This is a genomic window from Streptococcus sp. HMSC071H03 (assembly GCF_001813035.1).
GTDB classification, from domain to species: Bacteria; Bacillota; Bacilli; order Lactobacillales; family Streptococcaceae; genus Streptococcus; species Streptococcus anginosus.
Map to the genome: position 1 here is coordinate 172,710 of NZ_KV811169.1, position 57,671 is coordinate 230,380.

Here is a 57,671-nt window from a genome sequence, read left to right on the forward strand (position 1 = left end):
TCTGTTTTAATCAAATGGACAAAAGACGGCATGAAAGTTCCAGCAGAAAAGATTGCATCGCTCGGACTGCCGCTTTTTCCACATCGAAAAAATGATAAACTGAGTGATAAGTAAGAGAAGAAGGTGACAATATGGCGACAAAAAGATTGGCTTGGGACGAATATTTTGCAGCACAAGCGCTCTTGATTGCAAATCGCTCAACCTGCAAACGAGCAAGCGTTGGTGCAGTTATTGTAAAGGATAATAAAGTTATTTCAACAGGATATAATGGATCTGTTTCAGGAACGGAACACTGCATCGATCATGAATGCCTGATAGTTGACGGGCATTGTGTGAGGACTTTACATGCAGAAGTAAATGCGATTTTGCAAGGTGCAGAGCGTGGAATCCCAAAAGGATTTACTGTTTATGTCACACATTTCCCTTGCCTTAATTGTACGAAACAGCTTTTACAAGTTGGTTGCAAGCGAGTGGTTTATATCAATCGATACCGTATGGATGATTATGCGCGATATTTATATAGCGAAAAGAAAGTTGAGCTAGTACATCTGCCAATCGAAAAAGTAAAAGAAGCGATCTCGGAGACTGATTTGATATAACTTTTAAAGTGTGACTTTTGTTTTCTATGAATAAAAGGAAAGAAATTATGACAGAAGAACAACTTCAAAAAGCCTGGCAAGCATTGTTTGACGGGCAATATCAGCTTGCCAAGCAATTCGTTTATCAAATAGACCAAGATAGTTATAGTACGCTGAATTTAAAAGCTTATATTGCTTTGGAAGAAAAGGATTTTCAGTTGGCTCGTCAGGTTTTAAAAGACTATTATGCTCAAGCTATGTCTGAAAAGAATCTGGAAGAACAGCATATAGGCTTACATCAATTAGCGATGGTCGAACGAGAAGAAGAGCATTTTCAAAAGGCTTATGACTTGATAATGGCAGAAGCTGCAATTATTACAGAGCATTTCCCCGATGATGTCCTAAAGGCATCGGTCAATTTGTACGAACAGGGGTATTTACAATTCAAACTTGGAAATATTCACCTTGCAGAAGAACTTTTGCAAGAAACACTAAATTTAGCGTTGCAGACAGATGACTTTGTCAATCATGCTTGTGCTTATCGGGGCTTGGCTGAGGTAATGTTAGCTAAGGGAGATATAAAAATGGCTAAATTTGATGCTCAAAAAGCACTGGCGTGTTTTGAAAAAGCAGGTGATACCGTTGGAGCAGCAGGGCTGAAGGACATAATGGCACAGATAAACTCACAAGGTAGAAGTTTGTAAATAATGTTTGTGAAATAAGATATTCTAATGTAAAAGTTAGAGTATTTTTCTTTTTAGAATAATTTTAGCGAACGATAAGATGAAGATTGCTCAATAAGGTTTTATTTTACCAGAAAATCTTGTATAATAGAATCAAAAAAGAATAAAAGAGGATTGATTATGAAAAAGGAAAAATTCATTATCCCCATTTTGTCAACATTGCTAATTGCTCCAGCAATTTTAGCACATCAGGTTTCTGCTGATGCTGTAGATCCAGCTGCTTCAACAGCACCTGTAGAGCAAGTAGAAGTTCCTAAAGAAAATCAGTCGGTAGCCCCTACGATCGCTCAAGGCGATTCAGCAGTTTCGCCTGCTACTGAAGCTTCCACGGAGAAAGTAACAGAAAAGAGCGAGAACAAACAAGTTGAAACTTCTGTAACTCCAGCAGATTCTATAACTCCAGCCGCTCAAGCGGTTGCTGCACCTACAACTCAATCTGAAAAAGATACGGTTATTCTTCATACAAATGATGTACACGGTCGTATTGTGGAAGAAAAAGGAGTCATTGGCGATGCTAAATTAGCAGCAGTCATTGAGCAAGAACGTGCAAAGACCAATCAAACAACACTTGTTGTGGATGCAGGCGATGCTTTTCAAGGACTTCCGATTTCCAATAGCTCAAAAGGAGAAGAACGCGCGAATATATTAAATAAGATTGGCTATGACGCAATGGCGGTCGGAAATCATGAATTTGACTTTGGTTTGGATGAGGTGAAAAAATACAAAGAAATTTTGAAATTCCCTCTTCTTAGTGCCAATACTTATGTCAATGGAGCACGTCTTTTTGAAGCTTCTACGATTGTTGATAAAGACAAGAATGTTGTGGGAGATGAATTTGTGGTTATTGGGGTGACAACGCCAGAAACTGCAACAAAAACACACCCACGCAATGTTCAAGGGGTTACGTTTACAGATCCAATTTCAGAAGTCAATAAAGTCATTGAAGAAGTGGAATCTCGTGCGAAAGCGGAAGGTAAAACTTACAAACATTATGTCGTTTTGGCGCATTTGGGTGTAGATACGACGACACCAGTTGAATGGCGCGGTTCTACCTTGGCAGAAGCATTATCAAAAAATCCTTTGCTAAAAGGAAAACGTGTGACAGTGATTGACGGGCATTCACATACTGTAGAATCAGTGACCTATGGCGACAATGTTACTTATAATCAAACAGGTAGTTACTTGCATAATATCGGAAAAGTAACGTATAAATCTGGTCAAATCTTAGGAAATCCTCAACAAATCTCAGCCAATTCAGTAAAAGGCGTTACTCCGGATCCAGCTATTCAGCAATTAGTAAACAAAATCAAAGAGAAATATGACCAAGAAAACGCAAAAGTGGTCGTTGCTAATAGCCCGGTTGAGTTAAATGGTAATCGAGAAAATGTCCGTGTGCGGGAAACCAATCTTGGAAATGTCGTAGCAGATGCGCTCTATGAGTACGGGCAAACAGGATTCAGTCATAAGACAGACCTTGCTGTAACTAACGGCGGCGGACTTCGTGAAACAATTGCGAAAGGAAAACCAATCACCAAAGGAGATATCATTGCTGTTCTACCATTTGGTAATACCATTACTCAAATAAAAGTAACTGGGCAAAACATCGCAGACATGTTTGCTAAGTCTTTAGGTTCTATTGTACAAGAAAAAGACGGCAAACCAGTCCTAGATGAAAATGGGCAACCGTTACTTGAACCAAGCGGCGGTTTCCTACAAGTTTCTGGAGCAAAAGTTTATTATGACACTACCTTGCCAGCCGATAAGCGTATTCTTGGCATTGAAATCAAAAATCCTGAAACAGGAAAATACGAAAAATTAAATCTCGCAAAAACTTACTATCTTACAACCAACGATTTCTTGGCTGCAGGTGGTGATGGTTATGGTATGTTGGGCGGGGCTCGCGAAGAAGGTCCTTCAATGGATGTGGCTTTTGCGGACTATTTAGCAAAAACAGACTTAACAGCTTATGCGGTTGTCAATCCTAATTCACGAACTATCTCAATCTCAACTGCACAATACAAGAAACTTCAGGATCAAGCTGCTAACCAAGTGAAGCCAAATGAAACTGGAGAAAAAGAACTTGTGCCAGCAGTTCAAACAAATACACATCAAAGAACGGCAACGATTCCAGTCAATGTACACAAACAATTTGTGACTTCAGGTCAAAAGAGCTTGCCAGAAACAGGTACAACAGATACCACCTTTATCAGTTTACTTGGCTTTGTCGTTGGACTTTTAGGATTATCCAGATTTAAAAAAGCTCACAAAGAATAAAATAAGAGGAAGCTAAGATTTTTTATCCTAGCTTCTTTTATTTCTGTTTAGGTTGTTGTTTTGTGATATTCAATCCGAAGGGAATGAGGTTTTCTTGTTTCATCCGAATTCGCTGGATATTATCTTTGTGTCGGACGATAATGATGAGCGCTAATGCGAGTACAATTACGGTAAAGAGTACATCATAACGTGGTAAAAGAAAGCCAAATAGTGGGAAAATTAAGACTCCCAGAATAGCGGAGACAGCAGCTGTCACACTTGAAAAGGAAATCATACTAGTCAGATACAAGCAGCTGAAAAAGATGACAGCTAAATAAGTGAAGAAAGTCGGTGAGAAGCCCAGAATGACACCTGCACTGGTTGCCACGGCTTTACCGCCTTTAAATTCAGCAAAAATGGGGAAGGTATGCCCAAGAACGGCTAAAAGTCCAAAAACGAGAGGAGAAATACCGTTGATATGAAGGAAAAATGGCAATAGTGTCGCAAATGTCCCTTTAAAAAAGTCAAAAATAAAGGTGATGATGCCTGCTTTTTTTCCAAGGACACGAAAGGTATTGGTCGTCCCTGTATTTCCGCTGCCGTATTCGCGGAGATTTTTCTTGTAAAATACTTGTCCAATCCAAAGCCCAGCAGGGATTGAACCAATCAAATAAGCCACTATCAATGTAAAAACTATCTTTATCATGTTTTTATTATACCATGAATTTTGATTTTGATAGTTGAACGACCAGAAATATTTTATAAAATTTGTCTAGGCTGAAAAAATAGCGGTGAGAAGCAGAAAGAATACACTATTTTCTAAAAATCTTTGCAAAATTCACTAAAAACTTGTAAGATAGAAAGGATGAATGATTCAGGAGGTTCCTTGTGGCAAAAAAGGAAATCAATATTAACAATTACAATGATGATGCCATTCAAGTATTAGAAGGATTGGACGCGGTTCGTAAACGTCCTGGTATGTATATTGGATCAACAGATGCAACTGGGCTTCACCATTTGGTCTGGGAAATTGTGGACAATGCAGTTGACGAGGCTCTGTCTGGCTTTGGTGATAAGATTGACGTGACCATTCATAAAGACGGGAGTTTGACTGTAGCAGACCACGGTCGGGGAATGCCAGTCGGTATGCACGCTATGGGAATCCCGACAGTAGAAGTTATCTTTACGGTGCTCCACGCCGGAGGTAAATTCGGTCAGGGTGGTTACAAGACCTCTGGGGGGCTGCACGGTGTGGGTTCTTCTGTGGTCAATGCACTGTCTAGCTGGCTGGAAGTTGAAATCACACGTGACGGAACGGTTTATCGGCAACGATTTGAGCAAGGTGGAAAACCTGTTACCAGTCTGGAAAAGATTGGCAAGGCTCCCAAGTCAAAAACGGGCACAAAAGTGACCTTTATGCCTGACGACACGATTTTTTCAACGATAGATTTCAAATACAATACCATTTCGGAGCGGCTCAATGAGTCAGCCTTTCTCTTGAAAAATGTTCACCTTTCTCTGACAGATGAGCGAACGGGCGAGTCTGTTGATTTTCATTATGAAAATGGGGTGCAAGATTTTGTCAGTTATCTGAATGAAGATAAGGAAACATTGACACCAGTTCTTTATTTTGAAGGAGAAGAGGGCGGCTTTCAAGTGGAAGTGGCCCTCCAGTACAATGACGGTTACTCAGACAATATCCTTTCTTTTGTCAATAACGTCCGCACCAAGGACGGCGGAACGCATGAGACGGGGCTTAAATCAGCTATTACCAAGGTTATGAATGACTATGCAAGAAAGACTGGATTGCTGAAAGAAAAGGATAAAAATCTGGAAGGCTCTGACTACCGTGAGGGTTTAGCGGCTGTTCTTTCTATCTTAGTGCCAGAAGAGCATTTGCAGTTTGAAGGACAGACCAAGGACAAGCTGGGCAGTCCGCTTGCTCGTCCTGCGGTGGATTCGATTGTGTCAGACAAGTTGACTTTCTTCCTCTTGGAAAATGGGGAATTGGCATCTAATCTTATCCGCAAGGCGATTAAGGCGAGAGATGCGCGCGAAGCAGCCCGCAAGGCGAGAGATGAAAGCCGAAGCGGTAAGAAAAACAAGAAAGACAAGGGGCTTTTATCTGGAAAGCTAACGCCAGCTCAATCCAAAAATCCAGCTAAAAACGAACTTTATTTAGTCGAAGGAGATTCAGCGGGTGGTTCTGCCAAGCAAGGACGCGACCGCAAGTTTCAGGCGATTCTGCCCCTGCGCGGTAAGGTTATCAATACCGCCAAAGCTAAAATGGCAGACATTCTCAAAAATGAAGAAATCAACACCATGATTTACACCATTGGTGCAGGTGTCGGTTCGGACTTCTCCCTAGAAGATGCCAACTATGACAAGATTATCATCATGACCGATGCGGATACGGACGGCGCCCATATCCAGACGCTCTTGTTGACCTTCTTTTACCGCTATATGCGTCCGCTGGTTGAAGCAGGCCATGTCTATATCGCTCTGCCGCCGCTTTATAAGATGTCTAAAGGCAAGGGCAAGAACGAGGTTGTCGAGTATGCTTGGACGGACGGTGAGCTAGAAGACCTGCGCAAGAAATTTGGCAAAGGTGCCATGCTGCAGCGTTACAAAGGGCTTGGAGAAATGAACGCCGACCAGCTCTGGGAAACCACCATGAACCCTGAAAACCGCACCCTCATTCGCGTTACCATTGACGACTTGGCTCGTGCCGAGCGCCGCGTCAATGTCCTCATGGGCGACAAAGTCCCACCACGCCGCAAATGGATCGAGGATAATGTTAAGTTTACGCTAGAGGAGAGTGGAGTGTTTTAGGAGGAATTTATGACGAGAAAAAATTATTTTGATCTTATTCAGGATATGGGATTTGATGCAGATAAGGAGTTTGAAATGATTTCCATTCTAATATCAAATTCAAAAGAAAAACTACCTAACATAACAGAATCACTCAGTAGCGTATTTAATAGGAATTTTTGGTTATATGAAAACTACAGAAAAATTCAGTTTAGGTCTTATGATGATGTAAAAAATTATTTTGAAAATAATTTTAGTGGTAATGACCGTCTGTTTGCTTATACAGAATTTATTATTGATTTGAATTCTTTTCTGATTAGTAATAGTGATGTCCCTACTTTTTCTAAAGTCACTTTGATGCAACAATTCCCAAAGATTAAAGAGAGGATAGACTATTTTTTAGCCAAAACCAATCATGAATTAAAAAAACTAGAAGATGGTCGTCAAATCATCATTGAAAAGAATGTTTATGCTTCAGAAGTTTCTCAAATTGTATCTGAAACTAATATTCAGGAAGCAATGAAAATTTTAGAATACAATCATTTTTCTAACAAAGGGAATACTAAACGTAAAGAAGAAATCTTATTCTCTTTAGCAAAATATCTTGAGCCGTTAGAAAAAGAATTGAATGCTTCTGAAGAATTAAAAGAAGTTATGAAAGTGAATAATAAGAAAATTATTGCGGTTGATAAACTCTTTGAAATGTATAATAAACTTGATGTACGGCATCCAGAAAGACAATATAATGATGGTTGTTCTGACGAAGAGCTCGAACAATGGTATGATGATATTTATACTTCAACTTTATTTGTTATTCTTAGCTTAGATGAAGCTAGAATTTTATCAAGATTTAATAAACTAAAACTTTCAAACCAGAAATAAAAATTCGGACAAGCTCGTTAGAGTAAAAGTAAAGTCGTTCAACTTTCGGACAAGTGACTTTTTAGAAAATCCCGATTGTTCTGTTTTCGGATAAGAGTTTTTGGAGTAAAAGGTGAACGTTCTAATTTCGGACGAACGGTTTTTGAGTAAAAAGCCTTTTCCGAAACTGAACAATGTAAAAATGATATGAAATAGATTAGAATTTAAAAGAATTAGGAGAAAATAATGAAATTGACATACGGAATCACTACGTTGGACACGAAAACTCTGGATAAAAGTGAATTCTCCCAGCTTATGACCGAGTCGAAAGAGGCGATTACTGCTTTTAACAAGGCGCATAAGGTGGAAAGTATTTATACGAGTAAGCTGGAAGAGATGAGCCAGCACTTGGCCAAGTTTCAGGAGGGTCTGCATCGGGCGAAAGCAAGCAGTTTGGTGACAAGTTTAGACCAAGCTGATCGCGAGCGAGATGATGCTTTGGGGACGCTGACTGCTTTGGTGCGGGCATTTTCACGGGTCAAGGAGACGGCGACCAAAGAAGCCTACGACACCTTGGCAGGCTTGCTGAAAAATTACGCAGGGATTGCGGCTGCCAACTATGAAAAAGAGACAGAGGGCATCAACCACCTGCTCCAAGAGCTGAAGAAATCGACTTATCAAACGGCGCTGGCAAAACTGCACTTGGAAGCTCATGTGGAAAGCTTGATGACTGCGCAAAAGCGGTTTGAGGAAGCCTATAAGGAGCGCTTGACCGAGTTGAAAGGCAAAGTGCCTAGCCAAAGCAAGCAACTCCGCATGCAGCTACAAGAAATCTACGATTTCCTGCTGGATTTCACCGCTATCATGACCTACGCTTACCCAGAAAGAACGCACTACGCAGATCTTCGCGACCAACTCAACACCATTCGTAGCCGCTACAAAAAACGCAAAGTGGTTAAGAAAGTGAAAGAAGCAATCTAACAAAAAGGTAGGGACTTCCATGAGAACTGAAAGAGAAATGTTGGATTTAATTTTGCAAACCGCAAAAGTGCTAAAAGTCGACGCTATTGCCATGTCCGGCTCGCGGACAAATCCAGATGCTCCCAAGGACGAGTTTCAAGACTACGATGTGGTCTACATTGTGGATGATTTGGCTGCTATGGTAACCGACCTTGCTTGGTTAGAAGCGTTTGGCAAGCGCATCATCGAGCAACATAATATACTTGACCATCGCCGCCTCTATCTCATGCTCTTTGAAGATGGCAATCGGATAGATCTGACCCTTTGCCCCAAGGAGCATATCAAAGAATGGGTGGATAGCGAAGCAGATTTCACGGTACTGGATGACCCCCAGGGACTCTTTCAGCCCTATACACCTAGTTCCAAACGTTATTGGACAAAACCAGCGAGTGCAGATGATTTTGCAAAATCGTTCAATGAATTCTGGTGGGTTTCAGCCTATGTTGTCAAGGGGATTCAGCGTCAGCAATTTGTGTATGCGGTGGATCATCTCTATGGTATCTGTCAGAAAGAATTGCTGAAATTATTGGCTTGGCAAGTGGCAGAAGAAAAGGGAGTGATTGATGTCGGCAAAAACTACAAGTATCCGTTTCAGTATTTGCCCGCTGAGAAGGAAGAAGAATTTGCCACTTTGCTTGATTTTTCTGATAAAGAAAGCCTCATCCAGTCTTTACTGTCTACGCAGCAATTTTTTCACAAAGAAGCTCAGGTTTTCTCTCTCAAGACAGGTTTTCCTTATGATAAAGAAACTGCAGAAAAAATGATTCAGTACACTAAAGAAAAACTGAATCTAAGAAAGTGATAATCCACTTTGCTCATTCATAAGAGATGCCTCTTACATCAGGAAGCATTAAAAAAGAAAATTACAGAAAGGATAGTTTGGTTGTATAGCAACTGAACACGGGACTAAGACTTAGAAAAAAAGATAAATCGATTGGAGTTCATCGAACCCTGCATCGATTTCCTATTTTTCTACAGAAATTTTCGGCAAGCCGAAACGTCCCTTTGTATCTTATGAGTAACATTCAAAACATGTCCTTAGAGGACATCATGGGAGAGCGTTTTGGGCGCTACTCCAAATACATCATTCAAGAGCGGGCTTTACCCGATATTCGTGACGGACTCAAGCCCGTGCAGCGTCGGATTCTTTATTCGATGAACAAAGACGGCAACACCTTTGACAAGGGCTACCGCAAGTCGGCCAAGTCTGTTGGAAATATCATGGGGAATTTCCACCCGCATGGTGACAGCTCCATTTACGACGCCATGGTGCGTATGTCTCAGGACTGGAAGAACCGTGAAATTTTAGTGGAAATGCACGGAAATAACGGTTCTATGGACGGCGATCCGCCAGCCGCTATGCGGTACACCGAAGCTCGTTTGTCAGAGATTGCTGGTTATTTGCTCCAAGACATCGAAAAGGGCACTGTGCCTTTTGCTTGGAACTTTGATGATACGGAAAAAGAACCGACCGTATTGCCGGCTGCCTTTCCCAATCTTTTGGTGAATGGGGCGACGGGGATTTCTGCTGGGTACGCGACGGACATTCCGCCTCATAATTTGGCTGAGGTCATCGATGCGGTGGTGTATATGATTGATCACCCCAAAGCCAAGGTTGACAAACTCATGGAGTTTCTGCCGGGGCCTGACTTCCCAACGGGAGCCATTGTGCAAGGGCGTGATGAGATTAAGAAAGCCTATGAGACTGGAAAGGGTCGCGTTGTCGTGCGTTCTCGGACGGAGATTGAAAAGCTCAAAGGCGGCAAAGAGCAGATTGTTGTCACTGAAATTCCTTACGAGATTAACAAGGCCGTTCTGGTCAAGAAGATTGATGACGTTCGGGTCAATAATAAGGTAGCTGGTATTGCAGAAGTACGGGATGAGTCTGACCGTGACGGGCTTCGTATTGCCATTGAGCTGAAAAAGGATGCCAATACCGAGCTGATTCTGAATTATCTCTTTAAATATACGGATTTGCAGGTCAATTACAACTTTAACATGGTGGCGATTGATCATTTCACGCCACGTTTAGTAGGGATTGTGCCGATTCTGACTAGTTACATCGCCCACCGAAAAGAGATTATTCTGGCGCGTAGTCGTTTTGACAAAGTGAAAGCAGAGAAGCGCCTGCATATCGTAGAAGGCTTGATTCGAGTGATTTCTATCTTGGATGAAGTGATTGCGCTCATTCGTGCGTCGGAAAATAAAGCTGACGCCAAGGAAAATCTCAAAGTCAGCTATGATTTCACCGAAGAGCAGGCAGAGGCCATTGTCACTCTCCAACTTTATCGCTTGACTAATACAGACGTGGTGATTCTGGAAGAAGAACAAGCAGAATTGCGCGAAAAAATTGCCATGCTCTCAGCCATTATCGGTGATGAGCGGACCATGTACAATCTCATGAAGCGTGAACTTCGCGAGGTCAAAAAGAAATTTGGTAATCCTCGTCTTAGTGAATTGCAAGATACGGCTAATGCCATTGAGATTGATACGGCTAGTCTGATTGTGGAAGAAGAAACCTATGTCAGCGTCACTCGTGGGGGCTACATCAAACGCACCAGTCCACGTTCTTTCAATTCATCAACGGTTGACGAGGTCGGCAAGCGCGAGGACGACCGTCTGATTTTTGTCAGCTCGGCGAAAACCACTCAGCACCTTTTGATTTTTACCAATCTTGGAAATGTCATCTATCGACCAGTTCATGAATTGGCAGACATTCGCTGGAAAGAAATCGGGGAACACCTCAGCCAGACTATTACCAATTTTGAGACCAACGAAGAAGTCATCTACACTGAGTTAGTAGATAATTTTGACGAAGGCACTTATTTTGCGGTAACAAAACTAGGGCAAATCAAGCGTGTAGAGCGAAAAGAATTCAGTCCTTGGCGCACCTATAAGTCCAAGTCTGTTAAATTTGCTAAATTAAAAAATGAAGACGACCAAATTATCACACTTTCTCCAATCAAGCTAGACGATGTTATGCTAGTGACCCAGAACGGCTATGCCTTGCGGTTCAATATCGAAGAAGTACCAGTTGTGGGCGCTAAGGCAGCAGGTGTCAAAGCTATCAATCTCAAAAAAGATGATGTCTTAGCAGCAGCTTTTATTGCCAATACTGATTCATTTTATATCTTGACCCAGCGCGGAGCGCTCAAGCGAATGGCAGTTGCAGATATTCCTGTGACGAGCCGAGCAAATCGTGGTTTGCAAGTGTTGCGCGAGCTGAAGTCCAAGCCACATCGTATTTTCCAAGCAGGTCCTGTCTTTGGAGAGCAACCTGCAGAACTAGACCTCTTTAGTTCAGATCATCCAACAGCAGAAGAAGAGCAGATTCTTTCTATTGTTTCTAACAAAGGAACGACTTACCAAGTGAATCTTGCTGACCTCGGTTTGTCTGAAAGAACCAGCAACGGTAGCTTTATCTCTGATACTATTTCTGATGAAGAAGTGTTCTCTGCGAATATTAAATAATTGAAAATCAGTCCAAGCGGCTGATTTTTTGTTCAGGTATAAACTGAAATTAAAAAATTTTCAGAATTTTGCAAAAAAACTATTGAAAATATCTAAAAATAGTGTAAAATAAAAATCATAAAATTAAAAAGGAGAATGTTATGTCAGTAAATCTTGATTGGGAAAATCTTGGTTTTTCCTATATGAAATTGCCTTATCGCTATCTTGCTTATTATAAAAATGGTCAGTGGGAAAAAGGAGAATTGACCGAAGATGCTACTTTGCATATGTCCGAATCTTCTCCTTGCCTTCATTATGGGCAACAAGCCTTTGAGGGAATGAAAGCCTATCGCACGAAAGACGGCAGTGTACAGCTATTTCGTCCAGATCAAAATGCAAAACGTCTGCAACGCACCTCAGACCGTCTCTTGATGCCGCAAGTTCCGACTGATATGTTTGTTGATGCTGTAAAGCAAGTGGTTCGTGCAAATGAAGAATACGTTCCGCCGTACGGAACGGGAGGAACCCTTTATATTCGTCCGCTATTGTTAGGTGTTGGTGACATCATCGGTGTTAAACCAGCAGATGAATACATTTTCACCGTGTTTGCCATGCCTGTTGGAAATTACTTTAAAGGGGGCTTGATTCCAACAAACTTTATCGTTTCTGACAAGTATGACCGTGCTGCTCCTTATGGAACAGGTGCTGCTAAAGTCGGCGGTAACTACGCAGCAAGCTTGCTTCCAGGACAAATGGCGCATGAAAGGAAATTCTCTGATGTCATTTATCTAGACCCAGCTACTCACACGAAGATTGAAGAAGTGGGATCTGCAAACTTCTTTGGAATTACCAAAGACAACGAATTTGTAACGCCGTACAGCCCATCTATCCTTCCTTCTATCACAAAATATTCTCTTCTATACCTAGCAGAACATCGTTTGGGCTTGAAAGCTATCGAAGGAGATGTGCCAATTGATGATTTGGATCGTTTTGCTGAAGCAGGGGCTTGCGGTACAGCAGCGGTCATCTCTCCAATTGGTGGTATTCAGCACGGTGACGATTTCCATGTCTTTTATAGTGAAACAGAAGTTGGACCTGTCACTCGAAAACTCTATAATGAATTAACCGGCATCCAATTTGGCGATGTTGAAGCACCAGAAGGTTGGATTGTAAAAGTTTAAAAATTTTTGAAGCTATCTCTCGATTGAGGTAGCTTTTATTTTCACATAGCACTTGCTAGTTTTCCTATTTTTTTGTAAAATAGAGACTTGAAAGAGGTATATGATGAGTAAAAAAGATAAAAAGATTGAAATCCAATTGGCAGATAGCAAAGTTAAAATAGGAACTGACCAGTACGAAGGTTATGTTTTATCTATTGGTAAAAAAGTCATTGGTCAAATTGCTGAGTTAGACGGGCAATTTGCTATCATAAAAAATGAAAATGTTGATAGTTTTTATAAAAAACTTGAAAATGCCGTGGAAAAATTGATTGAAACCTATAATTTGGGGAAATAAATGCTTGTGTTTTCCTTTCATCAATGGTATAATAAATACTGTTGATTATACAGGAGAGGTAGCGAAGAGGCTAAACGCGGCGGACTGTAAATCCGCTCCTTCGGGTTCGGGGGTTCGAATCCCTCCCTCTCCATGAGCGTACTTAGCGCTTAAAGGATTTTGTCCGCGTTCTTTTTGGGGTATAGCCAAGCGGTAAGGCAAGGGACTTTGACTCCCTCATGCGTTGGTTCGAATCCAGCTACCCCAGTTCTTAGGTAATATATCAGATAAATGGTAAAATATCTTAGGGTATTTTATTTCTTTATAGGGTGGGAAACGTTAAAGATAGTTCATGTCATTGCGGTGCTTAGGAAAAATATTTTAAGTATGTCAAGCAAGAAATGCTTGATTGTTGGAGGATTTTTTTAGATGAATGAATTTGAAGATTTGCTAAATAGTGTTAGCCAAGTTGAGCCAGGCGATGTCGTTACTGCTGAAGTATTGACTGTTGATGCGAACCAAGCTAATGTTGCAATCGCTGGAACTGGTGTAGAAGGTGTGTTGACCCTTCGTGAATTGACAAATGATCGTGAAGCTGACATTAACGATCTTGTAAAACCAGGTGAAACACTTGAATTGCTTGTTCTTCGTCAAGTAGTTGGTAAAGATACTGATACAGTTACTTACCTTGTATCTAAAAAACGTTTAGAAGCTCGCAAGGCATGGGACAAGTTGGTTGGACGTGAAGAAGAAGTTGTTACTGTAAAAGGTACTCGTGCAGTTAAAGGCGGTCTTTCAGTAGAATTTGAAGGACTTCGTGGATTTATCCCTGCTTCAATGCTAGATACTCGTTTCGTTCGTAACACTGAACGTTTTGTTGGCCAAGAATTTGAAGCAAAAATTAAAGAAGTGGATCCAAAAGAAAATCGTTTCATTCTTTCACGCCGTGAAGTAGTAGAAGAAAAAGCTGCAGCAGCACGTGCTGAAGTATTTAGCAAATTAGCTGTTGGTGACATCGTGACTGGTAAAGTTGCACGTATCACAAGCTTTGGTGCTTTTATTGACCTTGGTGGTGTTGACGGACTTGTTCACTTAACTGAATTGTCACACGAACGCAACGTTTCACCAAAATCTGTTGTATCAGTTGGCGATGAAATTGAAGTAAAAGTTCTTGATTTGAACGAAGAAGAAGGACGCGTATCACTTTCTCTTAAAGCTACAACACCTGGACCATGGGACGGTGTTGAACAAAAATTAGCTGCTGGTGATGTGATTGAAGGTACAGTTAAACGTTTGACAGATTTCGGTGCTTTTGTTGAAGTATTGCCAGGTATTGACGGACTTGTCCATATTTCACAAATTTCACACAAGCGTGTTGAAAATCCAAAAGATGTGCTTAAAGTTGGTCAAGAAGTAACCGTAAAAGTTCTTGATGTAAATGCTGATGCAGAACGCGTATCACTTTCTATCAAAGCTCTTGAAGAACGTCCGGCTCAAGAAGACAGCCAAAAAGAAAAACGTCAATCACGTCCTCGTCGTCAAAAACGCCAAGAAAAACGTGACTTTGAACTTCCAGAAACTCAAACTGGATTCTCAATGGCTGACTTGTTTGGTGACATTGAATTATAAGCAAAATAAAGGGATTGGAATTATGTTTTCAGTCCTTTTTTACTTGTTATTTTTTCATTTTTTGTGTATACTATAATAGTTGCCACCCTTAGTGTAATGGATATCACGTAAGATTCCGGTTCTTGAGATGGGGGTTCGATTCCCTCAGGGTGGATAATTGTTATCTGCTTATAAATCTTGTTATATGCAAGATTTTTTATTTTTACAAGGGAGATTACCAATGCCTGTGAAATTGATTGCTCATACTCTAATTGAAAAAGATGGAAAATATTTGCTTATTAAACGAAGTAAAATAAAACGTGGTTCTCCAAACATGTATCCCGAATATTGGGATATTCCAGGAGGTAGCGTGGAAGAAGACGAATTGCCAAGAGAAGGAGCTGTGCGTGAAGCAATGGAAGAAGTTAACCAAAAGGTACAATTAAGTTCGATTCTTCATGAGGATAGCTGTTATGATGATACAAAGGGCGTCGTTTTTACGCGTCTAGTGTATAAGGTAAATTTGCTGGAATATAGAGAGATTAAACTTGATTTGGAAGAGCATACAGCGTTTCGCTGGATTCGGGCGCTGTCAGATATGAAGGGTGAGAAGACTGTTCCTTATTTAAAAGATATATTGAAATAAATTGATAAAGTGAGATTATATAAAATAAATGGGTACGATAAAACTGATTTGCACGGCATTATGACTTTATCGTATCCATTTTAGATATGAAAAAACTCCTTGATAAAACAAGGAGTAAGAAAGGAAATTCTTTAGTTTTTAGCTGCTGAAGCAAATTCTTCTTTGGAGAAGGCATCATTGATGATGTCTTTTAATTGTTTAGCAGAAGCTTGCATTTTTTGTTTTTCAGCGTCATTCAACGGGATATTTACTGGACGTACGATACCATGTGCGCCAACAATAGCTGGTTGTCCAATGTAGCAGTCTGTAACGCCAGGATATTGGCCTTCTTGGAATACTGAAAGTGGAAGAACTGAATTTTCGTCATCAAGGATAGCTTTTGTGATACGAGCTAAGGCAACTGCGATACCATAGAAAGTTGCACCTTTTTTATTGATGATTGAGTATGCAGCATCACGGACACCTTCAAACAGGTCAACTAATTCAGCAGCATTGAAGTTTTCTACGTCTTGAAGATAATTTTCAAGGTTGACACCTGCAACGTTGGCATGTGACCAAACAGCGAATTCTGAATCACCATGTTCTCCCATGATGTAAGCATGGACAGAGCGAGCATCTACATCTAATTTTTCAGCAAGTGCTTGACGGAAACGTGCTGAGTCAAGAGAAGTACCTGAACCAATGACACGTTCTTTAGGGAATCCAGAGAATTTCCAAGTTGAGTAAGTCAAAATGTCAACAGGGTTAGCAGCTACGAGGAAGATACCGTTGAATCCTGAAGCAACAATTTTAGTAACAACATCTTTGTTGATACGAAGGTTTTTTTCAACCAATTGAAGACGAGTTTCACCTGGTTTTTGTGGTGCACCAGCAGTCAAAACGACAAGATCTGCATCGTGTGCATCAGCATATTCTGCTGAATAAATTTTCTTAGGTGAAGTGAAAGCCAAGGCATGGCTAAGGTCTTCAGCATCCCCTTCTGTTTTTTCTTTGAAAATATCAACAATACCAAGTTCTTGGGCGATTCCTTGGTTGACAAGAGCAAATGCGTAAGAAGAACCTACAGCACCGTCACCAACAAGGATGACTTTTTTATGTTGTTTAGTAAGAGTCATTTTGCTAAACATCTCCTTTATTTTATTGGGGAACGTTTTCCCTTTACACATCTATTCTATCACTTTTGTAACATTTTGTCACGAATATAATACATATCATCTTATGTAAACGTTTTTACAATAGAAGGTGTTTACTGAAAAAAATCCCAATTTATGTTATAATGATATGGTCATATAAATTGAAGAGAGGCATTTTTTAATGCAGGATAATAATTTAGTAAATGTGAATTTAACGAGCGAAATGAAGACGAGTTTCATCGATTATGCCATGAGTGTCATTGTTGCTCGTGCTCTTCCGGATGTTCGAGACGGTTTAAAGCCTGTTCATCGTAGAATATTGTATGGGATGAATGAGCTGGGGGTGACTCCTGACAAACCACATAAGAAATCTGCTCGTATCACGGGTGATGTTATGGGTAAATATCACCCGCACGGAGATTCCTCTATCTATGAAGCTATGGTGCGGATGGCGCAATGGTGGTCTTACCGCCACATGTTAGTAGATGGTCACGGAAACTTTGGTTCTATGGACGGAGACGGTCCTGCGGCACAACGGTATACAGAAGCTCGGATGAGCAAAATATCGCTTGAAATGTTACGCGATATCAACAAAAATACAGTTGATTTTGCAGATAACTATGATAGCAGTGAGCGTGAGCCATTAGTTTTACCGTCACGTTTTCCTAATTTGCTGGTCAATGGGGCGACAGGTATTGCTGTGGGAATGGCAACAAACATTCCTCCTCACAATCTTAGTGAGACCATTGATGCTGTAAAATTAGTCATGGACAATCCAGATGTAACAACACATGACCTTATGGAAGTGTTGCCTGGTCCAGACTTCCCGACAGGCGCTTTGGTTATGGGGAAATCAGGCATTCATCGCGCTTATGAAACTGGGAAGGGTTCCATTGTTCTACGTGCTCGGACGGAAATCGAAGAAACTAAATCTGGTCGTGAACGAATTGTGGTTACTGAATTTCCGTATATGGTCAATAAAACCAAAGTTCACGAACATATTGTGCGGTTAGTCCAAGAAAAACGTATTGACGGAATTACAGCGGTTCGTGACGAATCTAACCGTGAAGGGGTTCGTTTTATCATTGAAGTGAAGCGGGATGCAAGTGCGCATGTTATCTTGAACAATTTATTCAAATTAACGCAAATGCAGACGAATTTTAGCTTCAATATGCTGGCGATTCAAAATGGAGTGCCAAAGATTCTGTCTTTACGCGAGATTTTGCTTGCTTATATTGAACACCAAAAAGAAGTGGTTACACGCCGGACAGTTTTTGATAAGGAAAAGGCGGAAGCTCGTGCACATATTTTAGCTGGTTTGCTGATTGCACTAGATCACATTGATGAAGTGATTCGCATCATCCGAAACAGCGAGACAGATGCAGAAGCGCAAGCAGAATTGATGGCACGCTATAAATTGTCCGAACGTCAAAGTCAGGCGATTCTGGATATGCGTTTGCGTCGTTTAACGGGATTGGAACGGGATAAGATTCAATCTGAATATGACGACTTGATGAAATTGATAGCTGATTTAGCAAATATTTTGGCAAAACCAGAACGAGTTGTTGCGATTATCAAGGAAGAATTAGAAGAGATTAAACGTAAGTTTTCTGATGAACGTCGTACAGAGCTAATAGTTGGTGAAGTACTGTCTCTGGAAGATGAGGATCTCATTGAGGAAGCAGATGTTTTGATTACACTTTCCAATAAAGGTTACATCAAACGGTTGAACCAAGATGAATTCACTGCGCAAAGACGTGGTGGTCGTGGTATTCAAGGAACAGGTGTAAAAGATGACGATTTTGTCCGTGAACTAGTTTCTACCAGCACACATGATCATTTGCTCTTCTTTACCAATAAAGGTCGCGTTTATCGCTTGAAAGGTTATGAAATTCCTGAATACGGTCGTACAGCGAAAGGTTTGCCGATTGTTAATTTGTTGAAATTGGACGAAGGTGAAACAATTCAAACGATTATCAACGTTCAAGCCGAGCATGACGATGATTCCTACCTTTTCTTTACAACGCGCTATGGTGTTGTGAAGCGGACAAGCGTAACAGAGTTTGCTAATATTCGTCAAAACGGTCTGAAAGCTCTGAATTTAAAAGATGAGGATGAACTCATCAATGTCTTTTTGACAAATGGTCAAGCAGATATCATTATTGGAACAAAAATGGGTTATGCTGTACGTTTTAACGAAAGCCAAGTCCGAAACATGGGACGGGCTGCGACCGGCGTGCGCGGAGTGAATTTGCGTGCGGGTGACCATGTTGTAGGAGCAAGTGTCATTTCAGATGATCAAGAGGTGTTAGTCATCACTGAAAAAGGCTATGGTAAGCGTACTTTAGCTAGTGAATACGCTACGAAAAGTCGTGGTGGAAAAGGAATGAAAACAGCTAATATTACTGAGAAAAATGGTCCATTAGCGGGGCTTATGGCTGTGAATGGTGATGAAGATTTGATGATTATCACAAATACAGGGGTTATTATTCGGACAAATGTTGCTAATATTTCTCAAACAGGACGTGCAACTTTGGGTGTTAAAGTAATGCGACTAGATAAGGGAGCGCAGATTGTTACTTTTACAAGCGTTGCAGCAGAGAATGAAAAAGAAGTGGATGAAGGATAAACTAAATAAAAGGAAATGTTATGTCATCAACAAGAACAAAACATAATAAAAGAAAAAATATTCTGATTAACATTATTGCGACATTGTTAATCATTGTTGCACTTGCACTTATTTTCAACTCTTCTATTCGGAATATGATCATGGTTTGGCATACCAATCGATATCAAGTGAGCAATGTTTCAAAAGATAAAATCACTCAAAATAAAAAAGCCAAAACTAGCTTTAATTTCGATAAAGTTAAATCGCTGTCTACCGAAGATGTGATTAACGCGCAATGGAAAGCACAGCAATTACCAGTTATTGGTGGAATTGCTATTCCTGAACTTTCTATGAATTTGCCGATTTTCAAGGGCTTAGACAATGTGGGTCTTTATTATGGCGCAGGTACGATGAAAGAAACGCAGCAAATGGGGAAAGGGAATTACGCATTGGCTAGCCACCATGTATTTGGGATTACAGGTGCAAGCAATATGCTCTTTTCTCCTTTAGATCGTGCTAAAACCGGAATGAAAATTTATCTGACAGATAAGGAAAAAATTTATACTTACTCCATTACTTCAGTTGAGAATGTAGCACCTGATAGAGTGGATGTGATTAATGACCGCGAAGGTGTCAATGAAGTGACTTTGGTGACTTGTGAAGATGCTGCAGCTACGTCACGAACGATTGTTAAAGGAACGCTAGAAGGAGAGACTTCTTATAAAGACGCACCAAAAGAAATTTTGAATGCATTTAGTAAAACGTATAATCAAATGCAGCTATAATAAAAACGAGGTGGGGACGATAATATCCCAGCCTCGTTTTTATGATGGAAATAAATAGTCACGCGATACTTGAGCAAGCTTTGCAAGAGTGAGAGAACGGGCTAAAAATTTTTAGTTTTCAGTCCTATCCCACTTTTATTTTTTGCTGAATGAAATTAAAATGGTTTATGACAATAATTTTGTCAAAGTGCAGAAGTCGTGATTAAATCGCAAATAAATCATTAAGATTTTCAGCCAAAGTTGGATGAGTAAAGATTTGTTTTGTGAAATAAGTATAAGGAATCTTATTGTCCATAGCTACAGTTAGAATGTTAATGATTTCTTGAGCACCTTGTGAAAAGATAGTGGCACCTAAAATTTCCTTGGTTTCGGTATTAACAACTGCTTTAAACGCTCCTCTAAGATCCGCATTGACATGTCCACGTGGCATGGCTGCAACTGGAATTTCTTTGGTTGCATAAGGCAGGCCTTGTTCTTTAGCTTGAGCTTCTGTCAAACCAATTTGTGCCAGTGGAGGAGTGATGAACATAGTAGTCGGTACATGTTTGCGATTTTCAAGTGTGTAGGAGCCATCACCAGCTAAGTAATTGAAAACGACACGAAAATCATCTAGCGAAACATAAGTAAATTGTAGTCCACCGTTGACATCACCAACAGCAAAAACGCCAGGAACAGTTGTTTGGCAATGCTTATCCACTTGGATAGCACCGCGGTCTGTAACTTGGATATCTGTATTTTCAAGTTTTAATAATTCGATATTTGGTTTACGACCGGTAGCATAAAGCAAAGCGTCAAAGCGAAATGTTTCGTTTTTAGCAATGACAAGCACCTCTTCACCATCATTTTTCACTTCTTGAGTGTAAATATTTTGAAGAATTTCAATACCGTCTTCCGTCATATATTGTTTAGCCAAAGTGGCAATTGAGGGCTCTACACGTGGCAAAAAAGTATCAGCAGCGTCAAGGACAGTAACCTTACTTCCTAGCTTATTGAAAAGTCCTGCAAATTCAAGACCGATATTTCCACCACCAAGGATACCAAGACGTTTAGGTAATGTAGCAAGATCTTGAATGCCTGTTGAGTCATAAACATTTTTTGTTGTAGTAAGTCCTGGAATTGGTAAAACATTTGAGACAGCGCCCGTATTGATGACGATATTTTCAGCTGTTATCTCTTGCTTTTCGTCGCCTGCTACAATTTCAATTATTTTGTTAGACAGAAAATGAGCTTCTGCATCAATAATATCCACTCCAGCACTACTAATGGTTGCGTAATTTTTCCCATTAAGTCTGCTAGTAACCGCATTTTTCTCAGCCATTACTTCTTCAAATGATAGTTCTTTTTCTGCGGCGACTAATAAAGTTTTGGTTGGAATACAAGCAATATTGATACAAGTTCCACCGTACATAGCTTTGCTACGTTCAATTAAGGCAACCTTTTTGCCTTGGGTTGCTATTTTTGCTGCCAATGTTTTACCAGCTTTACCAAAACCAATAACAATTAAATCGTATGTTAACATGATTTTTCCTCCGTTTTTATAAGCATTGTAACATATTCATTTTGCAAATGCTTGCATTTTGCTCTGGAGGATTGGTAAAGGATTGGGGAAAAGGATTTCTTTGAAATTAGAGAAAATATTTTTAGAAATTCAATCATTTTACAAATAAATTTTTAGATTTTGCAAAAATTTTATTTGTAAAATCTTGTCTTTATCCTTTGAAAAGTCAGTAAAATCAATATGTATAATAGAAACTTATGGGACGATTAATTTTTCTTAAGTAGACACAAGATCATATCTGATATAAAATGTAAGCGTCAACAAATACTGAGCCCTGAAATGAAAGCGCTCTTATAACATTATTATAAAGGAGTCCATACTATGGCAACTAAAGAAGAAATTTTACGTGAATTATATCCTGAAGATCTTTTTCACTATGCAGACGGTTTGACACTAGGAGAAGCAGAAGTCTTACAAGAAACTCGTCGTTTGATTGAAAAACATCTTCGTCCTGTGATCAATGAACATTGGGAAAAACCTGATTTTCCATTTGAACAATTTTACGCAGTTGCCAAAGGCGCTCAAATTATGAACAATCCTAAATTGTTTGAGGGACGTGAAGGCAGCTACAAACCATCAGAACTTTATATCGCATTCCTTTACTTGGAATTGGCTCGCTTTGATACATCAATGGCTACATTCTATACTGTGCATGGTGGACTTTGCTATAACACAATTTTACTCGGTGGTGATGAACGCCAACAAAAGGAATTTCTTCCTAAATTAGCAGCATTTGATTGGCAAGGATGTTTTGCTTTGACAGAACCACTTTCTGGTTCAGACATTGCAGGTGGGCTTGCAACAACTGCTGAACGTGTAGGAGACAAGTGGATTATTAACGGTGAAAAACGTTGGATTGGTGGTTCAGATACAGCTGATGTTATTCCAGTATTTGCTCGTGACGTTGCAGATGGCAAAATTAAATGCTTTATCGTTCGCAAAGGAGCTCCTGGTTACGATGTAGAAGTTATTCAACATAAAATTGCACTTCGTTGTGTTCGAAATGGTCATATCACAATGACAAATGTTGAAGTTCCAGACTCAGACCGTTTGGTAAACATCAATGGTTTTGAAGATGTAGCTCGTATTCTTACATTTACTCGCGCAGATGTTGCTCATATTGCCATGGGTATAACTTGCGGTTCGTTTGTTGCAGCATTGAAATATACTACAAACCGTCAACAATTTAAACGTCCAGTTGCTAAATTCCAAATCATTCAAGAAAAATTGGCTAGAATGCAAGCGAACGCTGTGGCAGCTATTGCTTACTCAGTTCGTCTTGCTGAAATGCAAGAAGCTGGCAATGAATTAATGTTAAATTCTGCCCTTGCTAAAATGCATAATTCACTCGTTATGCGCGAAACTGTTGCCCTTGCTCGTGAAGTAGGCGGAGGGGATGGAATTACTCTTGAAACCGATGTTGCACGTTTCTTTGCAGACGCTGAGGCTGTTTACACTTATGAAGGTTCTCATGAAGTCAACGCTTTGATTGTTGGTCGTGAAATTACTGGCTTAGGTGCATTTGTATAATGACAAAGCAGGAACGGTTGAAGAGTATTCATCATTCAATCGTTCCTATTCTTTCATTTTAAACTTTATAATGTTAATATTAGATAGGAGAGAAAATTGAATATTTCAAAAGTGATGATCATTGGATCAGGTCAGATGGGAAGCGGTATTGCACAAGTCTTTGCCCAATCAGGCTTTACGGTGTATTTGAATGATATTAAAGACGAATTTGTTGAAAGAGGGATTGGAAATATCACCAAGCAATTAACACGTTCTGTAGAGAAAGGGCGTCTGTCAGAAGCTGATAAAAATAGTATTTTGAGTAAGTTGATTCCCTCAACCTCATACGAAGATGCAAAAAATGTTCAGTTAGTTATTGAAGCAGCTACTGAAAACCGAGACATTAAGTTGAGTATTTTTAAACAATTAGATGAATTAACAACACCAGAAACAATTTTAGCGTCCAATACATCATCTTTGTCAATTACTGACATTGCAGCAGCAACAGTGCATCAAGAACGAGTTATTGGTATGCATTTCTTTAATCCTGCTCCTGTCATGAAATTGGTCGAAGTGATCAAAGCACTTCAAACATCAGAAGAAGTAGTCAAAACTGTTCGTGAATTGACTGAAAAAATCGGTAAAACAGCAGTTGATGTTAGAGATTCTTATGGTTTTGTTGTAAATCGAGTGTTGATTCCGATGATAAATGAAGCTATTTTCATTCTTGGAGAAGGAGTAGCATCGGCTGAAGAAATTGATGAAGCGATGAAACTCGGAGCCAACCATCCGATTGGACCATTAGCATTAGCTGATTTGATTGGTTTGGATGTTTGCTTAGCTATTATGGGAGTGTTGAATAATGGATTTGGTGATCCGAAATATCGTCCTGCTCCATTGTTGAAAAAAATGGTTGAAGCTAATAAACTTGGACGTAAGACCAAGGAAGGTTTCTTTAAATACTAAGATGAGGAGCAAGAAATGAAAGAAGCAGTTATTGTATCAGCAGTTCGTACACCATTAGGTTCTTTTGGTGGAAGTTTGAAAAATATTTCAGCTGTTGATTTGGGAAGTTTGGTTATCAAAAGCGCGCTGGAACGAGCAAATTTGAAGGCTGAACAAGTTGATGAAGTGATTATGGGAAATGTTTTAGGGGCAGGACTTGGTCAGAATGTGGCACGTCAAATGAGTGTCAATGCAGGTATCCCTGTATCTTCTCCAGCATTCACAGTCAATAAAGTATGTGGTTCAGGGCTTAAAACTGTTCAGTTGGCTGCACAAGCTATCCTTTGTGGAGATGCTGATATCATCGTAGCGGGTGGTGCAGAAAATATGAGCCAAGCACCATATGTGCTGCAAAATCAACGTTGGGGCTCTCGTATGGGAGACTCTAAAGTTGTTGATACTATGTTGCGCGACGGTCTGACTGACGCCTTTAATGATTTCCACATGGGAATCACAGCTGAAAATGTTGCTGCACAGTATGGTATTTCTCGTGAAGTTCAAGATGCTTTTGCTGTGCAATCTCAACAACGTGCCGTGGCAGCTATTGAAGCTGGACGTTTCAAAGAAGAAATCGTTCCAGTGATTATTCCACAGAGAAAAGGTGAGCCAATTGTTTTTGATACGGATGAATTTCCAAGAAAAGATGCCTCGTTAGAAGGTTTGGCTAAATTGCGTCCTGTCTTTAAAGAAGGTGGAACTGTCACGGCTGGTAATGCTTCTGGTATCAATGACGGAGCAGCAGCAGTTGTTGTCATGAGTTCAGAAAAAGCAAAAGAGCTAGGCATTCCTGTTTTAGCAACCATAAAATCCTATGCAAGTGCAGGATTAGATCCGAAAATCATGGGTTGCGGACCAATTTATGCTTCTCGTAAGGCACTTGAAAAAGGTGGTTTTACAGTTGAAGACCTTGATTTGATTGAATCCAATGAAGCCTTTGCAGCTCAAGCGTGTGCTGTCGGAAAAGAGCTGAATTTTGACCCAGAAAAAGTAAACGTCAATGGCGGAGCCATTGCACTTGGTCATCCAATTGGAGCATCAGGCTGCCGTATTCTGGTTACTTTGTTGCATGAAATGGAAAAACGCGATGCTAAACGTGGTCTTGCAACTCTTTGTATCGGAGGAGGAATGGGCACAGCAGTCATTGTAGAACGTTAAAAATAATTACCTACTAAATTTAATTTACCATTTGATTTTTTTTACTCTGTCAAACAAATTCTATCTAAGACGTTTATCTTAAATGATTCTTAGTAGAATTTGTTTTTTTATTTTGAAAATCAAAAAGTCTTAGTATTTTTTATAACTCTATAAGTTAAACTTATAGAGTTATAAATTAAGATTAAGTAGACGAGAGTAGAAAAATGAGATATCATAGCATTGTAAGCTCTTACATTTTGGGTTCAAGTATTTGTTGACATTATACTTAATAATTCAAATTTTATAAGTAGGAGCATTAAAATGAGTAAAACTGTTTTACTAGAAGTAAAAAACAGCATCGGCTACATTACGATCAATCGTCCTGAAGCATTAAACGCTTTGAGTTCTCAGGTATTAACTGATTTTAATGATGTTCTTGATCAAGTTGAACAAAGTGAAGAAATTCGTGTTGTGATTGTAACAGGGGCAGGAGAAAAGGCATTTGTAGCTGGGGCTGATATTAAAGAAATGGACTTGATGTCGCCAATTCAAGCTTTTGAATATATGACATTTGCAAACAATACCTTTACTCGCCTTTCAGATTTACGTCAACCAACAATTGCAGTGCTCAATGGGTATGCACTTGGCGGAGGAATGGAATTAGCACTTTCGACAGATATCCGTATTGGATTTGAAAAGACAGTTGTTGGCTTTCCAGAAGTTGGCTTGGGCATTATTCCGGGATTCGCTGGTACTCAACGTATGTCTCGTTTGATTGGAACAAGCCGTACGAAAGAATTGATTTTCACTGCTCGTACAGTGAAAGGTCAAGAAGCCTACGAACTGGGAATTCTTAACAAGTTGGTTTCAGCTGAAGAACTGTTAACTTCAGCTGAAGAATTGGCTGCTGCAATTATGAAAAATGCACCGTTAGCAGTAGAGAAAGCTAAACATGTTATTCAGGTTGGTTCTGAACTTCCACTTAAAAATGCTATCAGGCTCGAAACTGAAGCAGAAGCATTATTATTCTCTACAGAGGACAAAGTAGAAGGGATGCGTGCTTTTGTAGAAAAGCGCAAGCCTGTTTTCAATCGTAAGTAAATAAGTGGAGATATTGGTATGCAAATTGTAACATTATCAGAAGCAATTTCTAACATTAAATCTGAAGATATTGTAGGTATCTCAGGTTTTCTTGGAGTGGGTGAGCCATTTGAACTCATTGAAGAATTGGTTCGACAGAATCAACAGAACTTAACAATAGTATCTGTTGTTACCTCACAACCGGGTAAAGAGATTGGCGTTGGTCGCTTGTGTGAAAATCACCAAGTTAAAAAATATATCGCAGCTCATGTGGGAACTTCCGCTGCCGTACAACATGAATATTTTAGTGGCGATATGGAAGTTGAATTCACACCAATGGGAACCGTGGTTGAACGACTTCATGCTGCGGGTGCTGGTTTGGGAGCTGTTTTGACTCCGACTGGCGTTGGGACTATTTTGGAAAAAGATTATGAAAAAGTAGCTCGCAACGGCAGAGAATATCTTGTTTATGACCCTTTGAAAATTGATGTTGCTTTGATTAAGGCTACCAAGTCAGATAAATATGGCAATTTATACATTGATGGGACAACTAAAAATATTTCATTGCAGCTGGCTCTTGCAGCTGATACAGTCATTGTTGAAGCCAATGAAATTGTTGAAGTTGGGGAAATTGATCCTAACGATGTATATATTCCCGGAATTCTTGTAGACTATGTTGTTAAAAGCTTGACTTCTAAAGAACATCATAAAATGATGGGCGACCTCTGGATAGAGACTAAAAAATTAGCAGGGGTAAATTAATATGAAATCAAAAGAAATTATAGCAAGACGTGTAGCTCTTGAATTTAAAGATGGAGATGTCATCAACCTTGGATTTGGTATTCCGAATGCCTCTGCTGATTATATTCCTGAAGGCGTGAATGTTATCCTTCAAGCAGAAAATGGTGCTCTTCGTTTTGGTGAGACACCAACAAAAGAAAACTACAATGCGAATCTGGCCAACTCTGGTGGAGCCCCCATTACTCTTTTACCGGGAGCATCTTTATTTGACCTTCAAACGTCGTTTGCCATTATTCGTGGAGGCCACGTTGATGCTACAGTTTTAGGAGCGTTAGAAGTTAGCCAAGATGGTAGTATTGCAAACTGGATTATCCCCGATAAGTTTGCTCCAGGAATGGGGGGAGCTATGGATCTTCTAGTTGGTGCCAAAAGGGTTATCGCGGCCATTCAACATACTACCGTTGACGGCAAATCAAAACTGCTGAAAGAATGCACACTGCCCTTATCAGCTAAAGGAGTTTTGGATTTGGTCATTACAGAATTAGCAGTATTTGGTTTTCAAGACGGGAAATTCCTTTTGAAAGAATTAGCTCCCGGTGTCTCTTTGGAAGAAGTTCTTGAAAAGACAGAAGGCGAAGTAATCGTATCAGATGACTTAAAAACAATGTCTATCTAGTTAAATTATCAAGCAAATATAGCTACTGTTTGTCATAAAGTGTGTTAGTATATGCTTATAACGAACTTTATCGATGATAAGTTTTTAATCAACCTATTAGCAACTGATCATCTATATTAAAAAGATCAGTTGCTATTTTATTCCTGACAAATTATATTACAAATATTGAAAGATAGGAGACGATGAACATGGATATTATTCAAATGACTTACTTTATCAATATCGTCGAATGTGGATGTAATCTTTCGATTGCTGCTAAAAAAATTCATATTAGTCAATCTGCTTTGAGTCAATTTGTCACAAATTTTGAAGCGACTGAAGGACTGCAGCTTTTTAATCGTAGAAATGGAAGATTAGAAAGTCTGACAGAAGCTGGTGGGAAAATTTATCGTTTTGCTACGGAAATTGTCAATCGTCATGAAGAAATGCAATCCATGATTCATATAGAAGCGCAAAAACAAAAAGGAACCATTAACTTAGGCATTCCTTCTCTGATTTTGCGTGTTTATTTTGCAAGTGCTCTCCCTAAATTTTTAAAGGATAATCCACACATTAATATTCAAGTTGTGGAGGGAGGAAGCAAGGATTTACGTCAAAAATTTCTTGAAGGTGATTTAAATTTTGTTTTATTGATTGAGCCGACTAATTTAGATGCTAAAAAGTACGAGCAATATATAATACAAGCCGATGAATATGCAGCTTATATGGATAAAAATCATCCTTTAGCAGATAAAGAACTTCTTGAATGGAAAGACATCGCCGCTTACGATTTAGCAACATTTAATAAATCATTTACCACTTATGAATTAGTAGCTGAAAAATTAAAAAATAAGAAGATAGAGACAAATTTTACATATTTATCATCAGCATGGGATTTTTTAACAGAGTCTACGTATAAGAATGATATGATTGCTATTTTACCTCGTCCAGTAGAATATTTTGTGGATAAAAATAAGTTTAAAGCTGTTCGTTTTAAAGATCCGGTTCCATTTAATATCTGGTTCTGCAGACCGTATAAAGCAAATTATAATGAAGTTGAAGCATACGTTTATGAAGAACTTTTGAAAGGTTACTATCAGCCTATTTCGAGCTTTGATACCTAATAAAGGAGCAAATTGATGTCAAAAATTAGCACTACAGCAGCTATGATTGATTCATATACGAATACAGCAATCAAAAACTATGTAAAATCACATGATGAATCAACTTATTTTCCAAAGGAAATGTGGGATGAATTGACGAACGAAATGGATATATTTTTGCCCATTTTATCTGAAGAGAATCACACGTTAAGTTCTGATTTCATCACATTTATCCGAAAAATTGCTAATGAATTTGCTGCTCTTTCAGCTATTTTATTAACACAAGGTTGCTATGGAATTTATTCTATTTTGAATTTTGGGACAGCAGAGCAAAAGGAATTATATCTTGAAAAGTTACTAAAAGGTCAGTACATAGGAGGATTAGGATTTTGCGAGTATAAACATCTAAAGGGGCTAGAAGATCTTGAAACGTATGCAACAAAGACTGAGCAGGGATGGTGTCTCTCAGGGAAAAAGGCGATGATTTCCAATAGTAGCGTTGCAGATATACTACTGGTTTTGGCAAAAGTAAAAGAACAAGGTAAGGTGGAGAAGTACGGACTCTTTATTGTTGATCCAAAAGATTCGGATGTGCTAATTGGTGAACAGATTGAAAAACCGGGCTTGATAGGTCTTCCTTTGAGTTCAGTCACGCTGAAAAATGTCTTGCTCCCGGAAAACGCCTTATTGGGAGACGAATTAGCTGGGGATGTCCAATTTGCTAACATCATTAAAAATATGCAACTTGGCTTAAGTGCTATTGCATTAGGTGTTGCTGAGGGGGCTTTCAATAAAGGTATTGAATTTGCAAAGGTGAAGAGAGGATTTGGAAAGCGTTTGATTGATGTGGAAATTCATCAAAATAAATTTGCTGATTTATACAATAAATTATGCTCTGCAGAAGCTTATTTTGATTCTTATCCTAGTCAAATTGAAGAAGATGCGAAATTTGTTTCTCGAATAAAACTGTACACGACGAAAGTTGCTATTGAGATATCCGATGAAATCCTTCGACTAATTGGTCCTTTACAAAAATTCGACAAGGTTAATATCAAACGTTATTTAAAGGATGCAGAAACTATTGAAAACTATGGAAGATCTGGAAATTCTATCAGAAGAGAAATTGCCGAAAGGTGGCTAAAGGAGTAAGAAATGACAGAACTCGCTCTACAAGAGTATCAATTTGGAGACATGAAATTAATTTGGTTACGTGGAGTTGACAAAATGACAGATGCAGGCACTTTATTTGGTCCTGTACCAAAAGTTGTTTGGTCACGCTATTATCCAACAACTGAAGAAAATATGATGGTTGAATTAACCGATCCAATATTGATTCAATACAAAAATAAAAATTATTTAATTGATGCAAGTTTTAACACTGCGAAACTATCTGATAAACAAAGACGAAATTTAGGGATTTTATCTGAAAGCAGAATTGAAGAGAGCTTGGAACTTTTAGGTTTGACTCCTGAAGATATTTCTTATGTGTTGATGACTCACATGCATCACGATCACTCTGGTGGATTGACAAAATTAAATGAAAATCATCAGTTGGTTTCAACTTTTCCTAATGCTAAGATTTTTGTAAATGATATTGAATGGTACGAGATGATGAACCCAAATAATCGGACTAAAGGGACTTATCTCAGAGAAAATTGGGAACCTATTCAACATCAAGTGGAGACATTTACGGAATACTTAAATGTTATACCGGAAATTCAAATGGTTCATACTGGTGGTCATAGCAATGGTCATAGTATCATTTTGTTGAAACAAGGAAATGAAACCATGATTCATATGGCGGACTTGCTTTTAACTCACGCGCATCGCAAGCCTGTATGGGTCGCTGCTGTAGATGATTACCCCATGCGTTCCATTATTGCAAAAGAAAAATGGCTCAAGGAAGCATTTGAAAATCATTATAAATTTTTCTTTTATCATGATCAATTTTTTGCTGTTGTAGAATTTGACAACGAAGGGAAAGAAATTGTTGACTATGTAAAACGGATTCGCGAACCAAGACTTCCGTTTACCGATAAACAGGATAGAAAGCCTGTTTTGTATCATTAAGATTCAAAAATCACCTTTTGTTTTTGAAAGGTGATTTTTTGTTGCATGATTTATCAATGCGAATTAGCTAAAATTTTGGTATAATTAAGATGTTAAACTAGTGTAAGAAAGAGGTTTTCATGGCTACTATTCAATGGTTTCCGGGACACATGTCCAAGGCTCGGAGACAAGTACAAGAAAATATCAAATTTGTGGATTTTGTGACAATTTTAGTAGATGCGCGTTTGCCATTATCTAGTCAAAATCCTATGCTAACTAAAATCGTGGGAGAGAAACCCAAGCTTCTTATTTTAAATAAGGGGGATTTAGCTGATTCTGATCTGACGAAAGAGTGGCGAAAATATTTTGAAAGTCAAGGTATCAAGACCTTGGCAATCAATTCTAAAGAACAATCAACTGTTAAAAAAGTCACAGAAGCAGCTAAGTCATTGATGAAAGAAAAAATTGCTCGGCAAAAAGAACGTGGGATCCAAATTGAAACATTGCGGACTATGATTATCGGTATCCCGAACGCTGGTAAATCAACCCTGATGAACCGTTTAGCTGGGAAAAAAATCGCTGTGACTGGAAATAAACCGGGTGTTACCAAGGGGCAGCAGTGGCTCAAATCTAATAGGAACTTGGAAATTTTAGATACTCCAGGAATTCTCTGGCCTAAGTTTGAAGATGAAAAAGTTGCTTTGAAACTCGCTTTAACAGGAGCGATTAAAGACGATTTGCTTCCAATGGATGAGGTTACTATTTTTGGAATCAATTATTTCAAAGAACATTATCCAAAGGAACTTCAAGAACGGTTCAAGCAAATGGACTTGGAAGAAGAAGCACCGGAAATCATTATGGATATGACACAAAAATTGGGTTTTCGAGATGATTATGATCGTTTTTATCGTCTTTTTATCAAAGACATTCGTGACGGTAAATTGGGACGTTATACTTTAGATACTTTAGGTGAGATACATGGCAACGATTAAAGAGATTCAAGAAATCTTATCTGAAATAACAGACATAGAGAGTCCTGTTTTTGAGCAATTTCGAGATGATAGTCGAGCTGGTGTCCACAAGCTCATTGTGAAACGTAAAAAACAAATTCAAGCTGAATTGGACGAATACCGTCGTTTGGAGCAAATGTTACGATATGAAAAGGAGCTTTATGCTACTGGTTGCCAATATATCGCTGGGATTGATGAGGTTGGGCGTGGCCCCTTAGCAGGTCCTGTTGTGGCAGCGGCAGTTATTTTACCTAAAAACTATAAAATCAAAGGTCTCAACGATAGCAAGAAAGTTCCCAAGAAAAAGCACAAAGAAATCTATCAAGAAGTGCTCAAACAAGCAATTTCAGTTGGTATTGGTATCAAGGATAATCAAGTTATTGATGAAGTGAATATCTATGAAGCGACGAAATTAGCTATGCTAGAGGCGGTGGGAAATCTTGAAGTTGCTCCGCAACATCTCTTGATTGATGCTATGCAGTTAGATGTTCAAGTTCCGCAAACGTCTATTATCAAAGGAGACGCCAATTCGCTGTCTATTGCGGCCGCTTCAATCGTAGCCAAGGTGACTAGAGATCGCATGATGACAAATTATGAGCTAACTTATCCAGGTTATGACTTTGCACACAATGTTGGTTATGGAACCCAGCATCATTTAGAAGGATTGAAACGAAAGGGAATCACTCCTATTCATCGGACAACCTTTGAACCAATTAAATCCATGCTTGAAGAAGTCGAGGACAAGAGATGATTGTTACTAAAGTTTTAAATAATAATGTGGTCATTTCTGAAGAAAACCACCAAGAAGTAGTGTTGATGGGACGTGGACTGGCTTTTGGATGTAAAGCAGGAGATGATATTCGGGATAATCTGATTGAGAAAAAGTATGTCTTGTCAGAAAACAAGCGTGAATTATTGTTGGAATTACCTGCTGACATCATAGAAATGGCTGATAAAATTATCACTTACGCACATGCAAAAATAAATAAAAAATTGCAAGATGGTGCTTTTTAGCAATGGCTGACCATATGTATGGTGTTGTTCTGCGGACAAAAGATCAATTTTTCATGAAAAATTTTCTGATGTGGGACATTAAGCGATTTTTCCCTGACGAATTTGAAGTTGGCAAGTATGCCAATCAATTGTTGGGTGACTATTTAGGGCAAGATTTACCTTTGGATGAAGCAGGCTTTATGGCTTTGACAATTGTCAATGCTGAATTAGATAGCGGAAATGTAGCCGCTCAAGATTTAACGCAACTAATGGAAGAAATCATGACAATCGTCAAATACAGCTTAGAGATCTCGTTAGATGACGAGGATATTTATGTTCAACGCTTTATTACGCATCTGAAATTTTTTTGCGAACGCGTTTTAACGGACACCGGACATCAGGAGTTAGACGACAACGATATGTTTGATTTACTGAAAATTAAGTATCTATTAGCTTATGAAACGACAACAAAGATTACCCAATATCTCAAGCAGACGCGCAATTATCAGACGTCTGATGATGAACAAATGTATCTAACCATTCACTTATCAAGAATGAAAAGGAACGTCAATGAAAACTGAATATGAAAAAATGATTGCAGGAGAATTATACAATCCGCAAGATCCCGAATTACGAAAATTGGTAACACGTTCTCGTCAATTTCAATACGCATTTAATGCAGAACAGGACGGTAAAAAAAGAAGTAAACTCGTAAAAGAATGGTTCGGCTCAACTGGTGAGAACATTTCGATGAAACCAAACTTTGTCTGCGATTATGGTATCAACATTCATTTAGGAGAAAATTTCTATTCTAATTGGAATTTGACCATGCTTGATGTTTGTCCGATTATTATTGGAAAAAATGCATTGTTTGGACCAAATTGTCAACTTCTGACTCCTCTTCATCCTTTAGATGCACAAGAGCGCATATCAGGCGTAGAGTACGGTGCACCAATTACCATTGGCGATAATTTCTGGGCGGGTGGCGGCGTAACGATTTTGCCTGGAGTAACATTAGGAGACAATGTCGTCGTTGGAGCAGGCTCGGTTGTTACCAAATCTTATGGTGATAATGTTGTTTTGGCTGGAAACCCGGCTCGAATTATTAAAGAATTAGATAAAATGTGAAAAGCGAGAAATTCTCGTTTTTTTAATCCCTTTTACGAATAATATAAGTGAAGTGTAATTAAAAAAGTAAAAGGAATGATAAAATGGATAATTTTGATATTTATAAATTAAAAGAAGCTGGCTTGACTAATCAGCAGGTCATCAATGTTCTCTCGTATGCTGAGATACAAGAAAAAGAATTATCGGTAAAAGATATGGCAGTTGTTTCGGAATGCCGCAATCCTGCTCTTTTCATTGAAAAATATCTGCAGCTAGATGATGATTTATTACGTCAAGAATTTGAAAAGTTCTCATCCTTTTCTATCTTGGATGATGTGTATCCTTGGGATTTGAGCGAAATTTACAATCCGCCCGTTCTTCTTTTTTATAAAGGTAATTTGGATTTGCTAAAATTACCTAAAGTAGCTGTTGTAGGAAGTCGGAATAGTAGCCGAGTAGGCAGTCAATCCGTTCAAAAGATTATTAAAGAGCTAAACAATGAATTGGTTATCGTGAGTGGTTTAGCACGCGGAATTGATACCTCGGCTCACATGGCAGCATTGCAAAATGGTGGTCGAACAATTGCAGTTATCGGAACGGGTCTAGACGTTTTTTATCCAAGGGCGAATAAAAAACTCCAATCGTATTTGGGAGAACATCATCTAGTACTTAGTGAATATGGTTCTGAAGCAGAGCCATTAAAATTTCATTTTCCAGAGCGTAATCGGATTATAGCAGGATTGTGCAGAGGGGTTATTGTTGCTGAAGCCAAAATGCGCTCAGGCAGTTTAATTACTTGTGAGCGCGCGATGGAAGAAGGACGAGATGTGTTTGCTATTCCAGGGTCAATTTTAGACGGCAGAAGTGATGGCTGTCATCATTTGATTCAAGAGGGTGCAAAGTGTGTCACATCAGGCGCTGACGTACTTTCTGAATTCCAATTTTAAAACAAGTTCTCCTATAAGAGAATGCTGCTAGTTGACATCTTGAAAAAAATAGTTTAAACTCTATGAGGTTTATTACTTTTAGAAGGTGTTTAGATTGGCAACAAAAACAAAGAAAAAAACAGCAATGAAAAAAAATCTGGTGATTGTAGAGTCGCCAGCTAAAGCAAAAACAATTGAAAAATATTTAGGGCGGAACTACAAAGTTCTAGCCAGCGTTGGACATATTCGCGATTTGAAAAAGTCTACCATGTCCATCGATTTTGAAAACAACTATGAGCCAGAATATATCAATATTCGAGGGAAAGGGCCTCTTATCAATGATTTGAAAAAAGAAGCTAAAAAAGCGAAACAAGTCTATCTTGCAAGTGACCCGGACCGTGAAGGAGAAGCTATTTCTTGGCATTTGGCTCATATCTTAAATCTGGACGAGACAGATAAAAATCGTGTTGTTTTCAACGAAATCACGAAAGATGCAGTAAAAAATGCTTTTAAAGAACCGCGCCAGATTGACATGGATTTGGTAGATGCTCAACAAGCGCGTCGTGTCCTTGACCGTATTGTGGGGTACTCTATCTCTCCAATTCTCTGGAAAAAAGTCAAAAAGGGATTGTCAGCTGGACGTGTGCAATCTGTTGCCTTGAAACTCATCATTGACCGTGAAAATGAAATCAATGCTTTTAAACCAGAAGAGTATTGGACGATTGACGGAACTTTCAAAAAAGGGGCTCGTCAATTTCAAGCAAGCTTTTACGGCATGAATGGCAAGAAGATGAAGCTTGCTACCAACGATAATGTAAAAAACGTTCTTTCTCATATTGAAGGTGATGAATTTACTGTCGAAAGCGTTGAGAAAAAGGAACGCAAGCGCAATGCTCCGCTGCCTTATACCACATCATCTATGCAGCAGGACGCTGCCAATAAAATTAATTTCCGAACTCGTAAGACCATGATGGTTGCTCAGCAACTTTATGAAGGAATTAATATCGGATCTGGTGTGCAAGGTTTGATTACCTATATGCGTACAGACTCCACTCGTATTAGTCCAGTGGCTCAAAACGAAGCTGCAACCTTTATTACAGACCGTTTTGGTGAGAAATATTCTAAACACGGGAGTAGAGTCCGAAATGCTTCTGGCGCACAAGACGCCCATGAAGCGATTCGTCCGTCAAGCGTGTTCAACACACCTGAAAATATCGCGAAATATCTAGATAAAGATCAATTAAAGCTATACACGCTGATTTGGAATCGTTTTGTAGCTAGTCAAATGACAGCAGCAGTATTTGACACTATGAGTGTGAAGTTGGAGCAAAACGGTGTTCAATTTGCTGCAAATGGTAGTCAAGTTAAATTTGACGGTTATCTAGCTATTTACAATGATTCTGATAAGAATAAAATGTTGCCTGATATGGAAAAGGGTGATACAGTGAAACGGGTCAACACCAATCCTGAACAGCATTTCACACAACCACCTGCTCGTTATTCTGAAGCGACCTTGATTAAGACATTGGAAGAAAATGGTGTCGGTCGTCCGTCAACTTATGCACCAACAATCGAAACTGTTCAAAAGCGCTACTATGTCAAATTAGTTTCTAAGCGCTTTGAGCCAACTGAATTGGGAGAAATCGTGAATTCTCTGATTGTTGAATTTTTCCCCGATATTGTCAACGTGAAATTTACCGCTGATATGGAAGCTAAGCTAGATGATGTAGAAGTAGGAAAAGAGCAATGGCAAAAGGTCATTGATGAATTTTATAAGCCATTTGAAAAAGAAGTTGCAAAAGCAGAAACTGAAATGGAAAAAATTCAAATCAAAGATGAACCTGCTGGATTTGACTGTGAAGTCTGTGGAAGTCCTATGGTTATCAAATTGGGCCGCTATGGTAAATTCTATGCATGTAGCAATTTTCCTGACTGTCGTCATACTCAAGCGATTGTCAAAGAAATCGGTGTAGAGTGTCCTAAGTGTCACAAAGGGCAAATCATTGAGCGCAAAACCAAACGCAATCGCCTTTTCTATGGCTGCAATCGCTACCCAGATTGTGACTTTACTTCTTGGGATAAACCGATTGGTCGCTCTTGTCCGAAATGCGGTCAGTATCTTGTAGAAAAGAAAGTTCGTGGTGGGGGCAAGCAAGTTGTCTGCAGCAATGGGGATTACGAAGAAGAAAAAGTAAAATAAGTTAAAGATGTTTACGTAATTTATTTTATGTAAACTTTCTTTATATATAGCAAAGGAAACTGTATGAAAGAGAAATTTGATGAATTTTTAAAGATTGCAAAGGAATTGAACGGAATTGGAATCACTCCTTTGCTTATGGGTTCACTAGGGCTTGAACAGGTAACTGGCCACGACTGGCAAGCACGAGATATTGATATCCATGTTCCAGGAGATCCTAGGGGATGGGACGCACCTGATGAGGTACGAATTTATGATTTTAAAAAGATTGAAACGATTATGAACCGGCTTGGCTACCAATTAGTAGATTTGCACGAGCACGAATTTCAAAAAGGAAATCTATCGGTTGAGTTTGGTAGCATGAATACTTTGGAAAACTTTGCTGGGATTCCTTTAGATGAATTGGTAAAACATGAAACAGCAGGGGTAATTTATTTTCTTCCTGATGCTGAACAATATCTTAAGATTTACACAGCATCTTCGCAAGATTCCTATCGAAATGACCAAAATAATGATAAGGATTTTGTTAAAATTGCTTATCTGGAAAAAATGTTAAAGAAATAGATACATGACCAATCATTATATTCTTTACACCAATGTTTGAGGATGGATACTAATAAGTTAGTGTATTTGCATTCTAGAAAGTCTCACTCGTCAGTAGGGGCTTTTTCTGTTATAATGGTTAAGAATAATTAGAAAGATTTGTGGGAGTCTCCTCCCAAAGAGGTATTTGTTTCATGTCTCAATCTTACATCAATGTCATAGGAGCTGGTCTTGCAGGTAGCGAAGCAGCTTATCAAATTGCTAAACGCGGTATTCCTGTTAAGCTGTATGAAATGCGAGGAGTGAAATCTACTCCGCAACATAAGACTAGTGATTTTGCAGAGCTAGTCTGTTCTAACTCTCTACGGGGGGATTCGCTAACGAATGCGGTTGGTCTCTTAAAAGAAGAAATGCGACGTTTGGATTCTATCATTATGAGAGCAGCAGAAGCTACGCGTATTCCTGCTGGAGGAGCATTAGCAGTTGACCGTGACGGTTTTTCACAAATGGTGACTGATGAGGTGACAAACCATCCTTTAATCGAAGTTATTCGTGAGGAAATCACCAAAATTCCTGATGATACGATTACTGTTATTGCGACGGGACCTTTGACAAGTGATACACTTGCTGAAAAGATTCACGCGCTAAATGGTGGAGCTGGATTTTACTTTTATGATGCAGCAGCACCGATTGTAGATGTCAATACAATTGACATGGAGAAAGTTTACCTCAAATCTCGCTATGACAAGGGAGAGGCTGCTTATCTCAATGCTCCTATGACTAAGAATGAGTTTATGGCTTTTCATGACGCTTTGGTAAATGCCGAGGAAGCACCGTTAAATAGCTTTGAAAAAGAAAAATACTTTGAAGGCTGTATGCCGATTGAGGTGATGGCAAAAAGAGGAATAAAAACCATGCTCTACGGTCCTATGAAGCCAGTTGGTTTGGAATACCCGGATGACTATAAAGGACCCCGTGACGGTGAATTTAAGACACCCTATGCAGTTGTGCAGCTTCGTCAGGACAATGCAGCTGGAAGCCTTTATAATATTGTTGGTTTCCAAACACACCTAAAATGGGGAGAACAGAAGCGCGTTTTTCGGATGATTCCGGGATTGGAAAATGCAGAATTTGTCCGCTATGGCGTGATGCACCGCAATTCTTACATGGATTCACCAAATCTCCTGACACAGACGTTCCAGTCTAAAAAACAAGAGAATATCTTTTTTGCAGGTCAGATGACCGGTGTAGAAGGGTATGTAGAATCTGCCGCGTCCGGGCTGGTAGCCGGTATCAATGCAGCCAGACTTTTCAATGGAGAAGAAGCCCTGGTCTTTCCAGAAACAACTGCTATTGGAAGCTTACCTCATTATATCACGCATGCTGATAGCAAACATTTCCAGCCAATGAATGTCAATTTTGGAATTATCAAGGAGTTGGACGGTCCACGTATTCGAGACAAAAAAGAACGCTATGAAAAAATAGCAAAACGAGCGCTACAAGCTATCAAAAATTATCAAAATCTCTAGTTTTCTTTTGGAAAAGATAGAAATAATGATGATTTGTTATAAAAGTATTAAAAAGTTAGGAATTCCCTAACTTTTTTGTATATTTTATGATATAATAGATAAAAATTTTGAAAATAGAAAGTTTTCTGACAATGAATCAATCCTATTTTTACCTTGAAGTAAGGGAACATGCATTAGAAGTGCCTTATAGCAAACAAAAGCGTCGTGTTCGAGTGCTACTTCCTAGAAATTATGAGCAAGATACTCAGAAATCCTATCCTGTAGTTTATTTTCACGACGGTCAAAATGTCCTTTATAGTAAAGAGTCTTTTAGTGGACATTCTTGGAAAATCATTCCAACGATTAAGAGAAATCCCGACATTGAAAAAATGATTGTGGTGGCGATTGACAATGACGGTTTTAATCGAATGAATGAGTATTCTGCATGGAAATATCAAGAATCAACTATTCCAGGTATGCAATTTGGCGGTAAGGGGACAGAGTATGCGGAGTTTGTCATGGAAGTTGTTAAACCCTTTGTTGACGAGCATTATCGTACCAAGTCAGACCGAGCGCACACGGCTATGGTTGGTTCTTCTTTAGGCGGAAACATTACACAGTTTATGGGAATTGAATACCAAGAGCAAATTGGATGCTTGGGTATTTTCTCATCTGCAAACTGGATGCATCAGGAAGCATTCAATCGTTATATAGAACGCCATAACTTATTAGCAGATCAGCGGATTTATATTTATGTTGGAACAGAAGAAGCAGATGACACCGATAAAACCTTAATGGCTAGTAATATCAAGCAAGCTTATATTGATTCGTCATTAACCTACTTTCGTCAGTTAATTGCGGGCGGTTTAGATTTGGAAAATCTATTGTTTTATATCCAAGCCGGTGCAGAACACAATGAAATGGCTTGGGCTGAGCATTTACCTGATTGTCTTCGCTTCTTTAGCGAAAAATGGTAAATAAATTAATTAAGAATATGAGGAGAGAATTTATATGCACGTTGAATTTTTAAGTCATTGGAGTGGTCATTTAAATCGTGAAATGTATGTGAATCGTTACGGGCACGCTGGAATGCCTGTAGTCGTTTTTGCTTCATCAGGAGGCAGTCACAATGAATATGCAGATTTTGGTATGATTGAGGCTTGTTCATGGTTTATCGAAACAGGAAAAATTCAATTCTTCACTTTGAGTAGTGTAGATAGTGAAAGTTGGCTGGCTGATTGGAAAGCTCCTCACGACCGCGCGGAAATGCACCGAGCTTATGAGCGCTATGTCATTGAGGAAGCCATTCCTTTTATCAAGCATAAAACAGGTTGGTTTGATCCAATGATGACGACAGGTTGTTCTATGGGAGCCTATCACGCTGTTAATTTCTTTCTCCAGCACCCCGATGTCTTCAATAAAGTCATTGCACTGAGCGGGGTTTACGATGCTCGCTTCTTTGTTGGTGATTGTTTGGATGATGAAGCAATTTATCAAAATTCACCAGCAGATTATATTTGGAATCAAAACGATGGCTGGTTTATTGACCACTATCGCAATGCTGATATCATTGTCTGTACAGGACTTGGTGCATGGGAGCAGGATGGACTACCTTCTTTCTACACCTTAAAAGAAGCCTTCGAGCATAAGAACATTCCTGCATGGTTTGCTGAATGGGGATATGATGTTTCGCATGACTGGATTTGGTGGCGCAAGCAAATGCCGTATTTTCTAAGTCAATTAAATCTATGATTAGAAAGGAAACAATATTATGAATTATATCGTTATTTCACCTTATTATCCACAAAATTTTCAACAATTTACCGTTGAACTTGCTAACAAAGGAATTACTGTTTTAGGGATTGGGCAAGAGCCTTATGATCAATTAGATCAACCTTTGAAAAATGCTTTAACAGAATATTTTCGTGTGGAAAATCTAGAAAATCTCGATGAAGTTAAACGTGCTGTAGCTTTCCTTTTTTACAAGCACGGACCAATTGACCGCATTGAGTCACACAATGAATATTGGTTGGATCAAGACGCAAAATTGCGTGAACAATTTAATGTTGTAGGACCAAAACCAAAAGACTTGAAAAAGACAAAATTTAAGTCCGAAATGAAGAAGCTCTTTAAAAAAGCTGGTGTTCCTGTCGTTCCTGGTCAAATTGTAAAAACCTTGCAGGCAGTTGACATGGCTGTCAGTAAAATTGGACTTCCATTGATTGCGAAGCCAGATAATGGAGTTGGCGCAGCCGGAACTTATAAATTGGAAACCACTGAAGATGTTGAACAATTTAAACAAGAGTGGGATAAGCAAACCGTTTATTTCTTTGAAAAATTCGTTGATTCTGGACAAATTTGCACGTTTGACGGATTACTCGATTCAAACGGAAATATTGTGTTTTCAACGACTTTTGACTATGCTTATACCCCTTTAGACTTAGTTTTGAATCATTATGAAAACTCATATTATATTATAAAAGATATGGATCCAAAATTACGTCAATATGGGGAAGCTATTATTAAAGCGTTTGGCATGAAAGAACGTTTCTTCCATATTGAATTATTCCGTGACGGAGATGATTATATTGCCATAGAATACAATAATCGTCCAGCAGGTGCTTTTACGATTGATTTGTATAACTTTGCTCACTCCATTGACCTTTATCGTGGATATGCAGATATTGTGAATGGGGACCCCTTCCCACAACCTCAAGTCGAAGCACAATATGGCTTGGTTACTTCACGCCGTTCAACATCAAATTATGTGTATTCAGAAGAAGAATTGCGTGCAAAGTACGGCGATAAATTAAAAGCAGTCAAAATCATGCCAAAGGCATTTGCAGACTTACAAGGAGATGTTCATTATATTTTGACAACACCAAGTCGTTCGGAAATCGATCAAATGATAGAGGATTTTGGGAAAAAGTAGAAAAATCTATTTGTGAAATTTTTATTTAGTCAATTCAAATCAGCTTGCCAGCAAGGTTCGCTGATTTTTCTTTGTGAAATTGTTCAAGCATAAATTTTGACAGTATTTTTTAGTTTGGATAGAATGAAATTATAGAATTACACTCATAGAAAGGCTCGACTATGTCAACTTTAGATAAAAATCTTTTGCTAGAGATGTTTCGTAAGATGGAAGAGATCCGTCGGATGGACTTAAAAATTGCCCAACTCGTAAAAAAGGGGAAAGTTCCAGGAATGACTCACTTTTCTGTTGGAGAAGAAGCAGCTAGCGTTGGAGCTATGCTGGCCCTCAATCCTGATGATTTGATTACTTCTAACCACCGTGGTCATGGTCAGGCGATTGCCAAAGGAATTGATCTGAACGGCATGATGGCAGAAATCATGGGCAAATATAACGGAACCTGCAAAGGAAAAGGTGGCTCCATGCACATTGCTGATTTGGATGCCGGAAACTTAGGAGCAAATGGTATTGTTGGCGGAGGTATGGGAATTGCAGTCGGTGCCGCCCTCACTCAGCAAATGCACCAAACAGATAAAATCGTGGTTTGCTTCTTTGGTGACGGAGCAACGAACGAAGGTATTTTTCATGAAGCAGTCAACATGGCTTCTATCTGGAATCTACCAGTAATTTTCTATTGTATCAATAACGGCTATGGTATTTCTGCAGACATTAAGAAAATGACCAATATAGAGCACATTTATGAGCGGAGTGCTGCCTATGGCATTCCTGGCATGTTTATTCCAGACGGGAACAACGTCATTGAGGTCTATGAAGGTTTTCAAAAAGCTGTTAAATATGTTCGAAGTGGTAAAGGACCTGTCTTAATCGAGAGTGTGACCTATCGCTGGTTGGGGCATTCTTCATCTGACCCTGGTAAATATCGAACACGTGAAGAAGTTGAGGAGTGGAAAAAGAAGGACCCAATTGAAAATCTTCGTAAATACTTGCTAGAAAGTCAGATTGCAAGCAATGAAGAGTTAGAAGCTATCCAAGCAGAGGTTAAAGAAGCAGTAGAAGCATCTGTAAAATTTGCAGAAGAAAGTCCATTTCCACCGCTTGAATCAGCTTTTGAAGATATTTACGCAGACTAAGAGAGGAGATAAAATGGAAACAAAAACAATGTCTTTTCGTGACACCATTATTCTTGCTATGTCTGAGGAAATGCGTCACGATGAAAATGTGCTGTTAATGGGAGAAGATGTCGGTATTTTCGGAGGAGATTTCGGAACATCCGTCGGAATGTTAGAAGAATTCGGTCCAAAGCGAGTACGTGATTGTCCAATTTCTGAAGCAGCTATTTCAGGAGCTGCAGCAGGAGCAGCCATGACTGGGCTACGCTCAATTGTAGATATAACTTTTATGGATTTTTCTGTCATTGCCATGGATGCAATTGTCAACCAAGCCGCTAAGACTCGCTATATGTTTGGTGGTAAAGGTCAGGTTCCGATGACAATTCGCTGCGCAGCTGGAAATGGTGTCGGCTCAGCTGCTCAACACTCACAATCTTTGGAATCTTGGTTTACCCACATTCCGGGTTTAAAGGTCGTGGCACCTGGCACTCCTGCGGATATGAAAGGGTTGCTAAAATCTTCTATCCGCGACAACAATCCTGTTATTATTCTTGAGTACAAGTCAGAATTCAACCAAAAAGGCGAAGTTCCGCTTGATCCTGATTATACAATCCCTCTTGGTGTTGGTGACATCAAAAAAGAGGGAACAGACGTGACAGTTGTGACCTATGGAAAAATGCTCCGTAGGGTTATGCAAGCAGCTGAAGAATTGGCAGAAGAAGGCATTTCAGTAGAAGTGGTTGATCCTCGTACCTTGGTGCCTCTGGACAAGGATATCATTATCAACTCAGTCAAAAAAACAGGAAAAGTCGTTCTAGTCAATGATGCCCACAAAACTAGTGGTTATATCGGTGAAATTTCTGCTATCATTTCCGAATCAGAAGCATTTGACTATTTGGATGCACCAATTCGCCGCTGTGCTGGCGAAGATGTTCCCATGCCCTATGCTCAGAATCTTGAAAATGCTATGATTCCGACAGTTGAAAGTATCAAAGAGGCTATCCGTAAGACTTATCATAAAGAGTAAACTGGAAATAAACGGCAAATTTAGATTTGCATAACTTTAATTATGTAAAGTAATTTAAAGTTTATCCCCGATTTTTGCTAATATTAACAGTAGAAACTTTGTGAAAACAAAGAAATAGGGCAAATATTGCCTCAACCAATGAATTATTTAAGAATGAGAGAGAACATGGATGACAAAAAATTAAGAGCGACCCCTGCTGCTAGAAAATTAGCAGATGATTTGGGTATCAATCTCTATGACGTATCTGGTACTGGCGCAAAGGGACGCATTCACAAAGAAGATATTGAAAGTTATCGAGAATTCAATATTGTGAAAATTACGCCCCTTGCAAAACGTATTGCAGAAGAAAATAACATCGCTTGGCAGGAAATCCAAGGGACAGGCGTGCACGGCAGGATTATGAAAAAGGATATTCTGGCTTTGCTGCCTGAAAATGTTGACTCAGACAGTATCAAGTCTCCGGCTCAAATTGAGAAAGCGGAAGAAATACCTGACAACACCACTCCTTATGGAGAAATTAAGCGCCTTCCAATGACGCCAATGCGGAAGGTCATTGCTAAACGAATGGTGGATTCTTATCTGACAGCACCAACTTTCACTCTCAATTATGATGTAGATATGACAGAGTTGCTGGCGCTGCGCAAGAGGGTTTTAGAGACAATTATGGAAGCGACAGGAAAGAAAATGACGGTTACGGATTTACTTTCTATGGCAGTTGTCAAAACTTTGATGAAGCACCCTTATCTTAATTCGTCTCTGACAGAGGACGGGCAAACCATTATCATGCACAATTATGTCAATCTGGCTATGGCTGTTGGGATGGACAATGGGCTTATGACACCAGTGGTTTACAATGCCGAAAAAATGAGTCTGTCTGAGTTAGTCGTTGCCTTTAAGGATGTGATTGAACGGACTTTAAATGGAAAATTAGCACCAAGCGAATTGCAAAACTCAACTTTTACGATTAGTAATCTAGGAATGTTTGGTGTTCAATCGTTCGGCCCAATTATCAATCAACCCAATTCAGCGATTTTGGGAGTTAGCTCAACCGTTGAAAAACCAGTCGTAGTGAACGGAGAGATTGTTATTCGACCAATCATGAGTCTTGGATTAACTATTGACCACCGAGTTGTGGACGGTATGGCAGGTGCTAAATTCATGAAAAATCTAAAAGCACTGATTGAAGATCCGATTTCAATGTTGGTGTAAAAAAGTTAAAATGAGAGGAAAATAAAAACATGACCTTAGAAGTAATTATGCCAAAAGCCGGCGTTGATATGACAGAAGGACAGATTGTTCAATGGAATAAAAAAGTTGGCGAATTTGTAAAAGAAGGAGAAATCCTTCTGGAAATCATGACAGATAAAGTCAGTATGGAATTAGAAGCAGAAGAAGACGGCTATCTGATTGCTATCTTAAAAGGGGACGGTGAGACTGTTCCTGTAACGGAAGTTATCGGTTATCTGGGCGAAGAAGGAGAAAATATTCCGACTGCTGTGGCTGCTTCAGATGCTAGTTCAACACCAACTGCAGCCATAACTTCTAACGACGATAATAAGAGTGATGACGCTTATGATATTGTGGTTATTGGTGGCGGACCAGCTGGCTATGTAGCAGCGATTAAAGCAGCTCAATTAGGAGGCAAGATTGCTCTTGTTGAAAAATCTGAACTAGGTGGAACCTGCCTCAACCGTGGCTGTATCCCGACTAAGACCTATCTTCACAATGCAGAAATTATTGAAAGCCTAAGCCATGCGGCAAACCGCGGTATTATCATTGAAAATCCAAACTTTACCGTCAATATGGATAAAGTCCTGGAAACCAAAAACAAGGTTGTCAATACATTTGTCGGAGGCGTTGCAGGTCTGCTTCGCAGCTACGGTGTTGATGTTCACAAAGGAATTGGTACCATTACCAAAGATAAGAATGTCTTGGTGAATGGTGCTGAACTTCTTGAGACCAAGAAGATTATCTTAGCTGGTGGATCAAAAGTCAGCAAGATTAACGTTCCAGGTATGGAATCACCACTTGTTATGACTAGCGATGATATCCTGGATATGAAGGAAGTTCCAGAAAGTTTAGTAATCATTGGTGGTGGCGTTGTTGGTATTGAGCTAGGACAGGCTTTCATGACCTTTGGCTCCAAAGTAACGGTCATTGAGATGATGAATCGGATTGTTCCAGCTATGGATACGGAAGTATCTAAGAACCTTCGCTTGATCTTGGAGCGCAAGGGCATGACCATTTTGACAGAGACCAAGCTGGAAGAAATTGTCGAAGAAAATGGCAAGCTCTGCATCAAAGTTGCAGGAAAGGAAGATATCATAGCTGATAAAGCTTTGCTTTCTATCGGACGCGTGCCTGATTTGGAAGGCATTGGCGAGGTTGACTTTGAACTAGACCGCGGTCGTATCAAGGTCAATGAATATATGGAAACTTCTGTTTCAGGAATTTACGCGCCCGGAGACATTAACGGTACCAAGATGTTGGCGCATGCAGCTTTTCGTATGGGGGAAGTAGCTGCAGAGAATGCTCTCAAAGGCAATCACGTAGTTGCTAAATTAAATCTAACTCCAGCAGCTATTTACACTTTGCCAGAAGTTGCGGCAGTCGGTCTGACTGAAGAACAAGCTCGCGAAAAATACGATATAGCTATCGGCAAATTCAACTTCGCAGCAAACGGACGAGCAATTGCATCTGATGCTGCTCAAGGATTTGTCAAAGTGATTGCTGATAAGAAATACGGAGAAGTTCTCGGTGTTCACATTATCGGCCCTGCAGCAGCTGAGTTAATCAATGAAGCTTCTACTATCATTGAAATGGAAATCACGGTAGAAGAAATGCTCAAAACCATTCACGGTCATCCGACATTTTCAGAAGTTATGTACGAAGCATTTGCAGACGTACTCGGCATGGCAATTCATGCTCCTAAGAAAAGATAAGAGGCACTATGAAATACATTATCAATAATAGTTACGATACAGCTTTCAACATTGCTCTTGAGGAGTATGCCTTCAAGCATCTCCTTGATGAAGATATGATTTTCTTGCTTTGGATTAATAAACCCTCTATCATTGTCGGACGTCATCAGAATACCATTGAAGAAATCAATCGTGACTATGTCCGAGAGCATGGCATTGAGGTTGTTCGTCGTATCAGTGGAGGCGGAGCTGTCTATCATGACTATAACAATCTCAACTACACCATCATTTCCAAAGAAACTGAGAACAAAGCCTTTGATTTTAAGAGCTTCTCTATTCCGGTCATCAAGACTTTGGAAGAATTAGGTGTAAAAGCAGAATTTACAGGGCGCAACGATTTGGAAATTGACAGTAAAAAGTTCTGTGGCAATGCTCAGGCCTACATCAATGGCCGAATCATGCATCACGGTTGCTTGCTGTTTGACGTAGAATTATCCGTCTTAGCGAATGCCTTAAAAGTTTCCAAGGACAAGTTCGAGTCCAAAGGTGTTAAGTCTGTTCGAGCTCGTGTAACCAATATCATTGATGAATTGCCTGAAAAGATTACTGTCGAGCAATTTCGCGACCTCCTGCTAGACTATATGAAGAAAGAATATCCAGAAATGACAGAATATGTCTTCTCCGATGATGAACTAGCTGAAATCAACCATATCAAGGAAACTAAATTTGCTACTTGGGATTGGAACTATGGCAAATCGCCAGAGTACAATGTTCATCGTAGTACCAAATTTACTAGCGGTAAAGTGGAAATCTTTGCCAATGTTGTTCAGTCAAAAATCGAAAACATCAAAATTTACGGAGATTTCTTTGGAATCGAAGATGTAGCAGCAGTAGAAGAAGTCCTCAAGGGTGTTAAATATGAAAGAGAAGATGTTTTAAATGCTCTTGAAAACCTGGATATTTCTCGCTATTTCGCTGGAATTAGCCAAGAAGAAATTGCAGAAGCAGTGGTTGGCTAAATCACAAGACTATAACAAAATAAAAACATTCTTACATTTATTTAACTAAGGATGTTTTTTCTATTGTTTGAAGAAGCTGGTTATCAGGATGTTCAGATGCTTATGGGATACACCACAGCCAATAATCGTTTGGAGAATATCTGCTTTGGAGCAAGTTCCTTATTATCGAACCCTACAGAAATTATTGGATAGATTTTTTATAAAGAGGACGAAACATCATAGCAAATGCGAGGTTTTCCTTCATTATTATATTGACAAGCAACTAGAAAAGTACTAGACTAAAGTTATAAATACATCATAAAATGTCACAAAAATCTGTCAAACTTCTTCGTTTTAGAAAGGATGGTTACTATGGCTAAATTAGATGGAAAAGTTGCTTTGATTACTGGAGCTGCTGTCGGTCTGGGTCAGGGCATTGCCTCAGTCTATGCCAAATATGGCGCCAAGCTCTGCCTTTTCGATCGAGACCCTCAAGTAGAAGCAACTGCTCAAGAACTTCGTGACAGCTACCAAATAGATATTATCAGCTATATCGGTGATGTCAGTCGTCTAGAAGATTTGGAAGTGGCTGTCTCTCAGACTATCCAAGCCTTTGGGCATCTTGATATTGCCTGCTGTAATGCTGGTATCTGCAAGCTGGCGCCCTTTGAAGAAATGACAGACCAGATACGGGATCAACATATTAATGTCAATATCAAGGGAGTTTGGAACACTTGTCAGGCAACCATCAAGCCCATGTTGAAACAGAGAGCAGGCGCTATCGTCATCGCATCATCTGTAACAGGCGATTTGGTTGCTGATGCTGGAGAAACAGCTTACGCGATGACCAAGGCAGCTCTGGTCGGCTTAACCAAGGCCTTGGCAGTAGAATATGCCGATCGCAATATCCGAGTTAACTGCAGCCAGCTAGGCTATGCTCGGACACCGATGGTCGAAAAAATGGCCCTGGAATCCAACCCAGAACATCCAGAAGTTCCTATTCAAGATATTGCGGCCGCTGTTCCAATGAAAAGATTAGCTAAACCGCAAGAAGTAGGGGAACTCTTTGCCTTTTTAGGTAGTGATGAATCCTCCTATCTTACAGGATCTCAAATTGTCATTGACGGCGGTAGTACCCTACCAGAAACTATGAGCATGGGCACAAACTAGCAGCATTTAGCTCAATTCAAATAAAAAGTTTGCATACCTTAAATTATGCAAACTTTTTATTTTATAAATTATCCAATGCATTTTTTTGTTCGTCATTAACAATATGGGTGTAGAGATCTGTAACTTGAGTACTGGCATGTCCTAGCTGATGACTGACCAAAACTTGAGATTTAGTAGCATCATAAAGTCGAGTAGCCAGCGTATGGCGGAGTTTGTGAGGTGTCACTCGAACTTTGAAATCTTCAGAATACTTAGCAACCATCTTTTCTACACTAGAAGCATCAATCCGGTTAGGAACACCTCTATATTCTGTCAAAAAGAGGGCAGTGTCTGATTTTTCAGCTTTATAACGTTTAGAGCGAACCTCCAGGTACCTTTCCAAATAAGCTTTGGCAAAAGCTGCAACATTGACAGAATCTCTTTTCCCGCCCTTACGAGTAACTTCAATGACCATCATTTTGAGATTTAGGTCTTTCAAATCAAGATTTACTGCCTCGGATAGACGAACACCAGACGCAAGAAGCAGTGCTATGATTGCCAAATCTCGCTCTTTATTTTTTTCAAAAGAGGAGAGAGCCCGATTTGATAAATTTTTAGGGTATTCTTCATCAATATAATTCAAAAATTGTTCAGTTTCTTCGCCCAAAAAGAGTTTTTGTTTGATGTTTTCAGCGCGCGCAGCTAAAGTTTCTCTCTTTTTCTTAGTAGACACTTTTTTCATGACATTACGATAGAAATAAGGCTCCCCATTCTCATTTTCCACCTCTTCAGTTAAATATTTATAAAGGCTAGAGAGAGCAGAAAGAGTGCGATTAATGGTGGTTTGCGATACCCCGTTCTGTGTAGTATTGGCATTCAGCAATGGACGCTCCCGTAAGTAAAGAATAAACGCTTCCATATCTTTTTTAGTCATATTTTCCAATACTGACAGAGGAATTTCTGCAATCTGTGACCCATCAGCAATTCCAGAGTCTAAAATCCAATGAAAAAAGCGATCATATTCTTTGAGATATTCATATAAGGTTGTAAAACTGTATGGAACAGTCAATTTAGACTGATAGTATTCCAAAACATACCAAGGCATGATAGCTTTTAGTTTTTCAATTCTTTCTAACAGTATTTCACGTTTCATTAAGATATTCTCCATCATTTCTATATTAATAGAAGTATAGCACACTCCTGTGTTTTTTTCAAGAAAATTATAGTTTTTCGGAAAGATGTATGTAAGAGTCTATTGAAAGATTCGTTTCTTTACTTTGTAATAGATAATACACAATACAAAATAAGATCAGTTGGAATCTAGGTTCATCAGCAAATAAAAGTTCCGGTTGATTTATCATAGCACGACGCACGACAGATACCTGCGCGTTGTAATTGTCCTCCTGAAATTTCTCGAATACACGTTTATCATCAAATGTCAATAGTTTTTCAAAAAAAATAAAACAGCCCACCAAATTGAACTGCTTTATTCCAATCATCATTTGCTACAAAATATGTTTATTTTCGTTTTTTCTTAGCTTTTTTCATTTTATTTGCCATACGTTTCATAGCTTGTTTGGTTGCAAATTCGCCGATTTTTCCTTTAAGTCCGCCACCAAACATCTGGCTCATATCAGGATTACCAGCTCCCCCTAAAGCGGACATATCCATGTTTTGAAGTGCTGACATATCCATCCCGTTCATATTTGGCATATTTTTTGGTAAATTGTTAGGGTTGAGCCCCATCTGCTTCATCATTTTATTCATATCACCAGACATGACACCTTGCATGACTTGCTTTGCTTGGTTAAAGTCTTTGATAAATTTGTTGACTTCGACAAAGCTATTACCAGAACCTGCAGCAATCCGACGGCGACGACTTGGATTAAGAAGGTCGGGATTTTCCCGTTCGGTAGGTGTCATAGATGACACAATGGCACGTTTGCGGGCGATTTCGTTTTCATCTACCTTAAAATTCTTCATAGCAGGATTGTTAGCCATGCCAGGAATCATCTTTAACAAATCTTCCATTGGCCCCATATTTTGTACTTGATCTAGCTGGTCAATGAAATCGTTGAAATCAAAGGTATTTTCTCTCATTTTTTCAGCCATCTCAAGTGATTTTTGCTCATCGTACTCCTGAGAGGCTTTTTCAATTAGGGTCAGCATGTCTCCCATGCCCAAAATCCGACTAGACATCCGATCTGGGTGGAAAGTTTCAATATCGGTAATCTTTTCTCCAGTACCAGTGAACTTAATTGGCTTGCCAGTGATTTGCCGGACAGATAAGGCTGCACCACCACGTGTATCGCCGTCAATCTTGGTCAGAATAACTCCAGTCACTTCCAACTGAGCGTTGAATTCGCGAGCTACATTGGCAGCTTCTTGACCAATCATAGCATCTACGACCAAGAGGATTTCATTTGGTTGAGCTAGTGCTTTGACATCGCGCAGCTCATTCATGAGCTTTTCATCAATTTGTAAACGACCTGCCGTATCAATCAAGACATAGTCATTGTGATTAGCCTTGGCTTGCTCTAGACCTTGACGAACAATCTCTACTGCTGGTACTTCTGTACCCAGTGAAAAGACTGGTACATCAATTTGCTGACCTAGAGTTTTAAGCTGGTCAATGGCTGCCGGACGGTAAATATCAGCAGCTATCATCAAAGGACGAGCGTTTTCTTCTTTCTTGAGTTTATTGGCCAACTTTCCGGCAAACGTAGTCTTACCAGCACCTTGAAGACCGACCATCATGATAATAGTCGGAATTTTTGGAGATTTGATAACTTCTGCCGTATCAGAACCCAGTACAGTAGTCAATTCCTCATCAACAATCTTGATGATTTGTTGAGCAGGATTTAACGTATCAATAACTTCGTATCCGACAGCACGTTCGCGAACTTTCTTGATGAAATCTTTGACAACGGGTAAAGCTACATCGGCCTCCAAGAGCGCCAGACGAATTTCTTTGGTTGCTTCCTGGACATCACTCTCGGAAATTTTGCCCTTGCGACGCAGATTTTTAAAGACGTTCTGCAAACGTTCGGTTAAACTTTCAAATGCCATAAATTTTATTTCTCCTAGTTAATTTCTATGTTATTGGTTATTGATTTTTGCGTTTTTTGAGCTGACAATTCACTATTCTCGATTGTCAATACTAGATAAAATTGCGATTTGCTCTTGTAAATAGGCATCATTAGCATATTTTTCCGTTATTTGATCGAAAATCTGACTTCTGACGATATAGTCTGAATACATGTGGAGCTTCTTTTCATAGTCTTCGAGAATCTTTTCTGTTCGTTTGATATTGTCATAAACAGCCTGACGACTAACTTGAAATTCTTCAGCAATCTCAGCTAAACTATAATCATCTGCATAATAAAGCTCGATATAATTCATTTGCTTATCTGTTAAAAGTGCTGCATAAAACTCAAAAAGAGCATTCATTCGATTGGTTTTTTCAATTTCCATAAAGATTATTATATCAAAAAATACAGATAAACTCTACTAGTGAAGAGCTTTACTCACTAAAAAACACTCTTAAATCACTAAGGGTGTTTACGTATATTAAATTATGTAATTTAAATCAGTTATTTTCCAGATAAAATTCAAATCGTTCGCCGACATACTGACTTTTAACATATTCAAAAGCGGTGCAGTCGTCAAAATAAGAAATCTGTGTCAAAGCAAGAATGGCATGTCCTTTAGGAATTTCTAGATGATGTGCAATCTTTTCTTTGGCAAGACGAGCATAAATGGTCTGTTGAGATTTTCCGATTTTATAGCCATGTTCTTGTAAGGTTTGAAAAAAATGTTTCGTAATTTCTTCTTTATTAAAATTTTTGATGAATTTCTCTGGAATGGAAGCGACTTCGTAAACTACGGGGATATTATCCGCATACCGCACCCGCTCCATTCGGACAACGTTTTCCGTCTTCTCAATTCCTAATTTTTCGACCTCTTCTTTACTTGGCAGTGTTCGACGGTAAGAAATCAATTGACTTGAAGGTGTCTTGCCTTGGGATTTGATGATTTCTGTAAAGCTGGTTGTGCCGCGCATCTTTTCCTGAACCCGTGTACTGGCTACAAATGTACCGCTACCCATACGGCGCTCTAGCACTCCTTCTTCGACTAAAAGAGTGATTGCCTGACGAAGTGTCATGCGGCTAACCTCAAATTGTTCAGCTAAATCGCGCTCACTTGGCAGACGTTGCCCGATTTTCCAGATTTCCTCGTCAATTTCTTTTTTTATTTGATCGTGAATTTTAATATAAGCTGGAAGCATAGTAACCCCTTTCAAGAATGGTTTCCTCTCTTCATTGTATTATCAATTGAAATAAAAGTCAATCGCTACTTAATGTTATTGGAAAAAGTCTTTATTTTGTGTTAGAATAAACAAAGAAAAGTCTTTTAAGAAAGGGAAGAAATGACAACTACAACTGAATTGCAAGATGTCGAAAGAATTATTGTACTGGATTATGGGAGCCAATACAATCAGCTTATTTCACGCAGAATCCGCGAGATTGGTGTTTTTTCTGAGCTGAAAAGCAATAAAATCACAGCTGCTGAGGTTCGTGAGATAAATCCAGTCGGAATCATTTTGTCAGGTGGACCAAAGTCTGTATATGAAGCAGGAGCATTTGACATTGATCCTGAAATTTTAGAATTGGGTATTCCAATTTTGGGAATTTGCTATGGAATGCAGCTTTTGACTCACAAATTAGGTGGGAAAGTTGTACCTGCTGGAAATGCCGGAAACCGTGAGTACGGTCAATCCGAGCTCACTCATACTGTCTCTAAACTGTTTGCAGGAACTCCTGAAAAACAAATCGTTCTCATGAGTCACGGAGATGCTGTCACCGAAATTCCTCAAGGATTTGTACGTACTGGTACTTCTGCCGACTGTCCATTTGCAGCTATTGAGCAACCTGAAAAGCAGATTTATGGCATTCAATTTCACCCTGAAGTACGCCACTCTGTTTATGGGTATGATATTCTACGCAATTTTGCTTTGAATATTTGTGGCGCCAAAGGCGACTGGTCAATGGATAACTTTATTGAAATGCAAATTAAGCGAATTCGAGAAACGGTTGGCGATAAACGTGTTCTTCTCGGGCTTTCAGGCGGTGTTGATTCATCCGTTGTTGGCGTTCTCCTTCAAAAAGCTATCGGAGACCAGCTTATCTGCATCTTTGTAGATCATGGATTGCTCCGTAAGGGCGAAGCAGATCAAGTCATGGATTCCCTTGGAGGAAAATTCGGTCTGAATATCATCAAAGCAGACGCTGCCAAACGTTTCCTTGATAAATTAGCTGGTGTTTCTGATCCAGAGCAAAAGCGTAAAATCATCGGCAATGAATTTGTCTACGTCTTTGATGATGAAGCAAGTAAGCTGAAAGATGTAAAATTCCTCGCACAAGGAACACTTTACACAGATGTCATTGAGTCTGGTACAGATACTGCCCAAACAATCAAATCACACCATAACGTTGGTGGACTTCCTGAAGACATGCAGTTCAAGCTGATTGAACCTCTGAACACCCTCTACAAAGATGAAGTTCGCGCGCTTGGTACAGAACTTGGTATGCCAGATGAAATTGTTTGGCGTCAGCCATTCCCGGGTCCAGGACTTGCTATACGTGTCATGGGGGAAATTACAGAAGAAAAACTCACCACTGTACGTGAATCCGACGCCATTCTCCGCGAAGAAATTGTGAAAGCTGGACTCGATCGTGATATCTGGCAATACTTCACTGTAAATACTGGTGTTCGTTCAGTAGGTGTTATGGGTGATGGTCGAACTTATGATTATACCATTGCTATTCGTGCTATTACTTCTATTGATGGAATGACAGCAGATTTTGCTAAAGTCCCTTGGGAAGTACTACAAAAAATCTCTGTTCGTATCGTCAATGAAGTAGATCACGTCAACCGTATTGTCTACGATATCACCAGCAAACCACCAGCAACGGTTGAATGGGAATAAAAACAGAAAAAGCTAAACTTCTTATTTCTTGAAGTTTGGCTTTTAAATTTGTCAGTTTATTTTCCCCACAAAAATTGAATCAGTAGTTTATCTACTTCTGGGTTTTCATGTAATTGGCTATGTTGTGCTAGTTTGCCGGTAATTTTCTTTTCTTGATAAGATTTGGCATTGTCTGCAACTAAGTATTTCAAACTGCGAGATGAAGAATTTAAAACAGAACCGTCTGATCCATTTTTATAATCACCATAGATATTCAAAACGTCAATTTGATTTTGTGGGAATACTTCACGTAATGGTAATAATCTTTGGAAAGTTTGCGTGACTTGGTTTGGTTGACCTGTTGTTTTGTCAACTTTCACATCAGATGATAAGCCCATAGCTTCTAAACCGGCAGCGAAATTTGCGATATTCACTTGTTTTTGCAGCTGTGGCAAGTTCTCATCTTGAGCATGTTCTAAAAGATAATACAAAATCGACATATTCCCTAAAGAATGACCTACCATATTCATTTTTGTAAAGCCATACTTTTCCTGTAGATTGCTGACGACAGCTTTTGCATACCGTCCAACATCAATGGGATTGCGATTGTCTTCGTAATTCACTTCTACGATTGGATTGATAGCATCTTTGGGAATGTCTCCCCTTAACGTAACTGCACCATTTCTATCAACATTTGCTCGAATAACTGTTTTTGTTACTCCTTCTTTTTTTGCTGCATTCGTCATGTGTCGCTCAGCATTGGCACTACTTCCATAACCATGAAAGAATAGGGTTGGAGTAGTTGATTGCACATACTTCTTTTTGTCTAATTTACCGTCTGCTTCAACGTTGTAAAATAAAAAAGCAGAAATAGCAATCAGAACTGTTAAAAGTCCTGTAGTTAGGACCGCTTTTTTCGTCATTTTTATCGCTTCTTTCTGTGAGATATATTTTTAAGTATAACATGTAACGATATAAATAACAATTGATTTGTTTGAAAACCCCTAGTAGAAATAAGCTACTAGGGGTGATGTTATTAAAACCAATTCATCACTTTCATGATATACATATTCATCCGAACTTGACGAGAGTAATAGAAATTTCCTCCATTGATATAGAGTTTAGAACCATGTAAGAGTGCAATGGGATGATAATAAGAATATGTCTTTCCAGTCACGTTTCCTAAACTTGGTGCAACAATATTTTTGGAATATTTTTTTGCCAAATCAAGGGTATTTTCGCCACCGTGTTTTGCAATGTAATCAATGTAAGCTCGACCAAAGTTATAGGCTTGTACAGCGGTCCAAACATCTACTTTCTTTTCTTGAGCTACATTTAAATTAGTGGATAACGTTTGAACACCTTGGCGAATGCTTTCTTTATTATTTAAAATAGAGTTTTTCTGACCTGTCGCACTCTCGCTAGATTGCATGACATCAGAAACCTTTCCTTTTGTTTCAGTATAAATCATAGCAAGGACAAGTTCTTCATTGGCTGCAGTATCTTGCTCGTCTAGCACTTCTCTCACTAAGCTACGGTAGGTCATCACTTGCTTGACATCATGATGAACTTGAACAAGCTTGTAACCAACAAAGATTAAAAGAATGAGAAGGATCAATTTTCTAAGAATTTTAAACATTATTTACTTTGGATATCTTCTATGTTTTTGATGAGAATGGAATAGGTTCCATTCTCGTTTTGTATGAATTCTACAGATTCTGCATCTTGATAGATGTTATTGGGGACAATGAGTTCAATCCCATTTGAAAGAGAGAGCTTTTGGTTTTCAAATTTTTTCTTCTGACGACTACTATCAATTTCTTCAAATTTAACAGTTTCTGGAATTGTTTCCTTAACCTGATCAATAAAAGTCAAACGAGCTGTCAGATTGTTATCAAATAAGTCATCTGCTAATTTTTCTGGAGACAATTCATCATTTTCTTCTAAATTTTTGAAAATAGACGATTTAACCTTGGATTGAAATTGAAAATCATCCTGATGAAAGCTCTCTGCAACTTTTTGAGCCGTTTTTTCTAAGGCTTTAATAGATTTCTTGGGAGAAATTTCAGGATGGACTTGTAATAGATTATCAGAAAAATAATTGAGAAAAGCACCATTGTATTTAATCCGTTTTTCAATCAAATGGTATTTACGCGATTGAAGATTGATGACCAAGGCTTCATCAGCGCCTGTACCAAATCCCGGCAAGTTGTTCTGGGTAATCTTGATAGGATTGTCTACTTCTCCACCTAAATGGGTGAGGGTTTCCCGCAGAGCGATACGCAAAAAAGCAAAATGCTCTACTCCTTCCTTGTCAAATTGAACAAAAATCAAATCGTTGGTTTTCTGATTTTCGCTCACCGAAAACTCCTCTTTCCAGAGGTTGGCAATACTGATAGAGGTTTCTAAAAGGTCTTTTGTTATATGTGATAAAAAGACATTATCTTCGGTAAAAATGC

50 protein-coding genes, 3 tRNA genes and 2 pseudogenes (1 of these 55 only partly in view) are annotated in these 57,671 nt (G+C 39.2%); 45 read left to right on the plus strand and 10 right to left on the minus strand.

Annotated features, from left to right (window positions below):
- From HMPREF2887_RS10600 to nt5e, 4 genes and pseudogenes are all read left to right on the plus strand, one after another.
- Positions 1-114, plus strand: a pseudogene (locus HMPREF2887_RS10600) (TetR/AcrR family transcriptional regulator); the annotation flags it as partial.
- 17 nt (positions 115-131) lie between these two features.
- Complete coding sequence (locus HMPREF2887_RS08065) at positions 132-599, plus strand: deoxycytidylate deaminase (protein ID WP_021001716.1); 468 nt, start codon at positions 132-134, stop codon at positions 597-599.
- Between the two features lie 47 nt (positions 600-646).
- Positions 647-1,282 (plus strand): hypothetical protein, encoded by a 636-nt coding sequence (locus tag HMPREF2887_RS08070; RefSeq protein WP_021001715.1) that lies wholly within the window; start codon positions 647-649, stop codon positions 1,280-1,282.
- A 159-nt stretch (positions 1,283-1,441) separates the two neighbouring features.
- Positions 1,442-3,595 (plus strand): cell surface ecto-5'-nucleotidase Nt5e, encoded by a 2,154-nt coding sequence (gene nt5e / locus HMPREF2887_RS08075; RefSeq protein ID WP_021001714.1) that lies wholly within the window; start codon positions 1,442-1,444, stop codon positions 3,593-3,595.
- Between the two features lie 37 nt (positions 3,596-3,632).
- On the opposite strand, the gene plsY is transcribed toward nt5e, so the two are convergent.
- Positions 3,633-4,280, minus strand: a complete 648-nt coding sequence (plsY, locus tag HMPREF2887_RS08080; protein ID WP_021001713.1) for a glycerol-3-phosphate 1-O-acyltransferase PlsY — start codon at positions 4,278-4,280, stop codon at positions 3,633-3,635.
- 182 nt (positions 4,281-4,462) lie between these two features.
- On the opposite strand from plsY, the gene parE reads away from it, so the two are divergent.
- The 12 genes from parE (at position 4,463) to HMPREF2887_RS08140 (ending at position 15,464) form a co-directional block, all read left to right on the plus strand.
- A complete protein-coding gene (parE, locus tag HMPREF2887_RS08085) occupies positions 4,463-6,406 on the plus strand; it encodes a DNA topoisomerase IV subunit B (RefSeq protein ID WP_084741018.1) in 1,944 nt (647 codons plus the stop codon).
- 9 nt (positions 6,407-6,415) lie between these two features.
- Positions 6,416-7,267, plus strand: coding sequence for a hypothetical protein (locus HMPREF2887_RS08090; protein WP_084741021.1), 852 nt, complete (start codon positions 6,416-6,418; stop codon positions 7,265-7,267).
- Positions 7,268-7,492: 225 nt separating this feature from the next.
- The gene (locus HMPREF2887_RS08095) at positions 7,493-8,227 is read left to right on the plus strand and encodes a DUF6261 family protein (RefSeq protein ID WP_084741024.1); all 735 of its coding nucleotides are present in this window, start codon (positions 7,493-7,495) and stop codon (positions 8,225-8,227) included.
- A gap of 19 nt (positions 8,228-8,246) precedes the next feature.
- Positions 8,247-9,068 carry an aminoglycoside 6-adenylyltransferase gene (locus HMPREF2887_RS08100; protein WP_084741026.1) on the plus strand — a complete coding sequence of 274 codons (822 nt, stop codon included), beginning with the start codon at positions 8,247-8,249 and terminating at the stop codon, positions 9,066-9,068.
- Positions 9,069-9,280: 212 nt separating this feature from the next.
- The gene (gene parC, locus HMPREF2887_RS08105; RefSeq protein WP_084741029.1) at positions 9,281-11,737 is read left to right on the plus strand and encodes a DNA topoisomerase IV subunit A; all 2,457 of its coding nucleotides are present in this window, start codon (positions 9,281-9,283) and stop codon (positions 11,735-11,737) included.
- Between the two features lie 122 nt (positions 11,738-11,859).
- On the plus strand, positions 11,860-12,897 hold the full coding sequence (locus HMPREF2887_RS08110; protein ID WP_224784207.1) for a branched-chain amino acid aminotransferase: 1,038 nt from the start codon (positions 11,860-11,862) through the stop codon (positions 12,895-12,897).
- Positions 12,898-13,000: 103 nt separating this feature from the next.
- The gene (locus HMPREF2887_RS08115; protein ID WP_022525869.1) at positions 13,001-13,231 is read left to right on the plus strand and encodes a DUF2969 domain-containing protein; all 231 of its coding nucleotides are present in this window, start codon (positions 13,001-13,003) and stop codon (positions 13,229-13,231) included.
- A gap of 52 nt (positions 13,232-13,283) precedes the next feature.
- Positions 13,284-13,364: transfer RNA gene (locus HMPREF2887_RS08120), tRNA-Tyr, on the plus strand.
- A 42-nt stretch (positions 13,365-13,406) separates the two neighbouring features.
- A tRNA-Gln gene (locus HMPREF2887_RS08125) sits at positions 13,407-13,478 on the plus strand.
- A 161-nt stretch (positions 13,479-13,639) separates the two neighbouring features.
- Positions 13,640-14,839 carry a 30S ribosomal protein S1 gene (rpsA, locus tag HMPREF2887_RS08130; RefSeq protein ID WP_003024424.1) on the plus strand — a complete coding sequence of 400 codons (1,200 nt, stop codon included), beginning with the start codon at positions 13,640-13,642 and terminating at the stop codon, positions 14,837-14,839.
- 82 nt (positions 14,840-14,921) lie between these two features.
- Positions 14,922-14,993, plus strand: a tRNA-Arg gene (locus HMPREF2887_RS08135).
- Positions 14,994-15,059: 66 nt separating this feature from the next.
- Positions 15,060-15,464 (plus strand): NUDIX hydrolase, encoded by a 405-nt coding sequence (locus tag HMPREF2887_RS08140; RefSeq protein WP_021001707.1) that lies wholly within the window; start codon positions 15,060-15,062, stop codon positions 15,462-15,464.
- Positions 15,465-15,595: 131 nt separating this feature from the next.
- Here the strand turns inward: HMPREF2887_RS08140 and HMPREF2887_RS08145 are convergent, their stop codons facing one another.
- Positions 15,596-16,579 (minus strand): L-lactate dehydrogenase, encoded by a 984-nt coding sequence (locus HMPREF2887_RS08145; protein WP_003024429.1) that lies wholly within the window; start codon positions 16,577-16,579, stop codon positions 15,596-15,598.
- 199 nt (positions 16,580-16,778) lie between these two features.
- On the opposite strand from HMPREF2887_RS08145, the gene gyrA reads away from it, so the two are divergent.
- Complete coding sequence (gyrA, locus tag HMPREF2887_RS08150; RefSeq protein ID WP_084741035.1) at positions 16,779-19,226, plus strand: DNA gyrase subunit A; 2,448 nt, start codon at positions 16,779-16,781, stop codon at positions 19,224-19,226.
- 20 nt (positions 19,227-19,246) lie between these two features.
- Positions 19,247-19,990, plus strand: coding sequence for a class A sortase (locus HMPREF2887_RS08155; RefSeq protein WP_021001705.1), 744 nt, complete (start codon positions 19,247-19,249; stop codon positions 19,988-19,990).
- Between the two features lie 202 nt (positions 19,991-20,192).
- On the opposite strand, the gene HMPREF2887_RS08160 is transcribed toward HMPREF2887_RS08155, so the two are convergent.
- The gene (locus HMPREF2887_RS08160) at positions 20,193-21,509 is read right to left on the minus strand and encodes an FAD-containing oxidoreductase (protein WP_084741039.1); all 1,317 of its coding nucleotides are present in this window, start codon (positions 21,507-21,509) and stop codon (positions 20,193-20,195) included.
- Positions 21,510-21,869: 360 nt separating this feature from the next.
- Here HMPREF2887_RS08160 and HMPREF2887_RS08165 point away from each other — a divergent pair, with 360 nt between their 5' ends.
- The 26 genes and pseudogenes from HMPREF2887_RS08165 to ucpA all read left to right on the plus strand — a co-directional run bounded on the left by HMPREF2887_RS08165 (position 21,870) and on the right by ucpA (position 49,265).
- The gene (locus tag HMPREF2887_RS08165; protein ID WP_003029666.1) at positions 21,870-23,078 is read left to right on the plus strand and encodes an acyl-CoA dehydrogenase FadE; all 1,209 of its coding nucleotides are present in this window, start codon (positions 21,870-21,872) and stop codon (positions 23,076-23,078) included.
- Positions 23,079-23,174: 96 nt separating this feature from the next.
- Positions 23,175-24,023, plus strand: coding sequence for a 3-hydroxybutyryl-CoA dehydrogenase (locus HMPREF2887_RS08170; RefSeq protein ID WP_022525129.1), 849 nt, complete (start codon positions 23,175-23,177; stop codon positions 24,021-24,023).
- 15 nt (positions 24,024-24,038) lie between these two features.
- The gene (locus HMPREF2887_RS08175) at positions 24,039-25,217 is read left to right on the plus strand and encodes an acetyl-CoA C-acetyltransferase (RefSeq protein ID WP_021001702.1); all 1,179 of its coding nucleotides are present in this window, start codon (positions 24,039-24,041) and stop codon (positions 25,215-25,217) included.
- Between the two features lie 300 nt (positions 25,218-25,517).
- Complete coding sequence (locus tag HMPREF2887_RS08180; RefSeq protein ID WP_003024442.1) at positions 25,518-26,297, plus strand: enoyl-CoA hydratase/isomerase family protein; 780 nt, start codon at positions 25,518-25,520, stop codon at positions 26,295-26,297.
- Positions 26,298-26,315: 18 nt separating this feature from the next.
- Entirely contained in the window at positions 26,316-27,038 is a 723-nt protein-coding gene (locus HMPREF2887_RS08185; protein ID WP_003024444.1) for a CoA transferase subunit A, read from the plus strand.
- A 1-nt stretch (position 27,039) separates the two neighbouring features.
- The gene (locus HMPREF2887_RS08190) at positions 27,040-27,693 is read left to right on the plus strand and encodes a 3-oxoacid CoA-transferase subunit B (RefSeq protein WP_021001701.1); all 654 of its coding nucleotides are present in this window, start codon (positions 27,040-27,042) and stop codon (positions 27,691-27,693) included.
- A 188-nt stretch (positions 27,694-27,881) separates the two neighbouring features.
- Positions 27,882-28,796 carry a LysR family transcriptional regulator gene (locus tag HMPREF2887_RS08195; RefSeq protein ID WP_003024449.1) on the plus strand — a complete coding sequence of 305 codons (915 nt, stop codon included), beginning with the start codon at positions 27,882-27,884 and terminating at the stop codon, positions 28,794-28,796.
- A gap of 15 nt (positions 28,797-28,811) precedes the next feature.
- Positions 28,812-29,924 (plus strand): acyl-CoA dehydrogenase family protein, encoded by a 1,113-nt coding sequence (locus tag HMPREF2887_RS08200; protein WP_003024452.1) that lies wholly within the window; start codon positions 28,812-28,814, stop codon positions 29,922-29,924.
- A gap of 3 nt (positions 29,925-29,927) precedes the next feature.
- Positions 29,928-30,845 carry an MBL fold metallo-hydrolase gene (locus tag HMPREF2887_RS08205; RefSeq protein WP_003024454.1) on the plus strand — a complete coding sequence of 306 codons (918 nt, stop codon included), beginning with the start codon at positions 29,928-29,930 and terminating at the stop codon, positions 30,843-30,845.
- 119 nt (positions 30,846-30,964) lie between these two features.
- Positions 30,965-31,816 (plus strand): ribosome biogenesis GTPase YlqF, encoded by an 852-nt coding sequence (ylqF, locus tag HMPREF2887_RS08210; protein ID WP_003024457.1) that lies wholly within the window; start codon positions 30,965-30,967, stop codon positions 31,814-31,816.
- Positions 31,803-32,585, plus strand: coding sequence for a ribonuclease HII (locus HMPREF2887_RS08215; protein ID WP_003024460.1), 783 nt, complete (start codon positions 31,803-31,805; stop codon positions 32,583-32,585). The genes ylqF and HMPREF2887_RS08215 overlap by 14 nt, the downstream gene beginning before the upstream one ends.
- Positions 32,582-33,408 (plus strand): annotated as a pseudogene (locus HMPREF2887_RS10175) (PRD domain-containing protein). The gene HMPREF2887_RS08215 and the pseudogene HMPREF2887_RS10175 overlap by 4 nt, the downstream one beginning before the upstream one ends.
- Positions 33,398-33,955, plus strand: a complete 558-nt coding sequence (locus HMPREF2887_RS08225) for a sugar O-acetyltransferase (protein WP_057489666.1) — start codon at positions 33,398-33,400, stop codon at positions 33,953-33,955. The pseudogene HMPREF2887_RS10175 and the gene HMPREF2887_RS08225 overlap by 11 nt, the downstream one beginning before the upstream one ends.
- Before the next feature lie 83 nt (positions 33,956-34,038).
- Entirely contained in the window at positions 34,039-34,881 is an 843-nt protein-coding gene (gene dprA, locus HMPREF2887_RS08230; RefSeq protein WP_057489665.1) for a DNA-processing protein DprA, read from the plus strand.
- An 85-nt stretch (positions 34,882-34,966) separates the two neighbouring features.
- Complete coding sequence (gene topA, locus HMPREF2887_RS08235) at positions 34,967-37,060, plus strand: type I DNA topoisomerase (protein ID WP_145747934.1); 2,094 nt, start codon at positions 34,967-34,969, stop codon at positions 37,058-37,060.
- A 63-nt stretch (positions 37,061-37,123) separates the two neighbouring features.
- Complete coding sequence (locus tag HMPREF2887_RS08240) at positions 37,124-37,621, plus strand: hypothetical protein (protein WP_021001696.1); 498 nt, start codon at positions 37,124-37,126, stop codon at positions 37,619-37,621.
- A gap of 173 nt (positions 37,622-37,794) precedes the next feature.
- Positions 37,795-39,129 carry a methylenetetrahydrofolate--tRNA-(uracil(54)-C(5))-methyltransferase (FADH(2)-oxidizing) TrmFO gene (trmFO, locus tag HMPREF2887_RS08245; protein ID WP_021001695.1) on the plus strand — a complete coding sequence of 445 codons (1,335 nt, stop codon included), beginning with the start codon at positions 37,795-37,797 and terminating at the stop codon, positions 39,127-39,129.
- Positions 39,130-39,260: 131 nt separating this feature from the next.
- On the plus strand, positions 39,261-40,085 hold the full coding sequence (locus tag HMPREF2887_RS08250) for an alpha/beta hydrolase (RefSeq protein WP_057489663.1): 825 nt from the start codon (positions 39,261-39,263) through the stop codon (positions 40,083-40,085).
- A gap of 34 nt (positions 40,086-40,119) precedes the next feature.
- Positions 40,120-40,860 (plus strand): esterase family protein, encoded by a 741-nt coding sequence (locus HMPREF2887_RS08255; protein ID WP_057489662.1) that lies wholly within the window; start codon positions 40,120-40,122, stop codon positions 40,858-40,860.
- A 19-nt stretch (positions 40,861-40,879) separates the two neighbouring features.
- Positions 40,880-42,040, plus strand: coding sequence for an ATP-grasp domain-containing protein (locus HMPREF2887_RS08260; protein ID WP_057489661.1), 1,161 nt, complete (start codon positions 40,880-40,882; stop codon positions 42,038-42,040).
- A 161-nt stretch (positions 42,041-42,201) separates the two neighbouring features.
- Positions 42,202-43,170, plus strand: coding sequence for a thiamine pyrophosphate-dependent dehydrogenase E1 component subunit alpha (locus HMPREF2887_RS08265; RefSeq protein ID WP_021001691.1), 969 nt, complete (start codon positions 42,202-42,204; stop codon positions 43,168-43,170).
- Between the two features lie 13 nt (positions 43,171-43,183).
- Entirely contained in the window at positions 43,184-44,176 is a 993-nt protein-coding gene (locus tag HMPREF2887_RS08270; protein WP_021001690.1) for an alpha-ketoacid dehydrogenase subunit beta, read from the plus strand.
- Between the two features lie 165 nt (positions 44,177-44,341).
- The gene (locus HMPREF2887_RS08275; RefSeq protein ID WP_084741042.1) at positions 44,342-45,385 is read left to right on the plus strand and encodes a dihydrolipoamide acetyltransferase; all 1,044 of its coding nucleotides are present in this window, start codon (positions 44,342-44,344) and stop codon (positions 45,383-45,385) included.
- A gap of 29 nt (positions 45,386-45,414) precedes the next feature.
- Positions 45,415-47,118, plus strand: coding sequence for a dihydrolipoyl dehydrogenase (lpdA, locus tag HMPREF2887_RS08280; RefSeq protein WP_084741045.1), 1,704 nt, complete (start codon positions 45,415-45,417; stop codon positions 47,116-47,118).
- An 8-nt stretch (positions 47,119-47,126) separates the two neighbouring features.
- Positions 47,127-48,116, plus strand: coding sequence for a lipoate--protein ligase (locus tag HMPREF2887_RS08285; protein WP_057489658.1), 990 nt, complete (start codon positions 47,127-47,129; stop codon positions 48,114-48,116).
- A gap of 351 nt (positions 48,117-48,467) precedes the next feature.
- Complete coding sequence (ucpA, locus tag HMPREF2887_RS08290) at positions 48,468-49,265, plus strand: SDR family oxidoreductase UcpA (protein ID WP_021001686.1); 798 nt, start codon at positions 48,468-48,470, stop codon at positions 49,263-49,265.
- 61 nt (positions 49,266-49,326) lie between these two features.
- Here ucpA and xerS read toward each other — a convergent pair whose 3' ends face one another.
- From xerS to HMPREF2887_RS08315, 4 genes are all read right to left on the minus strand, one after another.
- Positions 49,327-50,397: a tyrosine recombinase XerS gene (gene xerS / locus HMPREF2887_RS08295; RefSeq protein WP_021001685.1), complete on the minus strand. Its 1,071-nt coding sequence runs from the start codon at positions 50,395-50,397 to the stop codon at positions 49,327-49,329.
- Between the two features lie 365 nt (positions 50,398-50,762).
- On the minus strand, positions 50,763-52,313 hold the full coding sequence (ffh, locus tag HMPREF2887_RS08305; protein ID WP_021001684.1) for a signal recognition particle protein: 1,551 nt from the start codon (positions 52,311-52,313) through the stop codon (positions 50,763-50,765).
- Positions 52,314-52,385: 72 nt separating this feature from the next.
- Positions 52,386-52,718 carry a putative DNA-binding protein gene (locus HMPREF2887_RS08310; protein WP_003034487.1) on the minus strand — a complete coding sequence of 111 codons (333 nt, stop codon included), beginning with the start codon at positions 52,716-52,718 and terminating at the stop codon, positions 52,386-52,388.
- A gap of 115 nt (positions 52,719-52,833) precedes the next feature.
- Positions 52,834-53,532: a GntR family transcriptional regulator gene (locus HMPREF2887_RS08315; RefSeq protein WP_021001683.1), complete on the minus strand. Its 699-nt coding sequence runs from the start codon at positions 53,530-53,532 to the stop codon at positions 52,834-52,836.
- A gap of 141 nt (positions 53,533-53,673) precedes the next feature.
- On the opposite strand from HMPREF2887_RS08315, the gene guaA reads away from it, so the two are divergent.
- Complete coding sequence (guaA, locus tag HMPREF2887_RS08320; protein ID WP_021001682.1) at positions 53,674-55,233, plus strand: glutamine-hydrolyzing GMP synthase; 1,560 nt, start codon at positions 53,674-53,676, stop codon at positions 55,231-55,233.
- 56 nt (positions 55,234-55,289) lie between these two features.
- Here the strand turns inward: guaA and HMPREF2887_RS08325 are convergent, their stop codons facing one another.
- The 3 genes from HMPREF2887_RS08325 to HMPREF2887_RS08335 all read right to left on the minus strand — a co-directional run.
- Entirely contained in the window at positions 55,290-56,135 is an 846-nt protein-coding gene (locus tag HMPREF2887_RS08325; protein WP_021001681.1) for an alpha/beta hydrolase, read from the minus strand.
- Positions 56,136-56,248: 113 nt separating this feature from the next.
- A complete protein-coding gene (locus HMPREF2887_RS08330; RefSeq protein WP_084741048.1) occupies positions 56,249-56,851 on the minus strand; it encodes a lysozyme family protein in 603 nt (200 codons plus the stop codon).
- Positions 56,851-57,671: the 3' portion of a nucleoid-associated protein gene (locus HMPREF2887_RS08335; protein WP_084741050.1), read on the minus strand. The gene runs 154 nt beyond the window's last position; only the last 821 of its 975 coding nucleotides appear in the window; the start codon falls outside the window, past its right edge; its stop codon occupies positions 56,851-56,853. Before HMPREF2887_RS08335 ends, HMPREF2887_RS08330 begins: the two co-directional genes overlap by 1 nt.

Bases quoted from the DNA above. Each gene is read 5' to 3' on its own strand.
- HMPREF2887_RS08325 (WP_021001681.1), bottom strand. From the start codon at position 56,135: ATGACGAAAAAAGCGGTCCTAACTACAGGACTTTTAACAGTTCTGATT.
- HMPREF2887_RS08100 (WP_084741026.1), top strand. From the start codon at position 8,247: ATGAGAACTGAAAGAGAAATGTTGGATTTAATTTTGCAAACCGCAAAA.
- HMPREF2887_RS08240 (WP_021001696.1), top strand. From the start codon at position 37,124: ATGAAAGAGAAATTTGATGAATTTTTAAAGATTGCAAAGGAATTGAAC.
- lpdA (WP_084741045.1), top strand. From the start codon at position 45,415: ATGACCTTAGAAGTAATTATGCCAAAAGCCGGCGTTGATATGACAGAA.
- gyrA (WP_084741035.1), top strand. From the start codon at position 16,779: ATGCAGGATAATAATTTAGTAAATGTGAATTTAACGAGCGAAATGAAG.
- rpsA (WP_003024424.1), top strand. From the start codon at position 13,640: ATGAATGAATTTGAAGATTTGCTAAATAGTGTTAGCCAAGTTGAGCCA.
- parC (WP_084741029.1), top strand. From the start codon at position 9,281: ATGAGTAACATTCAAAACATGTCCTTAGAGGACATCATGGGAGAGCGT.
- HMPREF2887_RS08160 (WP_084741039.1), bottom strand. From the start codon at position 21,509: ATGTTAACATACGATTTAATTGTTATTGGTTTTGGTAAAGCTGGTAAA.
- HMPREF2887_RS08270 (WP_021001690.1), top strand. From the start codon at position 43,184: ATGGAAACAAAAACAATGTCTTTTCGTGACACCATTATTCTTGCTATG.
- HMPREF2887_RS08180 (WP_003024442.1), top strand. From the start codon at position 25,518: ATGAGTAAAACTGTTTTACTAGAAGTAAAAAACAGCATCGGCTACATT.
- HMPREF2887_RS08145 (WP_003024429.1), bottom strand. From the start codon at position 16,579: ATGACTCTTACTAAACAACATAAAAAAGTCATCCTTGTTGGTGACGGT.
- HMPREF2887_RS08165 (WP_003029666.1), top strand. From the start codon at position 21,870: ATGGCAACTAAAGAAGAAATTTTACGTGAATTATATCCTGAAGATCTT.
- HMPREF2887_RS08285 (WP_057489658.1), top strand. From the start codon at position 47,127: ATGAAATACATTATCAATAATAGTTACGATACAGCTTTCAACATTGCT.
- ylqF (WP_003024457.1), top strand. From the start codon at position 30,965: ATGGCTACTATTCAATGGTTTCCGGGACACATGTCCAAGGCTCGGAGA.
- HMPREF2887_RS08200 (WP_003024452.1), top strand. From the start codon at position 28,812: ATGTCAAAAATTAGCACTACAGCAGCTATGATTGATTCATATACGAAT.
- HMPREF2887_RS08140 (WP_021001707.1), top strand. From the start codon at position 15,060: ATGCCTGTGAAATTGATTGCTCATACTCTAATTGAAAAAGATGGAAAA.
- HMPREF2887_RS08310 (WP_003034487.1), bottom strand. From the start codon at position 52,718: ATGGAAATTGAAAAAACCAATCGAATGAATGCTCTTTTTGAGTTTTAT.
- HMPREF2887_RS08315 (WP_021001683.1), bottom strand. From the start codon at position 53,532: ATGCTTCCAGCTTATATTAAAATTCACGATCAAATAAAAAAAGAAATT.
- HMPREF2887_RS08090 (WP_084741021.1), top strand. From the start codon at position 6,416: ATGACGAGAAAAAATTATTTTGATCTTATTCAGGATATGGGATTTGAT.
- HMPREF2887_RS08185 (WP_003024444.1), top strand. From the start codon at position 26,316: ATGCAAATTGTAACATTATCAGAAGCAATTTCTAACATTAAATCTGAA.
- HMPREF2887_RS08065 (WP_021001716.1), top strand. From the start codon at position 132: ATGGCGACAAAAAGATTGGCTTGGGACGAATATTTTGCAGCACAAGCG.
- HMPREF2887_RS08215 (WP_003024460.1), top strand. From the start codon at position 31,803: ATGGCAACGATTAAAGAGATTCAAGAAATCTTATCTGAAATAACAGAC.
- HMPREF2887_RS08155 (WP_021001705.1), top strand. From the start codon at position 19,247: ATGTCATCAACAAGAACAAAACATAATAAAAGAAAAAATATTCTGATT.
- HMPREF2887_RS08190 (WP_021001701.1), top strand. From the start codon at position 27,040: ATGAAATCAAAAGAAATTATAGCAAGACGTGTAGCTCTTGAATTTAAA.
- HMPREF2887_RS08175 (WP_021001702.1), top strand. From the start codon at position 24,039: ATGAAAGAAGCAGTTATTGTATCAGCAGTTCGTACACCATTAGGTTCT.
- HMPREF2887_RS08250 (WP_057489663.1), top strand. From the start codon at position 39,261: ATGAATCAATCCTATTTTTACCTTGAAGTAAGGGAACATGCATTAGAA.
- xerS (WP_021001685.1), bottom strand. From the start codon at position 50,397: ATGAAACGTGAAATACTGTTAGAAAGAATTGAAAAACTAAAAGCTATC.
- ucpA (WP_021001686.1), top strand. From the start codon at position 48,468: ATGGCTAAATTAGATGGAAAAGTTGCTTTGATTACTGGAGCTGCTGTC.
- HMPREF2887_RS08255 (WP_057489662.1), top strand. From the start codon at position 40,120: ATGCACGTTGAATTTTTAAGTCATTGGAGTGGTCATTTAAATCGTGAA.
- HMPREF2887_RS08330 (WP_084741048.1), bottom strand. From the start codon at position 56,851: ATGTTTAAAATTCTTAGAAAATTGATCCTTCTCATTCTTTTAATCTTT.
- HMPREF2887_RS08070 (WP_021001715.1), top strand. From the start codon at position 647: ATGACAGAAGAACAACTTCAAAAAGCCTGGCAAGCATTGTTTGACGGG.
- HMPREF2887_RS08275 (WP_084741042.1), top strand. From the start codon at position 44,342: ATGGATGACAAAAAATTAAGAGCGACCCCTGCTGCTAGAAAATTAGCA.
- plsY (WP_021001713.1), bottom strand. From the start codon at position 4,280: ATGATAAAGATAGTTTTTACATTGATAGTGGCTTATTTGATTGGTTCA.
- dprA (WP_057489665.1), top strand. From the start codon at position 34,039: ATGGATAATTTTGATATTTATAAATTAAAAGAAGCTGGCTTGACTAAT.
- nt5e (WP_021001714.1), top strand. From the start codon at position 1,442: ATGAAAAAGGAAAAATTCATTATCCCCATTTTGTCAACATTGCTAATT.
- HMPREF2887_RS08260 (WP_057489661.1), top strand. From the start codon at position 40,880: ATGAATTATATCGTTATTTCACCTTATTATCCACAAAATTTTCAACAA.
- HMPREF2887_RS08115 (WP_022525869.1), top strand. From the start codon at position 13,001: ATGAGTAAAAAAGATAAAAAGATTGAAATCCAATTGGCAGATAGCAAA.
- HMPREF2887_RS08095 (WP_084741024.1), top strand. From the start codon at position 7,493: ATGAAATTGACATACGGAATCACTACGTTGGACACGAAAACTCTGGAT.
- guaA (WP_021001682.1), top strand. From the start codon at position 53,674: ATGACAACTACAACTGAATTGCAAGATGTCGAAAGAATTATTGTACTG.
- HMPREF2887_RS08265 (WP_021001691.1), top strand. From the start codon at position 42,202: ATGTCAACTTTAGATAAAAATCTTTTGCTAGAGATGTTTCGTAAGATG.
- HMPREF2887_RS08205 (WP_003024454.1), top strand. From the start codon at position 29,928: ATGACAGAACTCGCTCTACAAGAGTATCAATTTGGAGACATGAAATTA.
- ffh (WP_021001684.1), bottom strand. From the start codon at position 52,313: ATGGCATTTGAAAGTTTAACCGAACGTTTGCAGAACGTCTTTAAAAAT.
- HMPREF2887_RS08195 (WP_003024449.1), top strand. From the start codon at position 27,882: ATGGATATTATTCAAATGACTTACTTTATCAATATCGTCGAATGTGGA.
- HMPREF2887_RS08225 (WP_057489666.1), top strand. From the start codon at position 33,398: ATGAAAACTGAATATGAAAAAATGATTGCAGGAGAATTATACAATCCG.
- trmFO (WP_021001695.1), top strand. From the start codon at position 37,795: ATGTCTCAATCTTACATCAATGTCATAGGAGCTGGTCTTGCAGGTAGC.